Raw genomic sequence first — 57,671 nt, 5'->3', positions numbered from 1 at the left:
GAAATTTTGCGAACACTTCTCACTGAGGAGCATGAGGTGATACAAGCCTTTTCTGGCACAGAAGGTATAATGCAATTTGACAAAGGTGGCATTGATCTCGTCTTGCTAGATATCATGCTCCCTGGGAAAAATGGCGACCAAGTCTTGCAAGCTATTCGACAAACTAGTCAGACTCCGGTCATCATGCTTACTGCTTTGGGTGATAAAAAGCTCATCAGCCAATATCTCCTAGATGGTGCCAATGATTACATAGTAAAACCTTTTGATTTGGACGAAGTCTTTGCCAGAGTCACTGTGCAATTACGCCAAAGTGGTGAATATCAGTCAGAAGATCAAAGAGAAATTAATAACCTCGTACAAAACTTTAAAAATATCCAGTTCGATGCGGATAGTTTTGAAATAAGTAGCGCAACTGAAACCATTCGCCTTGCAAAGAAAGAGTGCCAGATTCTCCAAATGTTGCTCCAGCATCCTAAAAAGATCTTCACCAAGGAAGAACTCTATGAATTGATTTGGGAAGAAAGTTACCTGCCTGGAGACAATACGCTCAACACCCATCTAAGCAATCTCCGTAAGAAACTACATCAACTGGATCCAAATCACGAGTACATCGAAACCATTTGGGGAGTTGGTGTCCGATTAAAAGGAGACAAACAATGATTTACATTTTGATATCTTTGTTGCTCCTTATCAACATCATTCTAGCGATTTCTTTGATTCGCTATCATATAGCAATTAGAGATTTAAGCAGACAAATCGAAGAAAAGATTCGCTCTGGTAGCATGAAGAGGATCGGGGTAAATTTCTTTTCAAAGACCATTTTGCGTCTACATGACCAAATTGAGAATCTATTTCAAGAAGTGGAGCAAAATCAGCTAATCATGAAGCGTGAAAAACGTACCCTAGATATGGCAATCAGTAACATCGCTCATGATATTCGGACACCTTTGACAATCGCTTCAGGATATACTCAGCAACTAATAAAACACCCCGATAATAGTCCAGAAACCTTAAATAAAATAGCCCATCATCAGGATTTGGTTTCCAAACGTTTGGAGGCTCTCCTCGAATACCGTCATTTGATGGAAGGTGCAGTCAAACCGAAACTGGAAGAACTTGATTTATCAACTTTTATAACGAAAAAGACTTTAGCTTATTACGACGTTTTTCAATCTTCACAGATTGTTCTTGATTTTAACGTTGAACCAGGATTGAAAACGACGACTAATGAGGACTTGCTTGATCGAATTATACAAAACCTTCTTGGAAATGTTCTCAAGCACGGCAAGGATAGGGCTCGACTTTCTTTGAAAAAGGAAGAAAATAGGCCTGTTTTGGATATTGATAATCTTGTCAAAAAATCTATCAAGAATATAGACAATCTCAGCAATCGTTTTTATTCTGAAAATATGTCGGATACTGAAGAATCCTCTGGTTTAGGTCTCTATATTACTGAGGAATTAGTTCATCTTCTTGGAGCGGATATGAAGCTAGCCACTGATGGAGAATGGTTTTCGGTCTTTATCTATTTTTAACAGAAGAAACCTCCTCTATAAGCTTAGAGGAGGCTCATTTTATAAGCTTTTCTTCTTGAAAACGGTTAGTCCACTGAGAGAGAAGAAAAGTATGATAGCGATGCAAACCGTTATGGTATAGAGAACGGTTTGACTATCAGCAGTCATGGCATAGGCAAAATTTAAGTTTAAATATCGTAAAATTTCGATATTTGGAAAGATAAGCATTGGCGTAGAAAGGATGATAGAGGTAACTAGATAGCCAATAAATGTGGCAAGATAAGAATGAGTCACATAGAGAATAAAGGAAACAATCGAAAGCCAAGCTAGGAGGCAGAGAAATTGGAGGGAAATCGTTAAGAGAAGGTTTGTAATAAAACCATTAGGCATCGTACCAAGTCCGTTTAGTAGAGTTGAGGGAATAAAAGCAATCACAAGGCTGGCGATGAGCTGTAAGAGAGCGATACTTGCTAGTACAAAGGATTTAGCAAGGAAAAACTCTGTACGAGAAACGCCAACAGTCAAACTATTTTTATAGAGCTTGCCGATTAGATCAACTCCGAGAACGAGACATGCTAGAACAATGCAGAGAAAAACGAGGTTTGAACCATTGCTAGACGTGTTGATAAGAGCTTGAACGCCGTCCCAACCATGGGTTGGAGTCTCTGGTGGTGCTGTCTGAACTGACATTAGATGTCCTGTAGCGCCAATAGTAGCACCCAGTAACATAAGTACAAAGAGAATGAATTCTGTAATCCAGAATCCTTTGGAGCGAAAAAGACGGTAAAAATCTGCTTGAATGGTATGTATCATGATTTTTCTCCTATTCTACCAATTGTGTGAAGTATTCTTCTAGGTTTTGACGGGCAAAGTATATCTCATCAATAGCAACATCTGCCAAAGTTAGTTGCTTGAGAATCTGTTTGACATCTTGCTCATTACCAAAGATATGGATTTCATTTTCAGGATTGACAACCTTAAATTGGAGTTGGATTTGTTCTTTCAATACCTGACAAGCTCTTTCTTTGTCGCTTGTTTTAAGCACAATATAATCCTCACTCAGTGTTTCAAATTCAGCTTTACTGATTTCACGGATAATCTTACCTTGATCCAGAATACCAAAGCGATTAGCTAAGAGATAGAGTTCTGACAAGATATGGCTAGAGATGAGGATAGTTATGCCTTTTTCTTGATTGAGTCGCTGGATCATGAGACGAAATTCTTTGATTCCAATTGGGTCGAGGCCGTTAATGGGTTCATCAAGAATCAGGAAATCAGGTTTGGATAGGAGAGCAATGGCGATGCCAAGTCTTTGTTTCATTCCTAGTGAGAAATCACGAAAGACTTTTTTTCCTGTATCTGACAATCCAACATAGTCTAAGGTCTCATGGATCACCCTATCAGCATTTGGAATATGACGTATCATACAATAATATTTGAGATTTTGGTAGGCTGTTAAATGATTATGGGCTACAGGTGATTCGATAACAGAACCCACTCGAGATAAAGCCTTGGTCCACTCATTTTGTCCTTGGCTAGAAAAGAGGGAAACTGTACCTTTGTCCGCAAAGAGTAGTTGCGTAATGATTTTAATAAGAGTAGTTTTACCTGCTCCATTTTTTCCAATTAAACCATAAATATCTCCCTCTTTTATCGTTAGACTAAGATCTTGAAGAATAGCTTGTTGGCCGAATTGTTTGGTCAGTCCATGAATTTCGAGTACTGTTTTCATGATTTTCTCCTTTTGATTTATTTTTCTAACTTTAGTATAAGGTATAGAAATCAAAGAAACATCAAGTAATTCTAAAGAGTTTCTAAAGTTTTGTGATTCTTAAAAAAACAAAACCCAGTTGATATTACTGGGCTTTTTTACTATAAAATATACTTCTCAATGGCACGCGCGACGCCGTCTTCTTCATTGCTGGCTGTAACGTCATTGGCAAGGGATTTGACATGCTCACTAGCATTTCCCATAGCAATGCCAAGGCCTGCAAACTGGAGCATTTCGATATCATTATTAGCATCGCCCATGGCCATAATTTCTGACGGCTCAATCTGCAAAATCTCAGCTAGTCGTGAAAGAGCAGTAGCCTTGGTAGTCCCAAGTGGCATGGCTTCATAAATGACAGGCTGCGAACGAACGCCACTAAATCGTTGGCAGAGCTCCTCAGCAAAGCGATGCTCAAAATCGTCTGTTTGTTCTTTTGTTCCTAAAAACATACCTTGGAACATTCGATATTTGCCACTGGTCGCTTCCTCAAGGGAAATTTCAGTCAGGTCTGAAAAGACTAGCTTGGCATCATTTTGAACGATTTCATTAGTCTTGCCACCGAGGACAAAATAATGTTCCTCATCAAAAAGAGTCAACTGAACATCACTTTTTTCTGCTAAGTCATAGAGGTATTCAATGTCAGCTGGACTGAGTTCCTGCCAGTCAACTAGACTCCAGTCACTGGTCTGGTGGGTTGAGCAACCGTTATTGACGATGACATACTCATTCTGAAGGTCCAGTCCCAGTTTTTTGTAGTAGGGAAGGACACCGAAAAGCGGGCGACCCGTACAGAGAACCAGTTTGACACCTTTTTCAATGGCTTGGTGAATAGCAGTGATGTGGGCTTGCGGGATTTTCTTGGCTTCATTGAGGAGGGTTCCGTCCATATCCAAGGCAAGTAGTTTAATCATAAGACTTCCTTTTCTAGGTGTTTTGCTTTTATTATAGCATATAGACTATGAAATGTCCGACAGAATTGTAACATTTGACTTTCCTTTTCTTGAAAAAGAAAATAAAATCTTATATAATATATATACTTAATATTTAAGGAGAAATAATGACAAAGTATCAATTTAATTCAATTTACAAAAATGATGAAACAGAGTCTACAGGTCTTCTTTTCATCAAAGTCTACAACAAATGGGAAAGTAATTTAAAAAGAGTTTTGAAATCGGTTGGCCTCACTTTGCCTCAATTTATCGTTTTAACCTCGCTATTGTTTTTGAGCAATAGAGAGGAATATGTAACACAAGTTGATATTGCTCGGTTCACTGGTATGGATGTCATGACGGTTTCCCAGATTGTTAGACTACTGGAGAAGAAAGACTACATTAGACGCGATCAACACCCAAAGGATAGTCGGGCAAAACTTGTCTCAGTGACGAATTCTGGCGCGGAGAAGGTCAATCAAGCTTTACCTTTAGTAGAAGGGGTTGATGAAGAATTTTTTGATAAACTTTCTGAAGATAGAGAAAGTTTTAATCGCATGTTAGTAGAGTTGGAGGATAAAAATGCCTAGATATTGGGTTGGAGTTGTTTCGAAGAACCATGTTTTAAGAGGAGTTGAAGGGAATTTTTGCCAGGTCTGTCATGGAAAGGGTGGCCCCTTAAACCGTATGAAAAAAGGCGACTACCTTTTATACTATAGTCCCAAATACGATATGAACAGTCAAGATAAGTTACAGGCTTTTGTGGCTGTAGGTAAGATTACAGATGACAAAGCCTATCAAGTAGAGCAGTTTGAAGGATTCTTTCCCTTTAGACGAAATGTCGAGTATTATCAACCAGTCAAAGATTGTTCCATAGAAATAGCCAGACAACATCCTGAATGGAAAGACTATACTTCTCGACTTCGTTATGGACATTTTGAAGTTTCCAAAGACTTTTTCCTCTATATCTTTCAGCATATGAAAGTGGATGATGAAGTATGATTGATTTGCTAATTAAATGATTGTCAACTAGAATTTTGGATTTGGACTGTGAAACGAACTTTGCTATAATAGAGTAAGAAACTTTGATAAAGCAAACGAGGCTGAGATGAAATTACTTTATACTGATATTCGGACTTCTTTGACTGAAATTTTAACGAGAGAGGCGGAAGAGCTAGTTGCTGATGGCAAGCGTGTCTTCTATATTGCCCCCAACTCTCTTTCTTTTGAAAAAGAACGCGCTGTGCTGGAATGCTTGTCCCAGCAGGCTTCTTTTGCGATTACCGTCACGCGTTTTGCTCAGATGGCTCGTTACCTGGTTTTAAATGATTTGCCTACAAAGACCAGTCTAGATGACATCGGTCTTGGGATGGCTTTTTATAAATGTCTTGCAGAACTAGATCCTAAAGAGTTGCGAGTTTATGGTGCGATTAAACAAGATCCTCAGTTTATCCAGCAGTTGATTGAACTTTATCATGAGATGATGACTGCTCAGATGAGTTTTTTGGACTTGGAAAGTTTGACTGATGAGGATAAACGAGCAGATTTACTCTTGATTTTTGAGAAAGTAACTGCTTATCTCAATCAAAGCCAGTTGGCTCAGGGAAGTCAGTTGTCCCATTTGATTGAGGCTATTGAGAATGATAAGGTAAGTAGTGATTTTAGTCAGATTGCCTTGGTTATTGATGGATTTACCCGTTTTTCTGCCGAGGAAGAGCGTGTAGTGGATCTACTCCATCGCAAAGGTGCCGAGATTGTTATTGGGGCCTATGCAAGCAAGAAAGCCTATAGCAGTCCGTTCACTGAAGGGAATCTCTACCAAGCCAGTGTGGAATTTCTTCATCATTTGGGGGCAAAATACCAAACACCTGCTCAGGATCGTTCTCAGACTCATGAGAAAATGGATAGTTTTGACAAGGCTTCTCGTTTGCTGGAGTCTTCTTATGACTTTTCAGAACTCGCTTTAGATGTTGATGAGAAGGACCGTGAAAATCTGCAAATCTGGTCTTGTTTGACGCAAAAGGAAGAATTGGAATTGGTAGCCCGTAGCATTCGTCAGAAATTACATGACCATCCAGAACTGAGTTACAAGAATTTCCGTATTTTGCTGGGTGATGTGGCATCTTACCAGCTATCACTGAAAACTATTTTTGACCAGTACCAGATTCCTTTCTATCTTGGTAGAAGTGAATCCATGGCTCATCATCCCTTGACTCAGTATGTGGAGTCTATTTTGCGTTTGAAACGTTACCGTTTCCGTCAGGAGGACTTGATTAATCTTCTCAGAACAGGTCTGTATTCTGACCTTAGTCAGGCTGATATTGATGCTTTTGAGCAATATCTCCGCTATCTTGGCATCAATAGCTTGCCATCTTTTCAGCAGACCTTTACCAAATCCCACCATGGTAAATTTGATTTGAAAGGTTTGAATGCTATTCGTCTGCGAGTTTTAGCGCCACTTGAAACCTTATTTGCCAGTCGAAAACAAAAGGCTGAAAATCTCTTGCAAAAGTGGGGTATTTTTCTAAAAAATACTGCTTTAAGCAAGCAGATGCATGGTTTAACATCTACTATGGAGGCTTATGAACAGGAAAGGCAAGCCGAAGTTTGGAAGGCTTTCTGTCATGTTTTAGAACAATTTGCGACCGTTTTTGCAGGTTCACAAGTTAGTCTAGAGGATTTCCTAGCCTTGCTCCATTCTGGAATGAGCTTATCCCAGTATCGTACCATTCCAGCAACTGTTGATACTGTTCTGGTGCAGAGTTATGATTTGATTACCCCTCTGACCGCTGACTTTGTCTATGCCATCGGACTGACTCAGGACAATTTACCAAAAATTGCGCAAAACACCAGTCTGTTAACAGACGAAGAAAAACAAAGCCTAAACCAAGCGACTGAAGAGGGAGCGCAATTACTGATTGCAAGTAGTGAAAATCTCAAGAAAAATCGCTATACCATGCTTTCCTTAGTCAATGCTGCCCGCAAGCAGTTGGTGTTATCCGCTCCAAGTCTCCTCAATGAAAATGAGAGCAAGGAATCGGCCTATCTTCAGGAACTGGTGAGTTTTGGCTTTAATCGGATAGAGAAGAAGATTCATCAAAAAAGTCTATCTAAGGATGATATGGGTTCATATCACAGTCTTTTGTCTAGTCTGGTTGCCTATCATCAGCAGGGCGAGACAAGTAATACTGAGCAAGATTTGACCTTTGTCAAGGTTCTGGCGCGTGTGATGGGGAAAAAACTTAACCAAAAAGGTCTTACAAATCCAGCACTCCCAACTAGCCCAAGTAGCAAGCCATTAGAGAAAGAGACCTTGCAGGCACTTTATCCAGCTGACAAGGAGTTTTACCTGTCTACCTCTGGTTTAACGGAGTTTTACCGCAATGAATACAGTTATTTCCTCCGTTATGTCTTAGGTTTGCAGGAAGAATTGCGCCTACGTCCTGATGCTCGCAGTCACGGGAATTTCTTGCACCGTATTTTTGAACATGCCTTGAAACTACCTGCTGAAAATCCGTTTGACCAGCGTTTGGAACAAGCCATCAAGGAAACTAGTCAAGAACGCGAATTTGAAGCTATTTATCAAGAAAGTTTGGAAGCCCAGTTTACCAAGGAAGTTCTGCTTGATGTGGCTCGGACAACTGGTCACATCCTTCGTCATAATCCAGCCATTGAAACCATCCAAGAGGAAGCAACATTTGGTGGTAAAGATCAGGCCTTTATTCAATTGGATAATGGTCGCAGTGTCCATGTGCGAGGCAAGGTTGACCGCATTGACCGCCTGAAAGCTGATGGAGCGTTAGGAGTGGTAGACTACAAGTCTAGTTTAACTCAGTTCCAGTTTCCGAATTTCTTTAATGGCCTTAATTCCCAGCTGCCAACCTATCTTGCTGCCCTAAAAAGAGAGGGGGAGCAGAACCTTTTCGGTGCCATGTACTTGGAAATGGCTGAGCCTGTCCAATCTTTATTAGCTGTTAAAAGTTTGGCTGGAGCAGTAGCAGAAGCCAGCAAGTCTATGAAATACCAGGGGCTCTTTTTAGAAAAAGAAAGCAGTCATTTGGGCGAATTTTACAACAAAAACAAGGCCAATCAGCTGACAGATGAGGAGTTCCAGCTCTTACTAGAATATAATGCCCATCTGTACAAGAAGGCAGCTGAGAAAATCTTAAAGGGCCAGTTCGCCATCAATCCCTATACAGAAAATGGCAGAAGTATTGCCCCGTACGTTCAGCAACACCAAGCCATCACTGGTTTTGAAGCCAATTACCACTTGGGACAAGCCCGTTTCCTTGAGAAATTAGAGTTGTCTGACGGCAAGCGTCTGGTCGGAGAAAAACTCAAGCAAGCTTGGTTTGAGAAAATGAGAGAGGAGTTGAATCGATGAAGCCCATTTCCTTTTTAACTGAGGAAGAGATTCAAAAACTGCAAGAAGCAGAAGCGAGTTCAAGCAAGGAACAGAAGAAAACCGCCGAGCAAATCGAAGCCATTTATACGGCAGGGCAAAATATCCTTGTTTCAGCGTCTGCTGGTTCTGGGAAAACATTTGTTATGGCAGAGCGTATTCTGGACCAATTAACACGTGGCGTGGAAATCAGCCAACTCTTTATCTCGACCTTTACCGTCAAGGCTGCTACAGAACTCAAGGAACGTTTGGAGAAAAAAATCAGCCAACAAATTCAAGAAAGTAACGATGTCGATCTCAAACAACACTTGGGACGTCAATTGGCAGATCTACCAAACGCTACCATCGGAACCATGGACTCTTTCACACAAAAATTCCTTGGCAAACATGGCTATCTGATTGATATCGCACCAAACTTCCGTATTCTGCAAAATGAAAGTGAACAGTTACTCTTAAAGAACGAAGTTTTTCATCAGGTTTTTGAAGACCATTACCAAGGTGAAAATAAAGAGAAATTTGGTAGCTTGGTAAAGAACTTTGCTGGGCGAGGTAAGGATGAACGAGGTCTACGCCAGCAAGTCTACAAAATCTATGATTTTCTCCAATCCACTAGCAGTCCCAAAAAATGGCTGAACGAGTCTTTTCTCAAAGGGTTTGAAAAAGCTGACTTTACAAATGAGAAAGAGAAACTAACTGAGCAAATCAAGCAGGCGCTTTGGGACTTGGAAAGTTTCTTCCGTTATCATCTGGATAACGATGCCAAGGAGTTTCCCAAAGCTGCCTATTTAGAAAATGTGCAGTTGGTTCTGGATGAAATTGGCTCCTTAAATCAAGAGTCCGATAGTCAGGCTTATCAAGCAGTGCTTGCGCGTGTTGTCGCCATCTCGAAAGAGAAAAACGGTCGGGCTCTAGCTAACTCCAGTCGTAAGGCCGAATTGAAGCCACTGGCTGATGCCTACAACGAAGAAAGAAAGGCCCAGTTTGTTAAACTAGGAAGACTAGCAGACCAGATAACCATTCTCGACTACCAAGAGCGTTATCATGAAGACACCTGGGAGCTAGCTAAAACCTTCCAAACCTTTATGAGTGATTTTGTAGAGGCATATCGAGAACGTAAACGCCAGGAAAATGCCTTTGAATTCGCTGATATCAGCCATTATACCATTGAGATTTTAGAGAATTTCCCGCAAGTTCGTGAGGCTTATCAGGAACGCTTCCACGAAGTCATGGTCGATGAGTATCAGGATACCAACCACATTCAAGAACGGATGCTGGAATTGCTGTCGAATGGTCACAATCGCTTTATGGTGGGAGATATCAAGCAGTCCATCTACCGATTCCGTCAGGCAGACCCGCAGATTTTCAATGAAAAATTTCAACGCTATGCGCAAAATCCTCAAGAAGGAAAACTGATTTTGCTCAAGGAAAATTTCCGTAGTAGTTCAGAAGTGCTGTCAGCAACCAATGATGTTTTTGCACGCCTTATGGACCAAGAGGTCGGCGAAATCAACTATGACAGCATGCACCAGCTTGTTTTTGCCAATACCAAACTGACTCCCAATCCAGACAACAAGGCAGAATTTCTCCTCTACGACAAGAACGATAGTGGGCAAGAGGAAGAAGAAAGTGATGCAGACACGAAACTCACAGGAGAAATGCGCCTAGTTATCAAGGAAATCTTGAAGCTCCATCAGGAAAAAGGTGTTGCCTTCAAAGAAATTGCCCTTTTGACTTCCAGTCGCAGTCGTAATGATCAGATTCTACTTGCCCTGTCTGAGTACGGGATTCCTGTTAAAATCGACGGTGAGCAAAACAACTATCTCCAATCTTTAGAAGTGCAAGTCATGCTGGACACCCTGCGCGTCATTCACAATCCCCTGCAAGACTATGCCTTGGTAGCACTTATGAAGTCTCCTATGTTTGGTTTTGATGAGGACGAGTTGGCACGCTTGTCCCTTCAGAAAATAGAAGATAAGGTTCAAGAGAATCTCTATGAGAAACTGGTCAATGCTCAAAAACAAGCAGCTAGCCAGAAAGAGTTAATTCACACAGATCTAGCAGAAAAATTAAATCAATTCATGGATATCTTGGATTCTTGGCGCTTGTATGCCAAAACCCACTCTCTCTATGACTTGATTTGGAAGATTTACAACGATCGTTTTTACTATGACTATGTTGGAGCCCTGCCAAACGGTCCAGCTAGACAGGCCAATCTCTATGCCCTAGCTCTACGAGCTGACCAGTTTGAAAAGAGTAATTTCAAGGGCTTGTCTCGTTTTATCCGTATGATTGACCAAGTCCTAGAAGCCCAGCATGACCTCGCAAGCGTAGCCGTCGCACCGCCTAAAGATGCCGTGGAACTTATGACCATTCACAAGAGCAAAGGATTGGAATTTCCTTACGTCTTTATCCTCAACATGGATCAGGACTTCAACAAGCAAGACTCGATGTCAGAAGTTATTCTCGGTCGTCAAAATGGGCTTGGTATCAAATACATTGCCAAAGTGGAAACAGGAGCAGTGGAAGCACACTATCCTAAAACCATCAAACTCTCCATTCCCAGCCTTACCTATACCCAGAATGAAGAAGAATTGCAACTGGCTAGCTATTCAGAGCAGATGCGTCTGCTGTATGTTGCCATGACGAGGGCGGAGAGAAAACTTTATCTTGTCGGTAAAGGGTCTCGTGAAAAGCTAGAAGCCAAGGAATACCCAGCAGCAAACAATGGAAAATTAGATGGCAATACCAGACTGCAAGCAAGAAATTTCCAAGATTGGATCTGGGCTATCAGTAAAGTATTTGCCAAGGACAATCTCAACTTTAGCTATCGTTTTATTGGTGAAGACCAGTTGACTAGAGAAGCTATCGGAGAGTTGGAAAACAAGAGTCCTCTACAAGATAGCTCTCAATCAAGCAACCGTCAGTCAGAGACCATCAAAGAAGCTTTGGAAATGCTGAAAGAGGTGGAAGTTTATAATACTCTTCACCGTGAAGCCATTGAACTACCAAGTGTTCAAACCCCAAGTCAAATCAAGAAATTCTACGAACCCGTTATGGATATGGAAGGGGTACAAATTGCTGGTCAAACTCAATCAACTGAGAAGAAAATCTGCTTTGATTTACCAGATTTTTCAACTAAAGAAAAGGTAACTGGAGCTGAGATTGGTAGTGCAACCCACGAACTCATGCAGAGAATTGACCTCAGCCAGCGACCAACGCTTGCTAGCCTGACAGAAACTCTCAAACAAGTTCAAACTAGCCAAGTTGTCAGAGACAAGATCAATCTTTCTAAAATTCTCGCATTCTTTGACACAGCACTTGGTCAGGAAATTCTCGCTAATACCGGCCATCTCTACCGCGAGCAACCTTTTTCTATGCTCAAGCGGGACCAAAAAAGTCAGGAAGACCTTGTTGTTCGTGGGATCTTGGACGGCTATCTACTTTACGAGGACAGAATTATTCTTTTCGACTATAAGACAGACCGTTATGATGAACCAAGCCAACTCATAGACCGCTATCGTGGCCAGTTAGCCCTATACGGTGAGGCCTTATCACGAGCCTATTCGATTGAAAACATTGAAAAATACTTGATTTTGCTCGGCAAAGATGAGGTTCAAGTTATAAAAGTATAATTTATACTCTTCGAAAATCAAATTCAAACCACGTCAGCTTCACCTTGCCGTAGATATGTGACTGACTTCGTCAGTTCTATCCACAACCTCAAAACTGTGTTTTGAGCAACCTGCGGCTAGATTCCTAGTTTGCTCTTTGATTTTCATTGAGTATTAGAAAGGAGACCTCGTGACACTTCCAGTTAGAAAATCCCTGCACGATGCGGTTTTACAGGCTTCAAAAGCCGATACTTGGGATCAGGCAACCAAGGAATGGAATGAAGTTTCCTTGATTTTTAATGGCATTGGCCGTAGTAACTGTGTCTGCGGGAACGCCATAAAATACGCCTACGAACTCTTTAACGGAGTTACAGGCCAACGTCTCTTTCCTATCGGAAGCGACTGTGTTCGCCATTTTCATCGTATTAGCCTCGACCAGCAACTAGAAGAGGAAGAAAAACTACTCAGAAAAGTTGAAAACCTAACTAGAAAGGCTCAGAAAAAGGAAAAAATCAAGGTTAATAAAAGCGATTTTGACGAACGACTTCTAAAATGGTTTTGGGAGAAAGGTGTTTTCAAAGCCAATCGTGGCAATCAATTCGCGCCTGAGAGAGACTATCAGCTCTTCCTAGAGGTCTTTCAAGGCGGAAGTTGGACCAAGGCAGAGCCAAAGAAGAAGGCTCGTATGGAAGAAGTGCTGGAAAAGTGTATCAAACCTTTTCTACTTGGTAAGACCGATGACCAACTCTACCTTGTCAAACTAGGCAAGGAGAAAATTGACTACGAGCAGCATTTACGAATTCAAGCAGAGAAAGAACGTAAGAAAAGAGATAAAATCGCAAAGCAATACGCTGACAATCTCATTCTTGCCATGGAACCTGCAGAACGAGCCTATCAAGATTACTTTGGCTTTACAGAAACTCTCACCCAAGAAGAACGAAAATGGGAGAAAATCCTCTTTGGAAAAAATAGAGAGGAACGGGCTATCAAGACTAAACAAAACCAAAAGGAGTTGGAAAAGGATCAGCGAATTGCAAAGCAAGATCCTATTGAACGAAAGCAGAAGCAGACTTGGCTTCTTAATTCCTATTTTCGTGATTTGCCTGATGAAAAAGCCAGATTTTCTCGGCTTCTATTAGAATATCGAAAAAGTGGAGAAGTACCCTTTTCAGATGATTACTTATCTGAGCATCTCATCGATTTTTTCTACAAGATGAAAGCCTTTGAGTTTGAAATTGCACCAGAACAAGCTGCTGAATTTTTAAAAGAATGCCTTCAGGCAGAACATCTATCATCTGCACAAGAAAGTTGGACTAGAGGGATTCTCCTCAATTGTCTTCATCCGTTTTTAGATAGGTTGCTCATATAGAAAAAATCCTACCTTGTCTATGCATGGTAGGATTTAAGTATCTCCAAAGATGTACTGGTAAAGTTGGACGACTTTCTGAAAACATTGTGTGTCCATTCTTGTTATTTTTTGAGCATTACGCATCCGAAAATCAAAGGTATAGAGTTGAAATGGATTGACAGCGCCATCTACCTTGTCCGACGAGACAGGAACGAGCAAACCTTTTTCTGCCAAACGTTGTTGGCCATGAGTGATGGGACAGACAGCCACAAAACCAGTTTGCAAGGCATATTCTCTCCTAGAAACTACCAAGGCAGGTCGCCTTTTCTGAATTTCTCGACCGACTGATGGATCAAAATCCATCCAAATGATATCCTGCTTTTCAGGAATATAGTCAGATTTCGTTATCAAGTGACCTTACCCCTTCAAAATCATTTGTCATTCTCAAATCAGTAATCCCATCAAAAGGATCTTTTAGTTTTGGAGCTAAGACAATGACTCCGTCAATCCCTTTGTAGACGACCATTTCTTGACCTTCTGTCATCCCCAAATTTTTAGGAATGGTCACAGTGAGCGAATTCCCCACTTTCCGAGTCTTTACTATATTCATCGCTCTACCTCCACGAAATTGTATACACTAAGTATATACCTGTTGGCAAAAAAAGTCAAGTAAATCCTGACTGGCATCAAGGATGTTTCGTACCTATACTATTTGTCATTTATTGTGGTCAAAGCCTGTGCAAAAGTTCCTAATTTATGATAGAATAGGTAGTAAGAAAGAAAACGTTTTTACTACGTTTTTTTTAGTCGGAAGGGGAAAATATTATGGCTACTATTCAATGGTTTCCGGGCCACATGTCTAAGGCTCGGCGGCAAGTTCAGGAGAATCTTAAGTTTGTTGATTTTGTGACAATTTTGGTGGATGCTCGGCTACCTTTATCTAGTCAAAATCCTATGTTAACCAAGATTGTGGGTGATAAACCTAAACTCTTGATTTTGAACAAGGCGGACCTAGCAGACCCGGCAATGACCAAAGAATGGCGTCAGTATTTTGAATCACAGGGAATTCAAACTCTGGCTATCAACTCCAAAGAGCAAGTAACTGTGAAAGTTGTGACAGATGCTGCTAAAAAGCTCATGGCTGATAAGATTGCACGCCAGAAAGAACGCGGTATCAAGATCGAAACCTTGCGGACTATGATTATCGGAATTCCAAACGCTGGTAAATCAACTCTGATGAACCGCTTGGCTGGTAAGAAAATCGCAGTTGTCGGCAACAAACCTGGTGTGACCAAGGGGCAACAATGGCTTAAAACCAATAAAGACTTGGAAATCTTGGATACACCAGGAATTCTCTGGCCTAAGTTCGAAGATGAAACTGTCGCTCTAAAACTAGCCTTGACTGGAGCTATCAAAGACCAGTTGCTTCCTATGGATGAGGTGACCATTTTTGGTCTCAATTATTTCAAAAAACATTATCCAGAAAAGCTAGCTGAACGCTTCAAACAAATGAAAATTGAAGAAGAAGCACCTGTTATCATCATGGATATGACACGTGCCCTTGGTTTCCGAGACGACTACGACCGCTTTTACAGCCTCTTCGTCAAGGAAGTCCGTGATGGAAAACTCGGTAACTATACCTTAGATACATTGGACGACATCGATGACGACGATTAAAGAAATCAAAGAACTTCTTGCTGCAATCAAGGATTTAGAAAGCCCTATTTTTTTAGAACTCGAAAAAGATACTCGTTCTGGAGTTCAAAAGGAAATCAGCAAGCGTAAAAAAGCCATTCAGGCAGAACTGGATGAAAACCTTCGTTTGGAATCCATGATTTCCTATGAAAAGGAGCTTTATAAACAAGGATTGACCTTAATAGCAGGTGTTGATGAGGTCGGCCGTGGTCCTCTGGCTGGTCCTGTGGTCGCTGCAGCCGTTATTTTACCAAAAAATTGTAAGATTAGAGGCCTCAACGACAGCAAGAAGATCCCTAAAAAGAAACATCTGGAAATTTATCAAGCCGTTCAAGACCAAGCCTTGGCAATAGGTATTGGTATCAAGGATAATCACATCATTGACCAAGTCAATATCTACGAGGCGACCAAGCTGGCCATGAAGGAAGCAATCTCCCAGCTCAGTCCGCAACCTGAGCATCTCTTGATAGATGCCATGAAACTGGAGTTACCAATTTCACAAACCTCCATTATCAAAGGAGATGCTAACTCCCTCTCCATCGCAGCTGCATCTATAGTGGCTAAGGTGACACGGGATAATATTATGAAGGACTATGATAATCAATATCCCGGCTATGATTTCACGGCTAATGCAGGATATGGAACAGCTAAACATCTAGACGGACTCAAGAAACTAGGAGTTACCCCAATTCACCGAATCAGCTTTGAACCCGTTAAATCATTGGTTGCAGAAGAAAAAGAAAGTTTAAGTTAGAAGGAATGAATGATTATGGAGGAACAGTCAGAAATACTCAGCTCCAAGAAGGAATTTGCCTTTGCCTCAAGCACCATATTATCCCAAGTTGGGCGAGGGGTCATTGTCGGTCTCGTCGTCGGACTAATCGTCGGATCCTTTCGGTTTTCAATCGAAAAAGGCTTCCACCTGATACAAGGACTCTATCAAAATCAAGCGCACCTAGTGCGCAATCTTTTTATCATTGGTCTATTTTATTTAATTGTTAGCTGGCTCAGTGCGAAATTAACTCGGTCAGAAAAAGATATCAAGGGTTCAGGAATTCCTCAAGTCGAAGCCGAACTAAAGGGACTGATGACTCTCAACTGGTGGAGTGTCCTTTGGAAAAAATATATTCTAGGTATTCTTGCTATTGCCAGTGGCCTTATGCTAGGTCGAGAAGGGCCAAGTATTCAACTTGGAGCAGTTGGTGGTAAAGGCATCGCCAATTGGCTCAAATCTAGCCCAGTAGAGGAACGTTCCCTGATTGCCAGTGGAGCTGCTGCAGGTTTAGCAGCTGCCTTTAATGCACCAATTGCAGGTCTCCTCTTTGTTGTAGAAGAAGTCTATCACCATTTTTCCCGCTTTTTCTGGGTCTCAACTCTAGCAGCCAGTCTCGTAGCAAACTTTGTTTCTCTGCTCATATTTGGCTTAACACCCGTACTGGATATGCCAGACAACATTCCTCTCATGACTCTAGACCAGTATTGGATTTACCTCCTTATGGGAGTTTTTCTCGGACTCTCTGGTTTTCTCTATGAGAAAGCTGTACTTAATGTTGGTCGAGTTTATGACTGGATTGGTCAAAAAATCCATTTGGATAGAGCTTATTATCCAATCCTAGCCTTTATCCTTATCATACCAGTCGGGATTTTCTTGCCACAAATCCTCGGTGGTGGAAATCAGGTCGTTCTTTCTTTGACTGAGCAAGATTTTAGTTTTCAGGTTTTATTAGCTTACTTTCTGATTCGCTTTGTTTGGAGCATGATTAGCTATGGAAGTGGTCTCCCAGGAGGAATTTTCCTTCCCATTCTGGCGCTTGGTTCCTTGCTTGGTGCCCTAGTCGGTGTCATTTGTGTCAATCTTGGGCTTGTCAGTCAAGAGCAATTTCCTATATTTGTCATTTTAGGAATGAGTGGCTACTTTGGGGCAATATCCAAGGCTCCCTTAACCGCTATGATACTCGTAACCGAGATGGTTGGAGATATTCGCAACCTCATGCCACTTGGCTTAGTGACCTTGGTCGCCTACATCGTCATGGATCTGCTCAAGGGTGCTCCAGTCTATGAAGCTATGCTAGAAAAAATGCTACCAGAAGAAGCGACAGACGAAGGAGAAGTTACCCTCATTGAAATCCCTGTATCAGATAAGATCGCTGGAAAACAGGTTCACGAGCTCAACTTGCCACATAACGTACTCATCACCACCCAAGTACATAATGGCAAAAGCCAAACAGTTAACGGCTCAACCAGAATGTATCTGGGTGATATGATTCACCTAGTGATTCCAAAAAGTGAAATTGGAAAAGTCAAAGATTTGTTGTTGTAGGTGACGTTTACATAATTTATATTATGTATTTTAAGTTCAGGATTTTCAATAAATTACTTTAGAAACCGATTCTCGCGCAGAGATCGGTTTTTACTTCTTATATCGTTAAAATTAATTAAAATATAGTATAATAAGAAAAAGGAGAAAAACTCAAATGAACAATTCTGGAATTAAAAAAAGTCATAAAAGGCTACTAATCGTTTTGTTAGTTGCATTCATTACAGCAGGAGGTGTTTTTATGTTTAGTATGTTAGGGAAGTCTCAAGAAGAGCGTCGAAATAGAGAGTACGAAGTTAGTTTGGTTGAAACTTTAAAAGATAGTTATGAGGGTATTGAAGAAATTAGATTTTCTAATGCAAACTACACAAATCCTCCAGGAAGTTGGACTTGCGTAGTTGAACTATATTTTAACGAGAGAAGCATAAAATATAAAATTAATTATTCAAAAAAAGATAAACGTATTTCTGATGTATCTTTAGAGAGAGAGAATAGAAAAGAGGACCGAGAATTTTTAAATAGTCACTTGGGTAAGACTAGTAAACTCACAAAAATTATTTATTCAGATGGTTCAGAAGGAGAATATTAATGGTATACACTTATACTGATAAACAACTCAATGAATTAAATCACGGAAAAAATGTTTATAGTGTAAATTTTGAATATGCTGAAAGGGAAGTTGAAAAGAAAGTTGTAGCCAAAACAAATGATAAGTTATCTTCGGATGAAACTAACACTATTATAAAAATGTAGCTGTGATTGCTACTGGAACGGATCCTGATAGTCCGGTGAATAAAACTATGTTCAGCTCACGCGACGTCAATAGTGCCATAATTGCAAGGCAAACTTATTTATCTCCACAATATAAGGTTGCTGACCAATTCGTAAAAGAGATTATGGATGATCCCAGATATGAAGTTAGTCAACTATCGGGCTATTCACAAGGGGCTTATATGCTTAAAGTAGGGGCTAAATATCACATACCTACAACCACCTTTAATGCTTGGTTTAAATATGGAGCCCTTTCATTGAAAGAAAAAGCATTTATTGAAAGTAACCCTTCTATGTTTATAGATTACCGTAGAAAAAATGATGACGTAGTAGTCTGGAATGATTTTAACCATCCAGAATGGTATAATACTACCACTACAAATTCTATGCCTAGTACGATTCACTGGCTTGATGGTTCGAGTCATAAAATTGGTGACTGGGAGTTTGATCCTGTAACTGGTCAACTTGTAGATGGCAAAGGAGGGAAACCCTTAATCAGTGGCGTTTATCGAGCCTATGCCAACAGTCTCCGAGGAATGGCTCATTACAAGGACTTGAAATCAAAATGGTCATCAGGTGGCATTAGTAGCTCTGAGAAAATATACTTAGATGCAGCTCAAGGTTCTATCCTATCATCATCTATGGCTACAGCAGCAAGAACTGGAGCTGATGAAGTCAGCGCCTTAGCCAAAAAAGCAAATCAAGAATTACAAGAAATTTGGTCAAAAATCGACTTTTCAAGCTACACAGCCTTAGCTCCCTATGAGGTTGAGGCCCTTTTTGCTAGCCAAGGTATCACTCAAGCACAGTTTATCGATACGTTTCAGGCAGAGACAAATCAAACAGCCACTAAGATGAATGCTTCCGCCCAAGCATTTGAAAATATGGATCAACAATTACAGGAAGTCATCGAAAAAACAGTAGCAACAGACAAGCAATTAGCCAAGGAGTTTCGACAATGGAAAGAAAAGATGTAAAATGGGAAGAAATAAGAGAGAAAGAAAGAGAACTATTTGCTCTAGAAGACCAATATTATCAAGAAAAGAAGAAACTCGATAACAAAGCACTCGATCTAGACGAACGAAATGCAAACTTAGAAAAACTGATATCCGAAGAAGTTGATAAAATGTATCAAATCTTGAGAAAATTTTCGTCAAGTGCTGATGATGTTAGAGACTACTTTACAGAAATAGAAAATATGAGACACTTTTCAGATCAGGTATACAGAGAACGTAGAATTAAACTCGAAGATGAGAGAGAAAAATACGATAACGAGTTTCGCAAAAAAAGAAATGATTTAGACGAAGAATTTCACAAACTAAGGAGAGATTATGCAAGCGCCAATGAATGAATACTACACTGATGAAGAATATCAATATGCACTGAAACAAATGTATCGAATGATGGAAAGAAACCGAATTATTACGGAAGCAAGGTTAGCAATATCAGCAAAAAATAAATTAAAAGAAAACTTTAATATGGCAGCTGAAAAAATTGCTACAGAAACCAAATCAACCATCACAAGCATAAATAGCCAAATGGACACTGCAATTAAAGGTAAAGTTCGCAAGAGTCTTGAAGCAAAGATTCCGAATATGTTACTCAAGTATGATGAAATTTAATAAAGTAGTTCAGAATAAATGGAATAAAGTTAGACTTCTGTTTTTAAGTTTCTTATAACATCTTTCCGAAAAACTATAATTTTCTTGAAAAATAAATATGTCTATGCTATACTACTAGTAGACTTAATTATGGAGAAAATACATGAAACGTGAGATTTTACTAGAACGAATCGACAAACTAAAACAAATCATGCCCTGGTATGTTCTGGAATACTACCAATCTAAGCTTGCTGTCCCCTATAGCTTTACAACCTTGTACGAATACCTCAAGGAATATGACCGATTTTTCAGCTGGGTTTTAGAGTCTGGGATTTCAAATGCTGATAAAATGGCTGATATTCCTTTATCGGTCTTGGAAAACATGTCAAAGAAAGATATGGAATCCTTTATCCTATATCTAAGAGAACGACCTTTGCTGAATGCCAATACAACCAAACAAGGCGTTTCTCAGACGACCATTAATCGGACTTTGTCGGCACTTTCTAGTCTTTACAAGTATCTAACAGAGGAGGTTGAAAACGACCAGGGAGAACCCTATTTCTATCGTAATGTAATGAAGAAAGTTTCAACCAAGAAAAAGAAAGAAACTCTTGCTGCCAGAGCTGAAAACATCAAGCAAAAGCTCTTTCTAGGTGATGAAACAGAAGGTTTTCTGACTTATATCAACCAAGAGTATCCAAACCAGCTCTCAAATCGTGCCTTATCCTCCTTTAATAAAAATAAGGAACGTGATTTGGCCATTATCGCCCTTCTCCTAGCGTCTGGTGTCCGCCTATCTGAAGCTGTTAATCTGGATCTAAGAGATCTCAATCTCAAAATGATGGTTATCGATGTCACTCGAAAAGGTGGCAAACGTGACTCGGTCAATGTCGCTGCCTTTGCCAAGCCTTATCTTGAAAATTATCTAGCCATTCGAAATCAACGCTATAAGACGGAAAAGACGGATACAGCACTCTTTCTGACCTTATATCGTGGTGTTCCCAATCGTATCGATGCCTCCAGCGTTGAGAAAATGGTTGCTAAGTACTCTGAGGACTTCAAAGTCCGTGTAACTCCCCACAAACTACGCCATACTCTGGCGACTAGGCTCTATGATGCTACTAAATCGCAAGTTTTGGTCAGCCATCAGCTAGGACACGCCAGTACACAAGTCACTGACCTCTATACCCATATCGTCAATGATGAACAAAAGAATGCCTTGGATAGTTTATAAGTATTACATATTATAAATTATGTAAACTAACTATCGCTAAAAAACGAAAGACCAATTTCTATTATCTTTCGTTTTTTGTTTATTTAAACTCAATCCAGTAGTTACGATGGGGCTCGATTATTACTGGATTACCCCAAAAGGCTTTCAGATAAGCTAAATTTGCGTGGCTTACTGGTCTTTTTGCATCATTATATTGCTCAGCGCTCTCTTTAGTTAGAAAGCATTTTACTGCTTCATAAGAAGTTCCATCAGCTGATTCTCTTTCGATTCCCATATACGAAATTTCGTCACCCTTTTTAAGACTGTCAGTCAACAGTTTACCAATAAAATACACTGTCTTATCCTTCATCAGTTCATAAGCTTTACCATTTTCCAGTCGGTTATTTGCTGCAGCGTACATAATACAAAAACTATCAACAATGTCTTTCAAAGGCATTAAGTCCTCTTTGTTTACTTTGATTTCATCAGGAAGAAGACCGCCAATTATAAGATTTTGAAAATGAGCTTGCTGGATTACATTATCTAAAGCTATTCCTAAAGGTATTTGAACAGCCTGGTATCCTAAAGGCTGAAGCTCTTTGTATTTCATATCATAATGTTCTTGTGTAATGCTTATATTTAAACTTTCAGTTTGAGAAATTTCTTCATTTCTATAAAAAGCAACAACATTGCGGTCTAACTGTTCAAATAGATTAAGACTTTCTACTGGAATTTCTAACATTAATGAATAACTCCTTTTCATTTTCCATTACTATTATAATCTAATCAGCTTAATTATTAAATTTAAACCTAATAAAAGAATCCATCATAAATGGACTCTTTTTTCCTTACCCCACTACTGCTTCAGCGATTTCTTCTCGGCTAATACCAGCAAAGTAGCGTGTGATGTCAATAGTTTCTAAGGCCTTAAGAACATCTTCGCGTTCGTATTTCACTCCACGAAGGACATCTTCTACTGCAGCAACATCTTCGATACCAAAGAAGTCACCATAAATCTTGATATCTTGGATTTTTGATTCAATGACGTTAGCGAAGACTTCAACCTTACCACTAGTGAATTTTGTTCCACGACGGACGTTAAATTCAGGTGATTTACCGTAGTTCCAGTCCCAAGTACCAAACTTGGTATCCTTGATGCGATTGATTTCCGCCATTTCTTGCTCAGAAAAAGTGTACTCAGTCATCTCTGGGTACTCTTTTTTCATGTATTCCAATAGCAAATCACGGAATTCTTCAACTGTGATCTTTTCTGGTAATTCATCGATAATATTGGTCACACGAGCACGGACGGATTTCACACCTTTTGACTCAAATTTGTCCTTTGAAACCTTGAGGGCATTAGCAAGGACTGATAAATCAACGTCAAATAACAAGCAACCGTGGTGCATGATACGTCCATTGATATAGGCTTGGGCATTGCCACAGAATTTTTTGCCATCAATTTCTAGGTCATTACGGCCTGTGAACTCAGCTTTAACACCGAGTTGAGCCAAGGTATTGATTACTGGAGTTGAGAAGCTCTTGAAGTCAAAGGCCTTGTTTTCGTCTTCTTTTGAAATGATGGTGTAGTTGAGGTTGTTTAAATCGTGATAAACAGCACCACCACCACTGATACGGCGGACTACCTCAATCCCATTTTCGCGAACATAATCACGGTTGATTTCTTCGATAGTGTTCTGGTGACGACCAACAATGATAGAAGGTTTGTTAATCCAAAGAAGGAAGATTTGATCCTCATCAAGTAGGTGTTTAAAGGCATATTCTTCCAAGGCAATATTAAAGGTGGTGTCGTTTGAATGATTGATAATATATTTCATGATATCCCTTTATACGATAGAGACTGGAAATAACCTTCCAGTCTAATCTATCTTCGTTTTATTTTTTCTTAGGTGAATGGATGGCCATTCCTAGTACATCTGCAAATGCTTCGTACATAACTTCAGAGTAGGTTGGGTGTCCGTGGATGGTCTTCAGCATTTCTTCAACAGTGATTTCCATTTCGATAATGCTTGACGCTTCGTTGATCAATTCTGCAGCTGCTGGACCAATGATATGAACACCAAGGATTTCTCCGTATTTCTTATCGGCGATAACTTTTACGAAACCTTGAGCAGCATCTGAAGCAATGGCACGACCGTTAGCTGCAAAGTTGAATTTACCGATAGCGACATCGTATTTCTCACGGGCTTGTTCTTCTGTGAGACCTACAGCTGCTACCTCAGGAAGAGTGTAAATGGCCGCAGGAGTCAAGTTAAGTTTCGCTACAACGTGATTTCCTTTAAGCGCATTTTCAGCGGCAACTTCACCCATACGGAAGGCTGCGTGAGCCAACATCTTGGTACCATTGATATCACCTGGTGCATATATACCTGGAACAGAAGTTTCCATGTATTCATTAACCTTGATACGTCCACGATCCAATTCAAACTCAACTTCGCCAATACCTTCAAGATCTGGAACACGACCGATTGAAAGAAGAGCTTTATTTGCGATGATATCGTCTTTTCCTTCAACCTTGATACGAAGTTGACCATTTTCCTCGATAATTTCTTGCAGTTTTGTACCTGTTAAGATGGTCATTCCTTTGCGCTCAAGGATCAAGCGAAGGTTCTTAGAAACTTCGGCATCCATAGCTGGAACGATACGGTCCATCATTTCGATAACAGTCACTTTTGAACCAAATGTCATGAAGGCCTGACCGAGTTCGATACCGACAACGCCACCACCGATGATTACGAGGCTTTCTGGAACTTCGTTCATTTCAAGAATGTCGTCACTTGTCATCACGAGTGATGATTCCATACCAGGAACTTTGATCTTGCTGACTTTTGAACCACCAGCAAGGATGATTTTCTTGGTTTCAAGCAATTCCGAACCATTAACCAAGACATTCTTGTCTTTGGTGATGGTACCAATTCCCTTATGAACAGTAACTCCGTAGCTACGAAGAAGACCTGCAACTCCACCTACCAAAGTATTGACAACCTTAGACTTGGTTTCAAGGAGTTTGTCCATATCTACAGTGAAGTTTGGATTTTCGATGACGATACCACGGTTTGCTGCATGACCGATGTTTTCGATGATTTCAGCGTTATGAAGGTAGGTCTTAGTTGGGATACAGCCACGGTTCAAGCACGTTCCACCGAGTTCAGATTTCTCAACAAGAGCAACCTTACCACCGAGTTGGGCAGCTTTAATCGCTGCCACGTAACCAGCAGGACCTCCACCAATCACAACGATATCAAAGGCATCATCACTCTTACCATCGTCGTTTGAGGCACTAGCTGCAGGTGCAGGTTTTGATTCTGGCGCTGCCGCTCCAGCGGTTGGGATGTTTTCACCTTCTTCGCCAAGATAACCGATAACTTCAGTTACTGGAACAGTTTCACCATCTCCTTTGAGGATGGCAATCAAGTATCCATCTTCTTCGGCTTCTAATTCCATGCTGACTTTGTCAGTCATGATTTCCAAAAGGATTTCTCCTTCTTTTACAAATTCCCCGACTTTCTTATTCCATTGGACGATTTGTCCTTCTGTCATATCCACGCCGGCTTTTGGCATAATTACTTCTAAGGCCATGTCTTACTTCCTTTATCTAAAACTCTAAAATAACAATAGCTACTTAAACCAACATTGAGATTGGATTCTCAATCAAGGCTTTCAAATCTTTCATAAACTTAGCACCAGCCATACCATCTACAACACGGTGGTCAATAGTTAATCCTAGGCTCATGATAGGGCGAATGACAATCTCACCATTGACAACTACAGGTTTCTCAACTGTTGAGCTAACCCCGAGGATAGCTGAGTTTGGTTGGTTGATGATCGGACCAAAAGATTGAACGCCAAACATTCCCAAGTTACTAATTGTGAAGGTTGAGTTTTGCAACTCACTTGGAGCTAATTTACCATCCAAGGTACGACCAATGACATCCTTGAAGGCTACAACCAGCTCTGAAAGGCTCATCTTTTCAGCATTATAAACAACAGGTGTCATCAATCCATCATCCATACCAACTGCCATAGCAAGGTTGACATAGTTATGAGTGATAATGGTCTTGCCGTCTTCGGTCAACGAAGCGTTGATATAAGGGTGTTTCATAAGGGTCTTTACAACAGCGAGAGAAAGAAGGTCTGTAACCGTTACTTTCTTACCAGTTGCTTCCATGATTGGATCAAGAACCTTCTTACGAAGAGCCAGCATCTCAGACATATCGACATCGTAGTTGAGCGTGAAGGTTGGCGCAGTCAGGTAGGATTCAACCATACGTTGGGCGATAACCTTACGCATTGGTGTCATTGGAATACGCTCAATCTTACCATAAGGAGTGATATTGTCTGGAATTTCTTCCGCTTTTTCGATTTGAGCAGGAGACTTGATGGTGTCGTTTTCGATATTTTCAGGAAGGAAGGCCAAAACGTCCTTCTTCATGATCTTACCACGATGACCCGTTCCTTGGATTTCCTGCCAAGCAATGTTATGTTCGAGGGCAATTCGTTTTGCAAGTGGCGAAATGCGAACCACATTTGTGTCTTTATAAGTTTCCACGTCTTCTTTGTGGACACGACCGTTTGCACCTGAGCCAGAAACGTCGTAGAGGTTGATACCTAGATCATCCGCTAACTTTCTAGCCGCAGGAGTCGCTCTTAGCTTGTCATCAGCCATGACCTCTCCAATTCTAATTATGATACTAAGGGCGTAAAAAGTCAAAGTGAAAATAGTAAACTTGACGAAGAAATTTTAGTTTCTAGGATAGTTTATCTTTTTCACACAGACTTTAGCCCGTGTTCAACTCTACAAGTAACTTGTACACGAAACGTGTCTCAAGTTACTACGGTTGCCGCTGTTAGGCGACCAACCTAGTAGACTTACTAATTCATTCGTCGAATATTATCGATTCGACTCACTCATGTCGCAACTTTACACGCAACTTGGATACAAAACATATCTCAAGTTGCTAAAGTTAAAACTTCAAATGGTTTACATAATTTAACTTATGCACCTTTATTCTTTATTCTTTGTTATAAGTTTTTCGGATGGCATCTTTGATGCTTTCAACTGTGGGAATCATTGCATTTTCTAGATTCTGTGCGTAAGGCATTGGCACATCTTCTCCAGCGCAACGGCGGATTGGTGCGTCTAGATAATCAAATGCTTCTGATTCTGAAATAATAGCTGAAATCTCTCCGATATAGCCACTTGTTTTGTGAGCATCGTTGACAAGAACCACCTTACCAGTCTTCTTCACTGAGTTAATGATGATATCCTTATCAAGAGGAACAAGAGTACGCGGGTCCACAATTTCAACTGAAATGCCTTCTTCAGCTAATTCTTCAGCAGCTTGAACCACACGGCGAAGCATTTTCCCATAAGTAACAACTGTTACATCCGTTCCTTCTCGTTTGATTTCCCCAACTCCAAGTGGAATTGTGTATTCTGGATCAACTGGCACTTCCCCTTTTTGGTTAAATTCTGACTTGTACTCAAGAATGATAACAGGGTTATTATCACGGATAGAAGACTTGAGCAGTCCTTTCATGTCTGCAGGTGTACCTGGAGCTACAACCTTAAGTCCAGGAATGTGAGTAAACCAAGACTCTAGAGATTGCGAGTGCTGGGCTGCAGAACCAACACCGTTACCAGCTGCACATCGAACTGTCATTGGAACCTGACCTTTACCACCAAACATATAACGTGTTTTAGCGGCTTGGTTGACGATATTGTCCATGGCAATAACCGAGAAGTCCATGAAGGTCATATCGACAATTGGACGAAGTCCTGTCATGGCTGCTCCTGCTGCTGCTCCCGAGATGGCAGCTTCAGAAATCGGACAGTCACGAACACGTTCTGGGCCAAATTCTTCGAGCATTCCAACAGAAGTACCGAAGTCTCCTCCGAAAACACCGACGTCTTCTCCCATCAAGAATACATTTTCATCGCGACGCATTTCCTCAGACATAGCAAGGATAATGGTGTCGCGGAAGGACATTGTTTTTGTTTCCATTTTATCTCTTTCTCCTTAGTCTACGTAAATATCTTCAAATGCGGATTCAAGTGGTGGGAATGGACTTTCTTCCGCAAATTTAACAGAAGTTTCTACCGCTTCCTTGACTTGCGATTGGATTTCTTCCAATTCTTCGGCACTCGCAATATTATTTTCAACGAGGTAGTTACGAAGGTTTTCGATTGGGTCTTTTTGTTTCCACAGTTCCACTTCTTCACGGGTACGATATTTACCAGGGTCAGATGATGAGTGACCAAGCCAGCGATAAGTTACACTTTCAATCAAGACTGGTCCATTTCCTCCGCGAACATGGTCTACGGCCTTCTTAAATCCTTCATAAACGTCGATGACGTTGTTGCCATCTTCGATAAACATTCCAGGAATACCATAAGCTGCGCTACGGTGATGGATATGTTCTACATTGGTCATTTTCTTGATATCCGCAGAGATACCATAACCGTTGTTAATGCAATAGAAAATGACTGGAAGTTTCCAGATAGAAGCCATGTTCACTGCTTCGTGGAAGACACCTTCGTTGGTCGCCCCATCTCCAAAGAAACAAACAACGATTTTTCCAGTATTCTGCATTTGCTGACTGAGGGCTGCACCGACAGCGATTCCCATACCACCACCTACGATACCATTGGCACCAAGGTTACCAGCATCCAGGTCGGCGATATGCATAGAACCACCTTTTCCTTTACAGGTTCCAGTGTATTTACCAAGGATTTCTGCCATCATTCCGTTAAGGTCAATCCCCTTAGCGATAGCTTGTCCGTGACCACGGTGGTTGGAAGTGATCAAATCATCTTCATTCAAAGCTAGCATAGCACCAACGTTTGCTGCTTCCTCACCAACCGAAAAGTGAGTCATACCAGGGACTTTTCCCTTTTTCACTAACTGAGCAATTTTTAAGTCCATGCGACGGATTTCTTCCATCTTACGGAACATCTCTAGCAAAAGATTCTTATCTAAAGTTGACATAATCTTGCCTTTCTAACTTTGTACTTACCTTACTATTTTACCTTTTTTAGTATACACTGTCAAAGTATATGACCGATAAAATTTCACAAGGTAAAAAAATAAATCCCCGTTTTAACAGGGATTTTCTTTAGTTAGATTATTTTTTCACAAAGTTTATTTGACATTGGAAACTTCAAATCTTTTCATAATTGTTTGCAAACGCCATTGATACAAACAACCAGAAACAATTAAGCTGACAATCAACCCAATCCAGTAGGCAAATGCTCCTAATTCAGTTACTTGATCTAGTAGGTAACCTAGAGGTATCGCTACTCCCCAGTAGCCGATTAAGCCAAGATAGAAAGGCACGACAGTATCCTTATACCCTCTTAAAATTCCCTGAAGCGGAGCCGCAAAGGTATCAGCTAACTGGAAAAAGAGACTGTAAGTTAGAAATACAGCAGTTGTTTCAATGAACTGAGGGGCATTTCCATATAAACTAGCTACACGATCTCTAAAAATGTAGAGAAAAGATAGGGTAAGACCTGCGAAAATGAGGGCTGTTACTCTCCCAAGACGAGCATAGGTTTTTGCATCCTCAAAACGTTTAGCCCCCACCTCGTAAGACACAACAATCGCCATAGCAGAGGAAATACTCATGGGAAAAGCGTACATGAGACTCGAAAAGTTCATAGCTGACTGGTGGCTGGCGATGATGAGCGATGAAAACTTAGCCATAATCAAACCAACGACTGAAAAAATGACGACCTCAGCAAAAACAGTTCCACCGATTGGTAAGCCCAAGCGAATTCCCTCCATAATTCTCTCTAAATTCAGAGGGGCACCTTGTTCTAAATGAAGTTCTTTTAGGTTTTTCTGCTTGACCAAGATGATGATGGAAATTCCCAGTAGACACCAATAAGCAAGTGAGGTTCCTAGCCCTGCTCCTGCTCCACCTAACTCTGGAAACCCAAAGGCACCGTAGATCAATAAATAGTTAAACCCACAATTTAAAGGTAGCAATAAGAGCATGAGGTACATGGATAGCTTGGTCAAACCGAGAGAATCAAGTAGCGATCGGATAACACTGAAAAGCAACAAGGGAATAATCCCGATAGAAAGGTACCAAAGATAGGAAACTGCAACTGCCGCTACTTGAGCTTCTAGTCCGATATGGTTTAAAACAGGGGGCGCAAAGAATACTACCATGCCAAGCAAAACCAAAGACAGTCCGAAAGCCAAATAGATAAATTGGAAAAAGTCAGATGCCACTTCGTTCTTTTTCCCCCGTCCCAGATGATGGCCTATAATGGGAACCATGGCCGAAACAATCCCTGTTAAAAAAGTAAAGAAAGGATTCCATAGACTCGTTGCAGTTGATACTCCCGCCAAGTCCATAGTATTGTACTGCCCCGTCATGGTTGTATCAACAAAAGAGGCAGAATAATTGGCAAACTGATAAATCAGGATAGGGAAAAATATCTTAAGAAATAAGACAAACTTGTCTTTAAATTGATGGGTTGGATACATATACGCTCTCTATTCTTATAGTTTGTAGAGCAGAGTCCCATCTAGTTTTGGTAGACGATTTGTCCCTTACAGATAGTATATTTGACCTGCCCTTTTAAGGTTTCGCCGATAAATGGAGAATTAGCTGATTTTGAAGCAAAGTTTGGACTAACAGTACGATTAGCCTTGTCATCAAAGATGGTGATATCCGCTGGACCATTTTCAGCTAAGTAGCCTGCTTCAAAGTTATAAAGCTTAGCTGGATTGACAGTCATTTTTTCTAGCAATTCCATTAAGCTTAGCTCACCAGCTTCCACCAAATAAGTCAAGCCGAGAGAAAGAGAGGTTTCCAAGCCAGTCATACCAGATGGTGCTTTAGTGATATCCTCTACATTTTTCTCATCTGCATGGTGGGGTGCGTGGTCTGTCGCAATCACAGTGATGACGCCTGACTTGAGGCCTTCAATCACAGCACGACGATCTGACTCCAAACGAAGCGGAGGATTCATTTTGGCATTACTACCTTGCGTCAAGAGGAGGGCCTCTGTCTTAGAGAAATGCTGTGGAGCTACTTCTGCGGTGACATGAGCTCCTAAGCCTTGGGCAAACTCCACTACCTTGACACTTTCCTCCTTAGATAAATGCTGGATGTGAACATGTGCCTTAGTTGCGTAGGCAATCATGACATCACGCGCAATCATGGCGTATTCTGCCACCCCTGTCGCACCACAGATCTTGAAGTGGTCTTTAGCGATGTTTTCGTTAAAGCCAAGAATCCCATTCAAGCCTGGATCTTCCTCGTGTAGACAAACAAAGGTGCCAAGTTTCTTAGCAGTCTCCAAGGCTTCTTTGAGAACCTTGCTACTTTCAAGTGGAATACCATCATCTGAAAAACCAACGGCACCGGCTTCTAAAAGTGCCTTAAAGTCGGTCAAATCTTGGCCATTAAAGTTCTTGGTAATAGTCGCAACCGTCTTGACATTGATCTTTTCTTTAGCAGCTGACTGGAGAACTTCTTGCAAAGTATCCACGTCTGAAATGGTTGGACTGGTATTAGCCATCATGACGACCGTTGTAAAACCACCTGCAGCGGCTGCTAGGGCACCAGTATGAATGTCTTCTTTATGAGTTTGACCAGGTTCACGGAAATGAACATGAATATCAACTAGTCCAGGCGCAACCACAAGCCCAGTAGCATCAATTAGCTCTGCTCCTTCTTCCTTAATTTCAGGCGCAATTTTGACAATTTTCCCATCTTGGACCAAAACATCACACACTTGATCCAAACCAGACTTGGGATCCATTACACGACCATTTTTGATTAGTAACATCTGCTTTCTCCTTTATTCATAGAAATCAACTTGAGTATCCAACAATTTATCCCCATCATAAACAAACTTGGCTGAAAAGAAGGGTTTGTCCTCTAAAAGCCACTCAACAAAGGTGTGATCACCCTCCCAAGTTGGCTTGCTCAAAACTTCATCATAGGGAACCCATTCTAGCGTCCCCTCATTGCAGTCAATCAAATCACCTTCAAACTCTGTCACCTTAAAAACATAGGTGTACCAGTCTAAATCTGGTGTGAATTCTGGAAAAGTGATAATGCCTTTTAGAACTGGCTTGGCTTTCAAACCCGTTTCCTCGAAGATTTCACGCGCTGCGCATTCCTGAGGTGTCTCCCCTCGCTCCAACTTACCACCCACACCAATCCATTTGCCTTCATGGACATCATTCAGCTTCTTATTACGATGCAGCATGAGCAGTTCTTTTCCGTTATCAATGTAGCAAATCGTCGCTAACTGAGGCATATTCTCTCCTTATCTAAGCCAATCAATTGGCACTTGTCCTGTCTCTTTTAAAAATGCATTAGCCTTGGAAAAAGGCTTGGAACCCCAAAATCCTCTATAAACCGATAAAGGACTAGGATGGGCTGATTCGATAATCAAGTGGTGAGGATTGGTAACCAAGGCCTTCTTCTTGCGTGCATAAGCACCCCAGAGTACAAAGACTACAGGTCTGTCGAGATTATTTACAACCCGAATCACAGCATCTGTAAATGGCTCCCATATCTGCCCAGCATGACCATTGGCCTGCCCAGCAGGAACCGTCAAGCAAGCATTGAGAAGTAAGACACCTTGCTCAGCCCAAGACGTTAAATCATGTGATTTCTTAACACTGATGTCATCTGACAATTCTTTCAAGATATTTTGCAAGGATGGCGGGGCTGGGATAGAGTCAGGTACAGAAAAACTCAAGCCCTGCGCCTGACCTGGCCCGTGATAGGGGTCTTGCCCTAGAATCACCACCTTCACTTCTTCAAGCGGTGTAGTCAAGAGAGCCTGAAAAACCTTTTCCTTAGGTGGATAAACAGTTCCTTGAGAATAGACCTGGTCCATAAACTGATTGATTTTCGCAAAATAACCCTCAGGTAATTGCTCCTTAATCAAAGCATGCCAAGATGAGTGTTGCATCGCCAACTCCTTCGTTTTTACTGCCTCTATTATAGCAAAAAGTGGCTATCTAAACCACTTTTTACAGTTTATCTAAACAATCCAGCAAGTCTTGATAAGAATGGGCTTCATAGGTCGGTTGGGCTTGTGTGTGATTTTCGAGGTGATGAGGGTTGTACCAGATAGTGTCAATCCCAGCATTATTGCCACCTTGAATGTCAGCAGTTAGGGAATCACCAATCATCAGCGTCTTTTCTTTGCTGAATCCTGCAATCTGCTGACCGAGTTTTTCATAGAATAGTGCATCAGGCTTTTGCGTTTGTAACTGTTCAGAGATAAAGACTTGATTGAAATAGGGAGCCAGACCAGATTGAGCCAAACGTCCTGTCTGAATGGCAGTAATGCCATTTGTCGCAGCATATAAGTCATAATCACGCTCGACGAGGCTGTCCAAGAGTTCATGAGCGCCCGAAAAAGTTTGTCCCTGCTGAGCGAGATAAAATTGGTAACGCTGTGCAAGTAATGTACCGTCTTTCTCCAGTCCAAAATGAGCAAATAAACGAGAAAAGCGCGTGTTAATCAGTTCTTGTTTACTGATTTTCTTTTGTTCCAAGTCCTTCCAGAGAGCCTTGTTCATAGGAACATAATAGTCTTTATAGGCTTGAATGTCCACAACTCCTTCTTCTTTTAGAAGTTGCGTCAGAGCCACATCCTCAGCAGTATCAAAATCAAGCAAGGTGTGGTCAAGGTCGAAGAGTAGAAATTTGTAGGGCAATTTAATGGTTTTCCTTTCTGAAAATTCATTAAGAATATTATAGCATAAATGAAACAGGTAGTTATCATAATCTGAATTGACTTAAAGGACTTATTCACCTTATTTTTATACTTTCTCCACTTTTACATCATTTTCAGATAGAATATCCACTAAATATTCTGTCGACATTATGAAATAGTGATGAAGCTTTTTATTAGCTATATTTGCAGAAGCGACCAAATCACCAAACTCTGTATTCTCGACGTCGTAGATATAGTTGGTCAGATAAAGTGGTCTGTTCTCTGCCAATCCTTGTTCCCAGTATTTATCTCTTAATTCTAAACTTTCCTGGACTGTTCGGAAAGCCCAGATCTTTGTAAAGGTAAATTTAAATTTTTCTGAATCTTCTAAGTAGGCAATTAGAGTATCACCATCTATATGTATCTCAATACCATAGTCGCCAAAAGGGATGAAGCCCGGTTTAATTTTCGTCCATTTTTCCATATCATTTCTCCAAGTTCTATTTTCCGATAATTGTACTACAGCGGTGTACATGTTTAATTAGCAAATTTTCTAGTATTGGCTGATATCTAATTTCAAATTTGCAGAAACAAGAATCTCCACTACACTATCTTGAGTTATGATTATATAATGTCGTGAATGCAAAGTTCCTAGATCATAATATGATGTGTATTCCAGTTTTCTCACTAATTGACTATTCTTGACTTCGTAAATGACATTTTGAAAATTATTTTTTTCAAATTTTGTAAACATCTCTTTATCTAGAATTGCAGATAAATACAATTCCCTGCTAAAGACTCGTGCTTCATCATAATAAATACATGATAATTTAAAACGGTTTTGCTCTCCAATCAGCCTAATTTCTTGACCATCTGACAAGTTTGTCAACAAGACTTTTAACTTATACTTATCTACGGGAATCAAACCTTTAAAGACTTCTACCCATTCTTCATTTTTAGTTTCCATATCTAATTTCATACTCAACTCCACTATTCCTTTTTATAAAATTAAACATCTACTTTCCATCTATTTCATTCGATACTTCAATAAGCAAATCTTGAAGTTCTTCTAAATCAAGATATAAGTTTCTAACACCTACAAGTAACCGAGAAAATGCTTGTCTATCTAATTGACGACTTTCGCTTAATGACTTAATTATTCTAAAATTTCCCTTCTCTATCCATTTTAAATGAAGAGGTAAATAATCATTTAAAATATCATCTATATTTTCTAAATTAGTAGAAGATATCTTGTTAAAGGTTTGGTTGTCATTTATTAAAGATAGACTTTTACTAATTCTTTTCAATTCTGTTTCTATCGTCACTTTCATCTATTTTCTTATCTGGTTGCTGCTACTGTCTTCGAGTTCAATTTTTCTTCCAGTATTTGTATCTATAAAATACCTCTGCTCACTTTCGTAAATAAGTGTAAGTTCTGTTCCGATAGGCATGTCGTAAATCAATAATACAGCAGGTTCAATTTCAACAATTGTACTCCAGTCGCATACTGACATATTTTCAGGATTTGATAAGTATTCTTCGGTATCTATTTCAGAAAGAAAGCGCCAGCCATTGTCTAGCTCATCCACGGCATCCTCACGAAATACCCATTTCAATTTTGCTTTATTTTCTAAAATATGATTAGAAACCACTGAGCCACCTAAATGCATTTTTACTTCCTTTCCAAAAACATTCGTTTTAAATACAGGCTCCAGTATACAAGTCCATATCTTACTATAGATCCATCTTGCAATTAAATTTTTCCGAGCCTACTCGGATTACTCTACCTGCTAGAACTCCGACACCAACACGATTAATAAACTTCGAGTTCATCCCATGCTTCACCCAATGTTTTACCATTGATTAATGCTGCAGATAAAAATTCCATTTGATTATAGAATACTCTATATTCTTTCTCAGAAACAGTGAAATATATCTCCCCAAAATCTTTTCGTTGGCTAATATAGAATTTTTTATCTTGATAATATATAACAAACTCTTCCCCATAAGATAACACTTCCTTAAAAAACTCATATGTCATTTCCTTACCTCCCAATAACTTTTCCCCGTCCGAATCATAAAATCTTCTAGTAAGTAAATCTCCTGTTTTTTTATCAATAATATCTAAGCTAGAATCTGGTCGACCTTCAAATAGTTCTGGATTATCGGGGAGCGGACATCGTATCAATCCTTTCAATAATAGGTGGTATTGGAATTAGCAACTCTCATTTTTATCCAATCTAGTTTAAGATTTCTATCATCATCAAAAATATAAAAGATAGTTTCCTTCATTTACTGGTCTCCTATATGCCCTGTTTTTCTATATATTCTTGTTCCTCATTATCTTCAGCAACTCTATAGAATGCAAAACCAGTCCACTTATGTTTCATAACCATTTGACTAAATTTATCTGATACATATATCACAGTAAAGTTTTTCGAAGCGCGAAAAACATCTACTCCTTGACACTTTAAGGAGTCTATTCTTTCTCCTTTGGGTTCGAAAAAATAAACATCGTATTTCTCATTATAACGGTATTTACTATTTTTCATATCAAATGCATCAATTACACAGAGCACATGTAAAACAAAATAATTTGTATTGATACTTCCAGTAGCCACATCAATTAATTTTACAGGATAAAATTCTAAATTGGGGTATTCTTTTTTTAGTATTTTTACTACATTCTTTCTAAATATAGGCCATGAATCAATATTACCTAAGTAATCACTTTCCTCTGTCACCTCCAATGAATTATAATAGAATTCTACATTTGGCCACGACTCTACTTTCTTTTCAGAATGTATTATTGTATGAAATCTACCTTTAGGATAATTTTCATATTCGATGTCATTGATATTATTACCATCCCCATAAATATAGCATTTCTTTTTTTCAATAACCTTGTCTACAAGATCCATATCATATTTTAATTGATAAAACATTAGTCTAAACCTTTCCAATAATTCGAGTAAAGCATTTTTTCATCTTGCAAATCTAATCCCATCTCAATAATCATCTTCGTTATATCGAACAGTTATTAAGGGACTAAAATCACCTTTTTAATTTTAGAATCTATCTGAACAAACTTACTCAATAAAAATTACTTGTCCAGAAAGGAACTTCTTTATATTTTTTTGAGTCAGATACAAGTCGCTTATGTCCGAATTCAATCTCAAAATAATCATACAAATCCATTCCATAATAGATAATATCTAAATCTACAATAGATAAAACGGGCATTTCCTTATTTTCAAATATTGGAAGAAAACGATGCCCATATAAAGGAATTAGAGGGGGAGCTGATTCTAGCATTTTTCTTATTTTCTTATTTTTCTCTTCTACCCTAGCAGGCTCTAGTCCCCAGGAAATATCCCAAACTATTTCATCGATACTTTCCAAAATTCCATTATAAGGACTCGCTAATCTTTCTTTTATAGCTGCTATGTTTTCAACTGAAAAATCTCTCCAGTTATAAAAACGTTCTGAAACAGGCAGTATATTTTGATAAAATTCCAACCACTGCTGGGGAAATTTTACATTATATATTTTCTCATTTTTTCTTACTTCCTCATCGCTTAAGCCTTGCTCTATCTGGATATTATTCTTAAGCAATAGCTTTTTAATCTTGTCTATTTTCATTTTTAAATCATTTTGCTTCATATCTATTTTCTATACTCTCATTTGAAAATTTTAGGTAGATGTTAATCTTGTCCTTTCTACACCTTCAATATTCCTCATAAATAACTTCGATATCTTTATCTGAAATATTAATATCAGATTCTAGTATAAAATGCTTAATATTATTTATTTCCTTATTCGTCAGAGACTCAGCTTAAAACTCAATAATGAAATCAATCATATCTTTATCTCCTGAAATGATAATGATAGCATCTTCAATATACTCTCCCAAAAATATTCGCTTCAAATGCAGATAGCCAGTTGAGGGAGTGGAGAAATATTCCTTCCAATTTATAGTCTCTGAATAGTCCATATCTACATTCTTATAGAAAAAGTGTGAATGGTCTATTTGATGACTAGTATCCAATAATTTCAACAATCTATCTATTACAACTAACTCGGTTATAACTATTCTCAGTTCAATACCTAACATAATCTCATTCCTATATAAATAATTTAAAGATTGGCCTAGTAGTCCGTATCTTGCTAGGGCTTCATCTCAGATTCTTCAAGTGCTGTATACTTGTACTTGTTTAAATCTCGATGAAGTGGCATTATTCAATGATATAAACATTAAATTTTTTTCTCTTACCACCAACTATGTATCTCTCAACACCTTCATTCCACCACAAAACAGTGTCAGATAAAATCTCTAAAAAAATATTTTTAGAAATTTCATCATTGATAAAAAGATACTTTGCATTATTTATAAAAATATTAATGTTGTCTGGGATTATATAATTAGGACGATCAAGACGATCAGCTAGTGCATCCCAATTACCATTTTGAAGGTCATCAATATTAAAACCTTCCGCTAATATCTGTACCGCATCTTTTTCACTCTGTACTGTTTTTCCATCAATATTTAGATAAAAATAACTAGAGAATTTGAACATTAAATATAGTTTCTCTAATTTTGTTATTTGTTTATATACATTCACCTTATTTTACCTTATAAATTGTTCTCAATGCTTAGTTATGTAATACAAACCAGTTTCTCGTTCTTTGATTCTTTGGATGATTTATCTATAAAACATCATTATCCTGCCAAAAGAAATGAGCACTCTTTAAATCAAGATGTTCTATCTGAATGTCACGACAAACAATTGTCATTTGCAACAAACCAATATCAACCATACACTTCACAAAATCAGGATTCTCCTCATAAATTTGTAAAGAAATTTCTTGACCATGATGATGTAATTCTCCTCTAGTCATGTTTTTAACGAGTTGATCTTTTCTCCACTGAATGTCTAAAGCATCATTGCTATACTCTACTTTTGCGCATACTAAAAACTTAATTTCCCAGTATTTTTCTTTGTTATGATAATCTTCTATGCACAAAGACACCTCATCTCCAAAATAGGATATCTTTAAATCTAGTATTCCCATTTCCCAATAATCTATTTCTTCGATCTCTTTTTGTTTGCTTTTTAAATCAAATCGTAACACGACTTCTCTCCTTAATATTTATATCTCAAATTTGTCTATCATTTTTATAGTAATATTATTTTCATAAAAGATCCAAACTTCTAGCAGTCTGCTTTTCAATTTCTGTATAGTTGCATAGTTTTTTACTCAGGAGATATTTAAGAGCCATGTATCTTTTGTCCTATGAAAGTATAGAAAGGCTTAATCTTCTTGTTTTTAAAGAATGAACATTTTGAACAGTTAATCTCGCTTTGTGTCATCCTGCTCATACTATAAATCTATCAAAACCATCCTTCCTCGAGAGTTATATATATGATTCTATTGCATCTGAATAGGTTATTAATACTACTCGTCTATTCTTTTTAGTAGAAATTCTATAAAATTATATGCATAGTATTCTCCATCTTTAAAAACAGGTAATTCATTGGTCAGACCGTCCTGATTTTGAAAATAGAACATGCCATCACCACATTCACAAATAACTAATTGCTCAGAATTACTGAACCCTTCTTTTCGATTCAGCTCGTTTATATAAACAAGATCTCCTCCTACAACAGTATCAAAATCTAATCCATAAATACTGAATATTTCTTCTCCATAAATCTCTCCCCCCATATAATTTTTCAGCCACCACTTATATGTTTCAGGAAAAGTAAAATTTAATCTTTTCTCAGCTTTTATAATCCATTCATCAGAAATCCCCTTTCCAAATGGTGCAAAATCTACACCCTCGCTAGAAGCAATCTTTTTCTTCAATTCATCAATCATTTTTCACCTCATTTAATCCACAACATCTCTAGTTCTATTTTCTCAATAATTTCCTATCCTACTTATATTTATGATTTCTATTTACACTGAGCAATTCTTTTTGACTATCAATTCCATCTATGCTGAAGTAACTACTGTAAAATAAAAATGTTTTCCATTACTATCTATATACTGGTTGATATAATCTTTTGCTACAAAAATTGACTGGAGTAAGTCGCTATCATTATTTTTAGGAGAATAATACCAGCTATCATAAGTCAATTCAAATCCTTCATCTCCTTCTATATAGACATCGCCACCAAGAATCATAAACTTTTTCGTCTCTATCCAGTCTATATAGGCCAACATATCTTTATACGTGTATGCATAACTTGCAACACCCAATTCTGCTAGCGACTGACCTCTATTTTCAAAATTAAATTTACCTAGTTCCATATGATCGGACTCCTACTTTTTTATTTTTAGAAAGATAAGAAAAACAATCGATTTCATATTTTTCATCTCCAATCTCCTTATCAAGCCATGTACTAGCTCCTACTATCATATCATACATCCTTCTTAAGAAATTATGATATGATTAGAAGGCAATCCAGATAAGTCTGTCAGAGATTTTAAATGGAGAACAGGAATTGATTGAGCATTCTGTTATAAGATAAACTTTTTGAATAATTCTGGAATTCCACCTTCCTGTGTAAATAAAGTCTTTACAGCAAAATCATTATCGCAAAAAACAACTTCTTGAAAGTCATTATCAATTCTCCACTCAATATCCGTATAAGGAATATTATCATTTTCTACATTAACGATTTCAAACCAACCTATGGCCATTCCATAAAAAATAATCTCTTCCAATATCTGAGTTGAATATCCTTTGTTTCTAATAAAAAATGAAAATAAAGTCGAAATGATAGCATCTTCTTCCGCTATTGATAGTAGTAGTTCTCTTAAATCCTCAACAGTCATTCTTATCTACCTCATCAAATTAATAGAATTCGAGCTCCCAAAAGGTGCTGTCATCTATTTCTAACCTTACTAAAAAATCTTCCGTATCCGTTTCTATAGCATCAAATTCAACAGGAGTTGTAGAGGAAACTAATATTAAGTTATTTATATCCTCTATTTCCTTTGAAAATTTTAAAAGCTCGTCCCAACTCATTTGATAGCCATATTTTGAATTTAAGACCAGATCTTCAAATTCTGACATAGTCAGATTATTCGGTGCTTTTCCAATGGCATCAAATTCAAAAATATACCATTTAGCATTATTAGATGGGATATTGGAAAGAATCTCAAAAAAAGAAATCTTTTTATTATATTTTGACATATTCCCACTTATTTTCATGGTATTTTCAACTCACTTTCTTCTAGTCTTTTGTGATACCATCAATTTCCAACTCATTCATCAAGGATATCTTGCATATATTTTATCAAAATTGCTTGGATATATGGCTTTACTCATCTCTATTTTTAGCAGGCACTTGATGCTTGCTGAGATGATATCCTATTTTATTAGCACCAAAAGAAGTTCTGTTCTCTGACTAAAACCTTAGAGACTTGAATTTCTTGGCACACAATCTTAATTAACATACTTGATAAAGTAATTGTAGCTTGTATCATATCATTTTTCTCTTCGATAAGTCTAATGTCATGTACAGTGTGAGACATGAGATTTTCAAAAGGAATATCTTTCATATTGAAATTTCTTGTTCTAGCCTCACTTTCCCAACATGTCCAACCAGCATCCGTCTCATAGTCAACCTTAAAACAACGGTAGAAAACTATCTCCCAGCAATACTGATCCGATTTGCCATTTTCAATCTCGATATAGAGTTTACATTCGTCCCCGAAAAATGAAGCTCTAAAGTCTAATGCGTAGGAATCCCAGTACTTCGTACTGTCAATCTGTTCCTGTATTTTTAAAATATTCATTTCCTCTCTCCTTTATTTTATGAAAAGGCAATAGTTTTCTTTATCATTTTTGTACTCAATGATAGCGTCATCACCAAGATACAACACATAAAAACGGCAAACCATTAGGTTCCTGTAGCCGTTTCATTATTTTTATTTTTCATTCGATATATTTTTTATTTCATACAATACTACTATGTCTATGAGCAGTTCAGCTACTCTATTCAGAAAAACTTAGTGACACAATCTCTACATCCCCAAGATTATCAACTGAGTAACGTTGACTACCATTTTTAAACCAGCGTTCTAGAACGACATCATAGAGCATGAAGTGAGATTTTTCTTTAATCCAAGCTTCATCAATCCCATGAGGTTTCAAATACTCTAGTGCTTCGTTGAGATTTGTTATCTGAAAATTTGGTAAACCTTTAGTCGAACTAAAACCATAGGAAATTTTCAAATATGATGCTAAATCAAGTTCTCCTCTAGTCTTTATTTCTATACGATAACCGGTCAATCCGTATGCTAATGATTGATCAGATTCTGAGACCTCAATAGTTTGTTTGAGTATTTTATCTCTATAATCATAGTCAATAAAAAGATATCTACCGTCAGGTAACGCCCGCCTATACTCAATTAGAAATGTTTCTTCAATACCTACATACACTAATATGATTTCACTTTCAGATAAGCCTGATTCAAGACTCATACCAACTGTAATGTCCTTATCGCGATATGATTGGCCTCCGTCAACGGCTTTACTAAAATCAGCGAGGCTAGGTAAGATACCACTATGAGTTTCTGCATAGTTCATTTCTAAAAAGACATTAGTTAAAGATTCATACACTCCTTTATAATAATATTTTTGATAAACACGATATAGACCAAATAAAGTTAGAAAAACTAATATCGTTATGACTAGAATTTTTAAAAATTTTTTCATCTACCTTTTTCCTTGCTTAAATCTTGGATAAACTGATAAGCAACATTATTCTTCTCTTTTAACATTTCCATTGCTTGGGTATCGTCTTATTCAGAAAAACTTAGTGGCACAATCTCTACATCCCCAAGATTGTCAACTGAGTAGCGTTGACTACCATTTTTAAACCAGCGTTCTAGAACGACATCATAGAGCATGAAGTGGGATTTTTCTTTAATCCAAGCTTCATCAATCCCATAAGGCTTTAAATACTCTAGTACTTCGTTGGGATTTGTTAGGTAAAAATTAGGTATCGAATCCCCTGTTTTCGACTGACGTGATAATTCTTTATATGCCTCCAAATCTAGTTTTCCCTCATCCTTATGGAGTATATTGTAACTAGCTAAGTCATACGCTACCGACCATTTAGAATCTGAGATTTCGACTGATTGGTTGAGTTTCTTATCATTGTAGTCATATTTTATATAAAGATATCTCCCATCAGATAATAGTTGCTGGTATTCAATAATAAAAGTTTCTTCAAAACCTACAATCACTTTTAAACTTTCATTTTCAGACAAGCCTGCATCAAGCCCTATGGGAATTATCCAGTCTGGTTCTCTAAACGACTGACTTCCGTCAACAGCTTTACTAAAATCAGCGAGTCCAGGTAAAACACCACTATTTATCTCTGCATAGTTCATCTCTAGAAAGGCATTACTTAAAGATTCATACACTCCTTTATAATAATTCTTTTGGTAGACACGATATAGACCAAACAAAGTTAGAAAAACCAATACAGTTATGAATAGGATTTTTAAAAATTTTTTCATCTACCTTTTTCTCCTCTAAATACTTACATAAAACTTTTCTGCTATATTTGAAATCAAAACAATGATAGACGCCCCTACCCCAACTCCTTAGCTATTCTGCTTTTCTCAAGTTTACCCTTGGTAATTCGTTTCCATAAAACAAGAGGATTCAGACTATAGGATAAGCGTAGGAGGTAATAATTGACCCATTCGATAAGGGCAAAAAGCTGTATCAGTGTGGCTAAGATAGCCACTTGGAAACTCTGTGTGTTCCAGACAATAAAAGGAAAGCCCGAAATAAGTAAAATAAGGTCTAGTATTCTGAACCCACCATATATTTTCGGCACATTTCCATTTCCGAACTGGGGTTTCGAGAGTCTTCTAATCAAAATTGCCCAATAGATTGAACCTTGAAGCAAAATAAATGTCAGTAAAGACAAAGGATAGAGAATGGTTACTAGACTATTCCAATCAGCAAGCCGATTTTTCAAAAGGAAGAAACACAACCAAAAGGATAGGACGGCTGTAAGCTCTCCCAAACAGAGGGACATCAACTCTTTTCTAACTTTCTCTTTTTGTATGTTCATCATCTCACCCATCTATCTATCATCCTATATCAGAAAAAAGCCATTCGAAGCATCGAACAGCTTAATTCCTTTAATATCAATGCAATTCTAAACTTAGAATTACTATAAAATAAATGTTTTCATACTATTCTAAGCCATTGATTGCTTTAAATCTAAATTTTTGAAGGATTCTAAAGCTAAAATTGTTCAAAAATCACGAGAATAAAGCTATTCGAAGCTTAGAAGAACCTTTTCTAAATTTCATTATCAATTCATCTAGTTGCTCTTGCAATTTTTCTGATGAGCTTTGAGTTTTTTCAGAGCCCAGTCATAGTGACTGGAAGTGGCACTCACAAAGTAGGAACCTAGACTTATTCCTCCCGTCCACTTATAGACACCTTTTGTGAACAATTCGTCATTGCTGAAGCCTTCCATCAACTCTAAAACCTCTTTATGCGATTGATTGAGGAGTTTGGTCGCTTCTTCTAGGGACGTACTCTGGTGCTTCTTCCAAAAAGCGACATTCATTTCCCCATAAGTTTTCCAATTATAAGGTTCAGGGAGAAAAGGTCTTTCATGACCCTTTTGATTGGAATGTACCCAGGTCAAAAGTAACTGATGCCATTCATAGAGATGGATCAGGACATCCCGTAGATTTTTATCTCTTTTCCAGTGAGCTTCTTTTTTCTTTTGGTCTTTTGAAAAATCAAAAGGAGTCTGTAGCTCCTCTTCGCTTAATTTAGAGATAAAGTGATTGAGCTTTTCATAGTTTTCCTTAGAGGCTAGCACTAGCTCCTCTTTTGTTCTTGGTCTAGGCATAGGAGTTCTCCCTTCATTTTTAAGTAGAATAAGCTATTTTCTTACTTCATTATACCATAACCATAATCAAAAAGTAGTTCTTCATGTTACGAAAAACTGCTTTTACTAACTAGTTTTTTTATGCTTATAGTCACTAGTTTACATATAAATCTCTAAAGCGACCATCCACTTCAGCCATCTGATAGAGCAAGTGGGCTAGTTCTTGGTAATCTTCTTTTAAACATGAAAGATGGGCTTGGCCAAATAGACTAGCCAATTCTTCTTTTAATCTTGCCCCTTCGGGATCATGGTCTTTTAAGAATTTACTGAGATAGAGATTCCGAACAGCAGCAAGTTTAAAGCTGAAATACTGATGCAATTGTTTTTGCTCCGTATTTAAGCCATGTTCAGCAACTGCTTTTGAATAACATTCCAAGACATTACTTTGTCCATCCAGATATCTGGTCCTCATAATGCTTGCTGTTTCTTGATAGATTTCAGTTTGACTAGGACTCTTGTCCTTCCTAAAATTTCCCCACATGGAGTATGCTCCACGCTTATAGTCAATAGCTTCCGCCTTCCAAGCTTCTAAAATGTCATTAAAAGCAACCTTCATACAGGCAAAACCAGCAGGATCATGCAAATAGAGATACTGACCATCAACAGCATACACAGTTATAAAGTGATCTACACCATAGAGGATTTTGTGATTGGGATTGTAAGTCAAATGGCCCATATCAAGAGGACCCAGTACGACAGGTCCATTGGACAGAAACGATTCCAACTTACCTTTAATCTCTTCCAAATCCACTTCCGTTCCATCTTTTAGATAGAATTCTTCAAAGTCAAATCCAAGTATTTTTAAAGAATGGGAGATGGAAAGATCTGGCATTCCGTTATCAAAGAATACTAGAGGGTGCTGGTCATCTTCCTTTACGATACTAGCGCCATTTCCCATCACCATGATTGCCTCTAAAAACTCTGCTTTAAAGTCATAACCATAGGCGTCGAGTGCCATTGCCAATGAATAGCTATAGCAAAGTGACACATCTCCAAAATACATCTGCATATTCATGCCTCCTTATCTTCTATGAGTCTATTATACCGATATAACGTTACTCATACCCCATAAAATCCAAACAAAAAATAGGGTATGTTTGATTTACGGACATGAATCTCCACAATAAAAGACCCTGTAGAGGTTCTTTCTACAGAGTCGGATTTGCATCTTTACAAAAAATCAGAAAATGTCCTAGTCATTTGATCACTGGTATCCAGAGTTCCATTTGGTAGTCTGGAGAGGACATGTCTCCCGCAGTGTAAACTTCAAAGTCTGGTGCTCCAGAGTGACGATAGCCTGTTTCTGGGAAAAAGACTTCCAAAACATACTTCCAAGCATGGTGGATGCTTGCTGGTATAGTGCCTTTGACTGGTACGATAGCATATTCGGCTGCTGGGATGTCTTTGATTGATAGTCCTAGTTCTTCTGCTCTAGCTTTATCTGTCACATCATAGGCAGCCATATAGTTGATGATTTCGCCTTCTTTGACATCTGAGCAGACGCCAAAGGATTGGCCACTACCCAAACCTTCTAGCATTTCAAAACTGTGATGGGCATAGAGTTGCTCCCAAGCAGACGGGCATTTGCTATTGTCAATAGCTTCCAATAGGACGCCTGCCACGGTAAATGCAGGTTTCTTTTGAATCTTGATATCCATGTTCTTTCCTCCTGTAATCTTTAAGGATAATTGAAGTCTAGGAAAGACCCGATAAGCTTTTCCATTTCGAACTTCTGAGGGGGTTGCACCATGGAATTTCTTAAAGGCTGCGCTGAAGGCATCCGCAGACTCATAGCCGTATTTCATTGCTATGTCAATGACTTTCTCAGAGCTTTCCCGCAAGTCCGTCACAGCTTCTGACAGCCTGCGATTGCGCAAGTATTCTGCTAAAGTCATATCTGCTAGGATGGAAAAGAGCCTGCTAAAGAGAGCATAAGAATAGCCTGATAGCTGCTGGAATTTCTGCAAATCCACTTCTGCGTCCAACTTACTTTCCAGATATTCCATGGTTCGATTGAATTGATGCATCATATTCTTTTCTGCTTACCTCCTAACTATAGTCTAACAGATATGGGATTCTCTCGCCCTAGAATTTTTGTACAAGATTTAGAGGGAATTCTACAACCTATCCCGCAGCTTCTCCACAAAGAGATAAGCCGCAGGACAGGTCAGGGTATTTTTGATTGTCAGATGGTTAATCTGATGAATCTTTTTACGGTCTGTGTGAGGAAACTCGCGACAAGCCTTGGGACGGACATCGTAGATTGAGCAGAGATTGTCTCCACCTAAAAAAGGACAAGGCATAGCCTTGAAAACCTTGTCACCGTCTTCGTCCACTTGCAGAAACTCCTCTTCAAAAGCCGGCAGTTTCATCTTGAAATACTTGGCAATACGGACAATATCGGCTTCCTTAAAGTCTGGTCCTAAAGTCTTGCAGCAATTGGCACAGGCTGTACAGTCAATCTCCTCAAAGACCTCATCATGGATTTGCTGGGCAAGCTTATCGAGGTTTTTTGGTGGCTTTTTCTTTAGATTAGCTAATACTTTGCGATGCTCTTTTTGTTTTTGCAAGGCTAACTGGTGGTAATACTCAATATCAATTTCTTTAGACATAGTTACTTTCTAATACAAGTGTTTTTGTCTATTATACCATAAGTTATTTTTCATTTTGAGTATTGTACACAAAAAGCCCTTCGGATAAAATCCGAGGGGCTAAAAACGTTGTTAAATCAACGGCCGAACTTTTACATTTCAAGGTTCGGGATAAAATAGTTCACTGAACTATTTTATTTTTTCAAGTTGTAGAATGATTTCAATCCACGGTATTCAGCTACTTCACCAAGTTGGTCTTCGATACGAAGCAATTGGTTGTATTTAGCGATACGGTCTGTACGTGAAAGTGAACCAGTCTTGATTTGTCCTGCGTTTGTTGCAACTGCGATGTCAGCGATTGTTGAATCTTCAGTTTCACCTGAACGGTGTGATACTACTGCAGTGTATCCAGCTTCTTTCGCCATTTCGATAGCGTCAAATGTTTCAGTAAGAGTACCGATTTGGTTAACTTTGATAAGGATTGAGTTAGCAGCACCTTCTGCAATACCTTTTTCAAGGTAAGAAGTGTTTGTTACGAAGAAGTCGTCACCAACCAATTGAACTTTACCACCAAGACGTTCAGTAAGAGCTTTCCAACCGTCCCAGTCGTTTTCGTCCATACCATCTTCGATAGTGATGATTGGGTATTTGTTTACCAATTCTTCAAGGTAGTCGATTTGTTCTGCAGCAGTACGAACAGCAGCTCCTTCACCTTCGAATTTAGTATAGTCGTAAACTTCACGTTCTTTATCGTAGAATTCTGATGATGCACAGTCAAATCCGATAAATACATCTTTACCTGGAACATAACCAGCAGCTTCGATAGCAGCAAGGATAGTTTCAACACCGTCTTCAGTTCCTTCGAAACGAGGAGCGAATCCACCTTCGTCACCTACGGCTGTTTCAAGACCACGAGATTTAAGGATTTTCTTAAGAGCGTGGAAGATTTCAGCACCCCAACGAAGAGCTTCTTTGAATGTAGGTGCACCAGCAGGTACGATCATGAATTCTTGGAAAGCGATTGGAGCGTCAGAGTGAGAACCACCGTTGATGATGTTCATCATTGGAGTTGGAAGAACTTTAGTGTTGAATCCACCAAGGTAGCTGTAAAGTGGGATTTCAAGGTAGTCAGCAGCAGCACGAGCTACAGCGATAGACACACCAAGAATTGCGTTTGCACCCAATTTACCTTTGTTAGGAGTACCGTCAAGTGCGATCATAGCACGGTCGATAGCTTGTTGGTCACGTACATCGTAGCCGATGATAGCTTCAGCGATGATGTTGTTTACGTTGTCAACAGCTTTTTGTGTACCAAGACCACCGTAACGAGATTTGTCACCGTCGCGAAGTTCAACTGCTTCGTGTTCACCAGTAGAAGCTCCTGATGGAACCATACCACGTCCGAAAGCACCTGATTCAGTATAAACTTCTACTTCAAGTGTTGGGTTACCGCGTGAGTCTAGGACTTCGCGAGCGTAAACATCAGTAATAATTGACATTTTTTACTCTCCTTTGAGTTAAAATTTTTTACACCTCTATGATACCTTAAAAATAAGCGTTTTTCAAGAAAAAACGTTATCTTTGTGCAAATTTTCCTTAACTTTATAAAGTAATCGCTTTCTTTCGTCTGTTTTCTTTTGTATTTTGTGATATACTAATTTTATGACAGATTTATCAAAACAACTACTAGAAAAGGCTCATGGTGGGCCAAAATTAAACCCAGATGAGCAACGTCGTTTTCTCGGTACTTTCGAGGAAAGAGTTCTAGGCTATGCAGATATCGAGACAGCCAATAGTCTTCAGCTGCAAAAGGGATTTCTAACGATTTTGGAAAATTTTCAAGAAAAGGCAGAGGTGCTTTTTGTGAAGATTTCGCCAAATATTGAGTTTGACAAACAGGTATTCTACTTAAAAGAAGCTAAGAAAACCAATAGTCAAGCAACAATCGTATCAGAGGATCACACTTCTTCTCCTTTAGGTTTAGTTATCCATTCGAACGAACCTGTTCAAGTGGATGAAAAGGATCTTCGTCTGGCTTTTTCAGGCTTCTGGGAGGTTGAGCAGGATGAACCAGTTAAAAAATCCATCTGGAAAAAATGGTTCGGCTAATCCTTCCTCAACTGTAATAAACGACCAATATTTGCTGCCATGTGCTCCAAATAGAGGCTTGCTTTTTTCAAACTGTCTTCTAAAGGTTCACTTTTCTCTAGGATAGAGAATGCTGCTTGTATATTTTCAAAGGGTAGGGGAGGTAAATCCTCAGAAAGACTACCGCAAATAGCGATAACTGGAACTCCGTTAGGGGTTCTTTTTGCTACACCGATAGGAGCTTTCCCAGCAAAGCTTTGACTGTCCAGTCTGCCTTCTCCAACGATAACTAAGTCAGCATCTTCAACTTTCTTGTCAAAGTCTATCAAGTCCAAACAAGTGTCAATTCCTGATACGATGCTGGCTTGTGCAAAGGCGCAGAGCCCGGCTGCAATGCCACCTCCTGCTCCCGCTCCCTTCAGAGGCAGGGTTGAAGGTGAGAATTTTTCATAGAATCCCTGCATAGCCAGATCTACTGTTTCAAACAAAGCAGGGTCTAAGCCCTTTTGCCTACCAAATGTGTAGGTCGCGCCTTGATAACCACATAGAGGACTCTCAACATCTGCTAAAATGCGAATCTTCACATCTTCTGGAATCCTGTATAGGTCATCTTTGGAAACTGACTCAAACTCAAGTAAAGTCTGACCACAAGCTGGTAATTCCTTTCCATTCTTATCATAAAAGCGATAACCCAAAGCAGCTGCAATGCCAATTCCACCATCATTACTTGCCGTACCGCCAACACCGATGTAGATTTCCTTCATTCCAAGATCAATGAGGTGGCGAAGCAACTCTCCGATACCACGAGTTTGGATGTGGAGAGGATCTCGTTTCTCTTGCGGAATCTTCTCTAAACCAACCAAGTCAGCAACTTCAAAGAGTGCTAGTTCCCCTTTTTGAAAATAGCGCATTGCTTCTTTTAGACCAAAAGGTCCCGTCACCTCTTGCCATTTTTCTTCGAGATTAAGAGAATGTCGAATCGCATCTACAGTTCCTTCGCCTCCATCACAAACTGGGCAAAGAGATCAAACTACACCAGGAATTGCTTTCTCGAAACCTCTTTTTATAGCTTTGGCGACCTGGTCCGCGGCCAAACATTCTTTAAAAGAGTCAGGTGCTATAACAATTTTCATATTTCCCTCTCATTCTAAGAAATCAATCAGAGGAAGAACTTCTAAGAAATTCCTTTTATCTACATGGCAAGCTATCTCTGCTTTTACGACCTCTTTGGCACAAAAAGCTATACTGTGACCTGCTGACTTTAACATCAAGAGATCATTAGCCCCATCACCGATGGCAATCGTTCTTTCTTTGGGAAGTCCTAACTCCTTTCTCCATCTCTCAAGAGTAGCTTTTTTTACTTGACCTGTCACAATTTCACCAACTAATCGTCCTGTTAAAAAGCCGTCTTTGACTTCCAACTGGTTAGCAGAGAAATAGGAGATACCAAGGGATTCTGCCAATCTCTCAACTATTGGTGTAAAGCCACCAGACACTAGACCAACTAGAATGCCTTTCTTTTGGAGAATGGAGATAAATTCCTGAGCATTTTGGGAAAGATGGATGAATTTGAAGACTGTATCAAAGACCGAAATTGGAAGGCCTTTTAACAAAGCGACTCTTTCTCGTAAGCTCGTTTCAAAATCCAGTTCTCCCCGCATTGCTTGATTGGTAATCTCTGAAATTTCCTCTTCGCAACCTACCTCTTTTCCTAAAAGGTCAATCACTTCTTCAGCTATTAAGGTTCCATCAACATCCATGACACAAAGGCCTTTTACTTGAGTCATCACTTCTCCTCTTTTCTAAACAGCCCAAAAATCGTATGAAAGAATCATACGATTTTATCTATTAGTTGACTAGACTATGGTACAAGTCAAGATAAGACTTGCAGGCTGTATCCCATGAGAAATCACATTCCATAGCTTGTTTTTGTAGATTTTTCCAAACGTCTGGCTGGTTCTTATAAACATCCAATGCTGTTTGGAAACTCCAGTTAAGCCAGTATGGTGTTAAATTGTCAAAGCTAAATCCAGTACCAGTTCCTTCGATCGGATTGAAGGCTTGAACTGTATCTCTTAGTCCACCCACTTCATGAACCAATGGTAGAGTTCCATAACGCATAGCCATCATTTGAGACAAGCCGCATGGTTCAAAACGACTTGGCATGAGGAAGAGATCACAGGCTGCGTAGATTTCTTGAGCAAGTTTGACGTCAAAAGTGATATTTGCTGATAGCTTGTCAGGATAGACTTGAGCAAACCATGAGAAAGAATGTTCAAAAGCAGGATCGCCTGTTCCTAAAAGGACTATTTGAACGTCCTCTTGTAAGAAACGATGCAAGCTTTCTACAACGACATCAAATCCTTTTTGGCGTGTCAAACGAGAGACAATCCCAACTAGCGGAACATCTGCTCGCACAGGTAGACCAACTCTCTCTTGCAATTTTGCTTTGTTTTGTGCTTTTCCAGACAAATCATCCTTATCAAAATGATGGTCTAAAAGAGCATCTGTCTCTGGATTATAGAGATCGGTATCGATTCCATTAACAATACCAGAAACCTTGCCAGACTCCATTCTAAGAATCTGATCCAAGCCACAACCGAACTGACTAGTCATAATCTCATGTGCATAGCTAGGCGATACGGTTGAGACACGATCCGCGTATAGGATACCAGCTTTCATCCAGTTTAGACAATCATTCCAACGAAGGGTCCCATCAGCGTAACGTTCAAAACCGACTCCAAACAAATCCCACAACATTCCTTCAGAAAATTGACCTTGGAATTCCAAATTATGAATAGTTAAAACAGTTCTGATTCCTTGATATGCCTGAATCCATCTGTATTTTTCCTTCAAGAGAAAAGGAATCATAGCGGTGTGATAATCATGGACATGGAGAATATCTGGAATGAAATCAATTCGCTCCATGGCTTCAAGAGCAGCCAGTTGGAAGAAGGCAAAGCGTTCACCATCATCGAAATCTCCGTAAACATGACCTCGGAAGAAATAAGTTTGATTGTCTACGAAGTAGAAGGTAACACCATTTAAGACGGTCTTCTTAATACCACAGTACTGTCTGCGCCATCCCACACTCACTTCAAAGTGAAGAACATCCTCAATCTGGTCGCCGAACTTAGCCTCTACCATGTCATAGTAAGGTAAGACAACCGCAACTTCGTGCCCTGCCTTTACCAGTGATTTGGGAAGAGCGCCAATGACGTCTCCCAAACCACCTGTTTTTGAAAAGGGCGCACCCTCTGCTGCTACGAATAAAATTTTCATGAATGAATATCCTCTGTAACTTTTTCGCCTTTTTTGACTACAACTGGGTGTTCTGCAGTACCGCGAATAACGACACCGTCAGCAACTTCAACCCCTTTGTCCAAGATTGCATACTCAACTTGGGCACCTTGACCAATCACAACACGTGGGAAGAGAAGGCTGTCTTTAACTAGACTATCCTTATGAACGTGAATATTACGTGATAGGACCGACTGAACTACTTCACCCTCTATGATACTACCAGAGGCGAACTGCGAAGTACTTACCTTAGAGGTATTTGAGTAGTAAGTTGGTTCTTCGTTCTTAACCTTGGTATAAATCTTTTGGTTAGGTGAGAAGAGAGAGTAGAATTTTTGAGACTCCAGCATATCAATATTGGCTTGATAATAGGATTGAACAGAGTGAATATTGGCTAGGTAGCCAGTGTATTCATAAGCAAAAGCACCTTCTTTAGCTGCCAACTCACGTAAAACATAGCGTAATTTTTCTGGGTATTCTTTTTGAACTTCTTCTTCCAAACGCTTAATCAACCACGGAGTATCAACGACGAATATATCTGTAGACATATTGAAAAGTTCATCCGTTGACTTGCTATCAAAAAGTTTGTGGGAAAGAACATGGTCTGTTTCATCGATTTCTAAGATAGCATTAACATCTGAAATATCCTTTTTAGGTAATTTCTTATAAACAACCGTAATTGGACGCCCAGCAGTAGTATGTAAATGGAATACTTGATTGAGGTCAATATTCACCACGATATCACAGTTAAGTGCAACCGTCTGATTTGATCCTGAACGTTTCAAATAAGTGAGAAGCTGTTGGTAATATTCTTTCCCAACTGTGCTACTTTCAACACGCGTATTATAAATACCTAGATAGTAGTGACTGAGAAGGGTAGATAAGCCCCACTCACGTCCTGAACGAATGTGGTCAAAGACTGAACTGATATTATCTTGTTGGAAAATTCCAAAGACACTACGAACACCAGCATTTGCAAGGCTAGAAAGAGGGAAGTCAATCAGACGATATTTTGCTCCAAATGGCAAGCTGGCTACTGGACGATGATCTGTCAAAGTTGACATATCATGAAAACCAACGGTGTTTCCTAAAATGGCTGAATATTTATCAATCTTCATCTGTTGCTACCCCCACTACTTCATCATATCCTACTACTTGTACTTCGTCTGTTCCATCAATTTCGACACCTTCAGAAATAACAGCACCTTCACCAATGATGGCACGTTTAATTTTTGCACCTTTTCCGATAATGGCACCACTCATGATTACAGAGTCTACTACTTCAGCACCCTCACGTACTTGCGCTTCTGTTGAGAGAATGGAATGCTTAACAGTTCCATCCACGAGACAGCCATCCACAACTAAAGAATCTTCTACATGAGCGTGTTTTCCAATAAAGTTTGGTGGTGAAATCAAGTTGCGTGAGTAGATTTTCCACTGACGATCACGACTATCCAAAGCGTTGTTTGGATCAATGTATTCCATATTCGCTTCCCATAGAGACTCGATAGTACCAACGTCTTTCCAGTAGCCTTTGAATTCATAAGCATAGACACTTTCTCCAGACTCAAGGTAATTTGGAATAACGTTTTTACCAAAGTCTGACATATCTACCTTGCTCTTTTCAGCAGCAACAAGCATATTGCGAAGTCGTTTCCAGTCAAAAATATAAATCCCCATAGAAGCCTTTGTAGACTTAGGTTGAGCAGGTTTTTCTTCGAATTCAACGATACGGTTATTGGCGTCTGTATTCATGATACCAAAACGGCTAGCTTCTTTGAGAGGTACGTCTAGGACAGCTACTGTCAAGCTGGCATTGTTGTCCTTATGTGATTGGAGCATGTCATCATAGTCCATCTTGTAAATATGGTCACCAGAAAGGATCAGAACATATTCAGGATTGACACTGTCGATGTAGTCAATATTTTGGTAGATAGCGTGGCTAGTTCCTTCAAACCAACGATTTCCCTCGCTTGCAGAGTAGGGTTGAAGAATAGAAACACCTGTGTTAATTCCATCCAGACCCCAGCTCGAACCATTTCCAATATGGTTATTTAAGGCAAGAGGTTGATACTGCGTAATAACACCGACGTTGTGAATCCCAGAGTTAGCACAGTTTGAAAGCGCAAAGTCAATGATACGGTAGCGCCCACCGAATTGCACTGCTGGTTTGGCAATGCTTTGAGTGAGTTTTCCGAGACGTGTTCCTTGCCCACCGGCAAGGATCAAAGCTAGCATTTCATTCTTCATTTTCTACTCCTTTTTGGGTTTTATTTGTGACAGTTTTAGTTGGTTTCAAGCGACGTTTAATCTTCCAGATACTTGCTCCCATAGCTGGCAAGGTAAAGGTCAAGGTCTGCTCATAATCCTTCCATAATCCTTCTTGAGTTTGAACCGTTTGGTTGTATTCTTTCCAGACACCACCCCATTGTTCCAATTCTGTATTCCAAACTTCTTCATAAACTCCCGCGACAGGAAGTCCGATTGTAAAGTCTTTTCGTTCAACAGGCGCCATATTAAAGACACAGACTAGCATTTCACCCTTTTTACTCTTACGAATAAAGGAAAGGACACTCTGATCTCTATTATCCGCATCGATAATTTCGATGCCATCGTAGCTGGTGTCAATTTCCCAAAGGCAACGATGCTCTTTATAGAATTGATTGAGTTGAGAAGTGAAGTGTTTCATTTTAGCATTCATTGGATCTTCCAAGTTAGACCATTCTAGCTGTTCCTCAGACTTCCACTCTAAGAACTGACCATATTCGCTTCCCATGAACAAGAGTTTCTTACCTGGATGACAAATCTGATAAGTGTAGAGATTGCGTAGTCCTGCAAATTGATTGTATCGATCTCCCCACATCTTGTGCATCATGCTCTTCTTACCATGTACGACTTCATCATGCGAGAATGGTAAGAGGTAGTTTTCGTTGAAAACATACATAAAGCTGAATGTCACAAGATTAAAATCATACTTACGATAAATCGGATCTTCCTCGTAGAAACGGAGAATGTCGTTCATCCACCCCATATTCCACTTGTAGTCAAATCCTAGACCGCCCATTTCTTTCATACCAGTAATCTTTGTTGCTGATGAACTTTCTTCTGCAATCATCATCACATCTGGATGCGCTAACTTGATAACAGTGTTCAAACGTTGAAGGAAATAGTAGCCTTCGTAGTTGAGATTGCCACCGTCTTTGTTTGGAGTCCAAGGAGCATTATCATAGTCTAGGTAGAGCATATTGCTGACTGCATCCACTCGAATACCGTCTAAATGATAAAACTCAATCCAGAATTTAATGCTAGAAATCAAGAAGGACTGGACTTCATTCTTCCCAAGGTCAAAGTTAAGAGCTCCCCAACCGTAGTTATGGGCCTTATTGTGGTCTTGGTATTCAAAAGTTGGTGTTCCATCGTAATAAGCAAGGGCGTCATCGTTGATGGTAAAATGACCTGGAACCCAATCCACAATTACACCAATATTGTTTAAATGACATTCCTCAACAAAATCTTGGAATTCCTCTGGTCGCCCATAAGAATGCTCCATAGCAAAGTAACCCATAAGCTGGTAGCCCCAACTCAATCCAAGCGGGTGAGCCATTAAAGGCATAAACTCGATGTGAGTGTAATTCATTTCAACAAGGTATGGAATGAGTTCTTCCTTGAGTTGTGCAAAGCTGTATGGACTACCATCTGGATTTCTCTTCCAAGATCCAGCGTGGGCTTCATAAATATTGACTGGTCTCTCAAAAAAGCCCCAGCGTTTTCTCCTAGCCAGCCAAAGACCATCTTTCCATTTTTTCTCTGGAATATCAGTCAGGATGGCTCCAGTCTCTGGGCGGGCTTCAAAACGAACCGCCAATGGATCAATTTTCATAATCTGGTGCCCATTTGCACGCGTGATATGATACTTATAAATCTGCCCTTCATGAGCCAGACTTGTGAAGACTTCCCAAACACCCGATTCATTCCGTACCATAGGAATTTGGTGCTCTGTCCAGTTTGTAAAATCACCAACTAAGTGCACAGCCTGAGCGTTAGGTGCCCAAACACGGAAAGTAAAACCAATTTCTCCGTCTTTTTCCTCTTTATGTGCTCCTAGATAGTGCTGAAGATGAAAATTTTCTCCAGTAGTGAAGGTTCTCAATGCTTCTTGATTATTCATCCAATCCCCTTTCTTTTTGTAAGCGTTTTCTATAATTCTATTATACTATCTTTTAAAAGAACTTTCAAGCAGTTTACGGAATTTCTTAAAAAATATCTTGAAAATTTTAGAAAATATATTTTAACATTATATAATTTTTCATTTAATTGTTGAAAAAACAAATGATTTACATATATTTTTTTAATATAATATCAAAACATTCGTTATTTTTCAAATTCTAACTGAATTTTTGAGCAAAAATAAAAATCAGGAAGCTAAATTCCTGATTTTTTAGATTACTTCATATCAAAAACGATGGATTTGACATTTGTCATCGCTTCAATGCTGTATTTAATCCCTTGCACTCCTGCACCAGAACCCTTTACACCAAGGAATGGGAAATTATCTGGTCCACGTTGTGTTTTGTTATTAATATGAACAGTACCGACTTCAAGCTTTTCAGCGATTTCAAATGCCTTCTTAAAGTCATTTGTAAAGACAGAGGATTGAAGACCGAACTCAGATTCGTTGGCAATTGCTACTGCTTCATCCGCATCAGCGACACGGATAATTGGGAGAACAGGTCCAAACGGTTCTTCCCATGCTAATTTCATATCTCTTGTGACATGATCAAAAAGTCCTGGCCAAATGAGATTGCCCTCACGTTTGATTGGACTGAGCGCTTTGGCACCCTTTTCTTGAGCGTCCTGAATCAATCCCCAGATGAAATCAGCTGAAGCATCATCAATAACAGGTGTGATATCTGCATTGTCAAATGGGTCACCGACTGTTAGCTTAGCAACTTCAGCTTGGAGCAATTCAGCCAATTTATCCGCTACACTTTCCACAACCAAAACACGCTTGATAGCAGTACAACGTTGTCCTGAATAGCTAAAGGCTCCACCGACGATTTGTTTAGCTGCGTGTTCCAAGTCTGCATCTTCGAGAACAATAGCTGCATCTTTCCCACCAAGTTCAAGCATGATAGGACGCATTCCAGCTAAACGACCGATTCGCTCACCAATCGGTGTTGAACCTGTAAAGTTAATGAAGTTCACTTCCTTGTGTTCAATGATGTAGTCACCGATTTCAGAACCACGTCCAGTTATCGTATTAAATACTCCTGCTGGGATACCTGCCTCATCAAAAGCCTTGGCTAATAACAGACCTGAGATAGATCCTTGTGTTGGCGGTTTAAACATGACGACATTCCCTGCAATCAAAGCTGGAGCAATCTTAGATCCAGAAAGGTTAACTGGATAGTTAAATGGCGCGATAGCTAAAACGACACCAACTGGCTCACGACGAACAACGGCTAGTTTGTTTTTACTTGCAGCTTCAAAACCGCCCCCTTCCATTGCTTGTCCAGTGATACGGAGACCTTCTTCAGCAGCAAAACGAATCAAATCTGCTGTACGTACTACTTCTCCAATGGCTGCTTTTATCCCTTTGGCAACCTCTTTGGCAAGAATTGTACCAATTTTTTCTTTATCGCGTTCTAAAATAGCTGCTACCTTATGCAGATAGGCTGCACGTTCAACTGGTGCTAAATCACGCCATGCTGGGAGAGCTGCACGCGCAGCTTTCATAGCCTCATCTACTTCAGCCTGACTCATAGCTGGTACTGTCCCCAGCTTTTCCTGATTAATGGGTGAATAGATTGTAATTTCCTTTTCAGATGATTTCCAATTTCCATTTACTAAATTCT

At 39.2% G+C, this 57,671-nt stretch carries 60 protein-coding genes and 2 pseudogenes (2 of these 62 cut by a window edge); 16 read left to right on the top strand and 46 right to left on the bottom strand.

Features of this window, described 5'->3' with window-relative positions:
* Positions 1 to 660, top strand: partial view of a response regulator transcription factor gene (locus I6G42_RS07050; protein ID WP_038805267.1) — the 3' portion only. The gene continues 42 nt to the left of window position 1, outside the view; only the last 660 of its 702 coding nucleotides appear in the window; the start codon falls outside the window, past its left edge; it ends in the stop codon at positions 658 to 660.
* Positions 657 to 1,535, top strand: coding sequence for a sensor histidine kinase (locus I6G42_RS07045; protein WP_038805266.1), 879 nt, complete (start codon positions 657 to 659; stop codon positions 1,533 to 1,535). Before I6G42_RS07050 ends, I6G42_RS07045 begins: the two co-directional genes overlap by 4 nt.
* Before the next feature lie 39 nt (positions 1,536 to 1,574).
* Here I6G42_RS07045 and I6G42_RS07040 read toward each other — a convergent pair whose 3' ends face one another.
* From I6G42_RS07040 to I6G42_RS07030, 3 genes are all read right to left on the bottom strand, one after another.
* The gene (locus tag I6G42_RS07040; protein ID WP_038805265.1) at positions 1,575 to 2,327 is read right to left on the bottom strand and encodes an ABC transporter permease; all 753 of its coding nucleotides are present in this window, start codon (positions 2,325 to 2,327) and stop codon (positions 1,575 to 1,577) included.
* 10 nt (positions 2,328 to 2,337) lie between these two features.
* On the bottom strand, positions 2,338 to 3,246 hold the full coding sequence (locus I6G42_RS07035) for an ATP-binding cassette domain-containing protein (RefSeq protein WP_038805264.1): 909 nt from the start codon (positions 3,244 to 3,246) through the stop codon (positions 2,338 to 2,340).
* A 140-nt stretch (positions 3,247 to 3,386) separates the two neighbouring features.
* Positions 3,387 to 4,196: a Cof-type HAD-IIB family hydrolase gene (locus I6G42_RS07030; RefSeq protein ID WP_038805263.1), complete on the bottom strand. Its 810-nt coding sequence runs from the start codon at positions 4,194 to 4,196 to the stop codon at positions 3,387 to 3,389.
* A gap of 146 nt (positions 4,197 to 4,342) precedes the next feature.
* Here I6G42_RS07030 and I6G42_RS07025 point away from each other — a divergent pair, with 146 nt between their 5' ends.
* The 5 genes from I6G42_RS07025 to I6G42_RS07005 all read left to right on the top strand — a co-directional run bounded on the left by I6G42_RS07025 (position 4,343) and on the right by I6G42_RS07005 (position 13,596).
* Positions 4,343 to 4,804 (top strand): MarR family winged helix-turn-helix transcriptional regulator, encoded by a 462-nt coding sequence (locus tag I6G42_RS07025; RefSeq protein ID WP_038805262.1) that lies wholly within the window; start codon positions 4,343 to 4,345, stop codon positions 4,802 to 4,804.
* Positions 4,797 to 5,216, top strand: coding sequence for an EVE domain-containing protein (locus I6G42_RS07020; RefSeq protein WP_038805261.1), 420 nt, complete (start codon positions 4,797 to 4,799; stop codon positions 5,214 to 5,216). The genes I6G42_RS07025 and I6G42_RS07020 overlap by 8 nt, the downstream gene beginning before the upstream one ends.
* 106 nt (positions 5,217 to 5,322) lie before the next feature.
* Positions 5,323 to 8,598 (top strand): ATP-dependent nuclease subunit B, encoded by a 3,276-nt coding sequence (gene rexB / locus I6G42_RS07015; protein WP_038805260.1) that lies wholly within the window; start codon positions 5,323 to 5,325, stop codon positions 8,596 to 8,598.
* A complete protein-coding gene (addA, locus tag I6G42_RS07010) occupies positions 8,595 to 12,248 on the top strand; it encodes a helicase-exonuclease AddAB subunit AddA (RefSeq protein ID WP_038805259.1) in 3,654 nt (1,217 codons plus the stop codon). The genes rexB and addA overlap by 4 nt, the downstream gene beginning before the upstream one ends.
* 169 nt (positions 12,249 to 12,417) lie before the next feature.
* Entirely contained in the window at positions 12,418 to 13,596 is a 1,179-nt protein-coding gene (locus I6G42_RS07005; RefSeq protein ID WP_038805256.1) for a hypothetical protein, read from the top strand.
* Positions 13,597 to 13,629: 33 nt separating this feature from the next.
* On the opposite strand, the gene I6G42_RS07000 is transcribed toward I6G42_RS07005, so the two are convergent.
* Positions 13,630 to 13,986, bottom strand: coding sequence for a type II toxin-antitoxin system PemK/MazF family toxin (locus I6G42_RS07000; protein ID WP_038805254.1), 357 nt, complete (start codon positions 13,984 to 13,986; stop codon positions 13,630 to 13,632).
* Positions 13,970 to 14,185: a type II toxin-antitoxin system PemI/MazE family antitoxin gene (gene mazE / locus I6G42_RS06995; protein WP_038805253.1), complete on the bottom strand. Its 216-nt coding sequence runs from the start codon at positions 14,183 to 14,185 to the stop codon at positions 13,970 to 13,972. The genes I6G42_RS07000 and mazE overlap by 17 nt, the downstream gene beginning before the upstream one ends.
* 215 nt (positions 14,186 to 14,400) lie before the next feature.
* On the opposite strand from mazE, the gene ylqF reads away from it, so the two are divergent.
* From ylqF to xerS, 8 genes and pseudogenes are all read left to right on the top strand, one after another.
* Positions 14,401 to 15,252, top strand: coding sequence for a ribosome biogenesis GTPase YlqF (gene ylqF, locus I6G42_RS06990; protein WP_000201310.1), 852 nt, complete (start codon positions 14,401 to 14,403; stop codon positions 15,250 to 15,252).
* Complete coding sequence (locus I6G42_RS06985; protein WP_038805252.1) at positions 15,239 to 16,024, top strand: ribonuclease HII; 786 nt, start codon at positions 15,239 to 15,241, stop codon at positions 16,022 to 16,024. The genes ylqF and I6G42_RS06985 overlap by 14 nt, the downstream gene beginning before the upstream one ends.
* A gap of 15 nt (positions 16,025 to 16,039) precedes the next feature.
* Positions 16,040 to 17,590 (top strand): ClC family H(+)/Cl(-) exchange transporter, encoded by a 1,551-nt coding sequence (locus I6G42_RS06980; RefSeq protein WP_038805655.1) that lies wholly within the window; start codon positions 16,040 to 16,042, stop codon positions 17,588 to 17,590.
* Positions 17,591 to 17,744: 154 nt separating this feature from the next.
* The gene (locus tag I6G42_RS06975) at positions 17,745 to 18,176 is read left to right on the top strand and encodes a hypothetical protein (RefSeq protein ID WP_038805251.1); all 432 of its coding nucleotides are present in this window, start codon (positions 17,745 to 17,747) and stop codon (positions 18,174 to 18,176) included.
* Positions 18,176 to 19,335: pseudogene (locus I6G42_RS06970) on the top strand (hypothetical protein). Before I6G42_RS06975 ends, I6G42_RS06970 begins: the two are co-directional and overlap by 1 nt.
* A complete protein-coding gene (locus I6G42_RS06965; protein WP_038805250.1) occupies positions 19,317 to 19,709 on the top strand; it encodes a hypothetical protein in 393 nt (130 codons plus the stop codon). Before I6G42_RS06970 ends, I6G42_RS06965 begins: the two are co-directional and overlap by 19 nt.
* Positions 19,690 to 19,980 (top strand): hypothetical protein, encoded by a 291-nt coding sequence (locus I6G42_RS06960; protein WP_038805249.1) that lies wholly within the window; start codon positions 19,690 to 19,692, stop codon positions 19,978 to 19,980. The genes I6G42_RS06965 and I6G42_RS06960 overlap by 20 nt, the downstream gene beginning before the upstream one ends.
* A 142-nt stretch (positions 19,981 to 20,122) precedes the next feature.
* Positions 20,123 to 21,193: a tyrosine recombinase XerS gene (xerS, locus tag I6G42_RS06955; protein WP_038805248.1), complete on the top strand. Its 1,071-nt coding sequence runs from the start codon at positions 20,123 to 20,125 to the stop codon at positions 21,191 to 21,193.
* 79 nt (positions 21,194 to 21,272) lie between these two features.
* Here xerS and I6G42_RS06950 read toward each other — a convergent pair whose 3' ends face one another.
* From I6G42_RS06950 to eno, 34 genes are all read right to left on the bottom strand, one after another.
* On the bottom strand, positions 21,273 to 21,914 hold the full coding sequence (locus I6G42_RS06950) for a hypothetical protein (protein ID WP_038805247.1): 642 nt from the start codon (positions 21,912 to 21,914) through the stop codon (positions 21,273 to 21,275).
* Between the two features lie 106 nt (positions 21,915 to 22,020).
* Positions 22,021 to 23,010 (bottom strand): lipoate--protein ligase, encoded by a 990-nt coding sequence (locus tag I6G42_RS06945; RefSeq protein ID WP_038805246.1) that lies wholly within the window; start codon positions 23,008 to 23,010, stop codon positions 22,021 to 22,023.
* A gap of 58 nt (positions 23,011 to 23,068) precedes the next feature.
* Positions 23,069 to 24,772: a dihydrolipoyl dehydrogenase gene (gene lpdA / locus I6G42_RS06940; protein WP_038805245.1), complete on the bottom strand. Its 1,704-nt coding sequence runs from the start codon at positions 24,770 to 24,772 to the stop codon at positions 23,069 to 23,071.
* A 43-nt stretch (positions 24,773 to 24,815) separates the two neighbouring features.
* The gene (locus I6G42_RS06935; protein ID WP_038805244.1) at positions 24,816 to 25,859 is read right to left on the bottom strand and encodes a dihydrolipoamide acetyltransferase; all 1,044 of its coding nucleotides are present in this window, start codon (positions 25,857 to 25,859) and stop codon (positions 24,816 to 24,818) included.
* 346 nt (positions 25,860 to 26,205) lie between these two features.
* Complete coding sequence (locus I6G42_RS06930) at positions 26,206 to 27,198, bottom strand: alpha-ketoacid dehydrogenase subunit beta (RefSeq protein WP_038805243.1); 993 nt, start codon at positions 27,196 to 27,198, stop codon at positions 26,206 to 26,208.
* A gap of 15 nt (positions 27,199 to 27,213) precedes the next feature.
* Positions 27,214 to 28,182 carry a thiamine pyrophosphate-dependent dehydrogenase E1 component subunit alpha gene (locus I6G42_RS06925; protein WP_038805242.1) on the bottom strand — a complete coding sequence of 323 codons (969 nt, stop codon included), beginning with the start codon at positions 28,180 to 28,182 and terminating at the stop codon, positions 27,214 to 27,216.
* A 153-nt stretch (positions 28,183 to 28,335) separates the two neighbouring features.
* Positions 28,336 to 29,691 (bottom strand): MATE family efflux transporter, encoded by a 1,356-nt coding sequence (locus I6G42_RS06920; RefSeq protein WP_038805241.1) that lies wholly within the window; start codon positions 29,689 to 29,691, stop codon positions 28,336 to 28,338.
* Positions 29,692 to 29,732: 41 nt separating this feature from the next.
* Complete coding sequence (locus I6G42_RS06915; RefSeq protein WP_038805240.1) at positions 29,733 to 31,001, bottom strand: dihydroorotase; 1,269 nt, start codon at positions 30,999 to 31,001, stop codon at positions 29,733 to 29,735.
* Positions 31,002 to 31,013: 12 nt separating this feature from the next.
* Positions 31,014 to 31,478, bottom strand: coding sequence for an NUDIX hydrolase (locus I6G42_RS06910; RefSeq protein WP_001135752.1), 465 nt, complete (start codon positions 31,476 to 31,478; stop codon positions 31,014 to 31,016).
* Between the two features lie 9 nt (positions 31,479 to 31,487).
* Positions 31,488 to 32,141, bottom strand: a complete 654-nt coding sequence (locus tag I6G42_RS06905; RefSeq protein ID WP_038805239.1) for a uracil-DNA glycosylase — start codon at positions 32,139 to 32,141, stop codon at positions 31,488 to 31,490.
* A 61-nt stretch (positions 32,142 to 32,202) separates the two neighbouring features.
* Positions 32,203 to 32,895, bottom strand: coding sequence for a YjjG family noncanonical pyrimidine nucleotidase (locus I6G42_RS06900; RefSeq protein ID WP_038805238.1), 693 nt, complete (start codon positions 32,893 to 32,895; stop codon positions 32,203 to 32,205).
* A gap of 105 nt (positions 32,896 to 33,000) precedes the next feature.
* Positions 33,001 to 33,378, bottom strand: a complete 378-nt coding sequence (locus I6G42_RS06895) for a hypothetical protein (RefSeq protein WP_038805237.1) — start codon at positions 33,376 to 33,378, stop codon at positions 33,001 to 33,003.
* 69 nt (positions 33,379 to 33,447) lie between these two features.
* The gene (locus I6G42_RS06890) at positions 33,448 to 33,873 is read right to left on the bottom strand and encodes a hypothetical protein (RefSeq protein WP_038805236.1); all 426 of its coding nucleotides are present in this window, start codon (positions 33,871 to 33,873) and stop codon (positions 33,448 to 33,450) included.
* Between the two features lie 37 nt (positions 33,874 to 33,910).
* Positions 33,911 to 34,225 carry a hypothetical protein gene (locus I6G42_RS06885; RefSeq protein ID WP_227698184.1) on the bottom strand — a complete coding sequence of 105 codons (315 nt, stop codon included), beginning with the start codon at positions 34,223 to 34,225 and terminating at the stop codon, positions 33,911 to 33,913.
* Complete coding sequence (locus tag I6G42_RS06880; RefSeq protein ID WP_050562301.1) at positions 34,226 to 34,564, bottom strand: immunity protein Imm33 domain-containing protein; 339 nt, start codon at positions 34,562 to 34,564, stop codon at positions 34,226 to 34,228.
* A gap of 143 nt (positions 34,565 to 34,707) precedes the next feature.
* A complete protein-coding gene (locus I6G42_RS06875; protein ID WP_038805652.1) occupies positions 34,708 to 34,935 on the bottom strand; it encodes a hypothetical protein in 228 nt (75 codons plus the stop codon).
* A 262-nt stretch (positions 34,936 to 35,197) separates the two neighbouring features.
* On the bottom strand, positions 35,198 to 35,839 hold the full coding sequence (locus tag I6G42_RS06870) for an imm11 family protein (protein WP_038805235.1): 642 nt from the start codon (positions 35,837 to 35,839) through the stop codon (positions 35,198 to 35,200).
* Between the two features lie 148 nt (positions 35,840 to 35,987).
* On the bottom strand, positions 35,988 to 36,557 hold the full coding sequence (locus I6G42_RS06865; RefSeq protein WP_050562299.1) for a hypothetical protein: 570 nt from the start codon (positions 36,555 to 36,557) through the stop codon (positions 35,988 to 35,990).
* A gap of 172 nt (positions 36,558 to 36,729) precedes the next feature.
* Complete coding sequence (locus tag I6G42_RS06860) at positions 36,730 to 37,008, bottom strand: hypothetical protein (protein WP_227698183.1); 279 nt, start codon at positions 37,006 to 37,008, stop codon at positions 36,730 to 36,732.
* Positions 37,009 to 37,129: 121 nt separating this feature from the next.
* Entirely contained in the window at positions 37,130 to 37,516 is a 387-nt protein-coding gene (locus I6G42_RS06855; RefSeq protein WP_038805234.1) for a barstar family protein, read from the bottom strand.
* An 85-nt stretch (positions 37,517 to 37,601) separates the two neighbouring features.
* Positions 37,602 to 38,027 carry a hypothetical protein gene (locus I6G42_RS06850; RefSeq protein ID WP_050562298.1) on the bottom strand — a complete coding sequence of 142 codons (426 nt, stop codon included), beginning with the start codon at positions 38,025 to 38,027 and terminating at the stop codon, positions 37,602 to 37,604.
* Between the two features lie 324 nt (positions 38,028 to 38,351).
* Positions 38,352 to 38,774, bottom strand: a complete 423-nt coding sequence (locus I6G42_RS06845) for an SMI1/KNR4 family protein (RefSeq protein ID WP_038805233.1) — start codon at positions 38,772 to 38,774, stop codon at positions 38,352 to 38,354.
* Between the two features lie 117 nt (positions 38,775 to 38,891).
* Positions 38,892 to 39,209: an Imm40 family immunity protein gene (imm40, locus tag I6G42_RS06840; protein ID WP_038805231.1), complete on the bottom strand. Its 318-nt coding sequence runs from the start codon at positions 39,207 to 39,209 to the stop codon at positions 38,892 to 38,894.
* A 210-nt stretch (positions 39,210 to 39,419) separates the two neighbouring features.
* Positions 39,420 to 39,737 carry a hypothetical protein gene (locus I6G42_RS06835; protein WP_038805230.1) on the bottom strand — a complete coding sequence of 106 codons (318 nt, stop codon included), beginning with the start codon at positions 39,735 to 39,737 and terminating at the stop codon, positions 39,420 to 39,422.
* 19 nt (positions 39,738 to 39,756) lie between these two features.
* Entirely contained in the window at positions 39,757 to 40,098 is a 342-nt protein-coding gene (locus I6G42_RS06830; protein WP_142358400.1) for a hypothetical protein, read from the bottom strand.
* A gap of 185 nt (positions 40,099 to 40,283) precedes the next feature.
* Positions 40,284 to 40,703 (bottom strand): hypothetical protein, encoded by a 420-nt coding sequence (locus I6G42_RS06825; RefSeq protein WP_038805227.1) that lies wholly within the window; start codon positions 40,701 to 40,703, stop codon positions 40,284 to 40,286.
* Positions 40,704 to 40,902: 199 nt separating this feature from the next.
* On the bottom strand, positions 40,903 to 41,625 hold the full coding sequence (locus I6G42_RS06820; protein ID WP_038805226.1) for a TipC family immunity protein: 723 nt from the start codon (positions 41,623 to 41,625) through the stop codon (positions 40,903 to 40,905).
* Between the two features lie 86 nt (positions 41,626 to 41,711).
* Positions 41,712 to 42,434 carry a TipC family immunity protein gene (locus tag I6G42_RS06815; protein ID WP_038805224.1) on the bottom strand — a complete coding sequence of 241 codons (723 nt, stop codon included), beginning with the start codon at positions 42,432 to 42,434 and terminating at the stop codon, positions 41,712 to 41,714.
* 74 nt (positions 42,435 to 42,508) lie between these two features.
* Entirely contained in the window at positions 42,509 to 43,012 is a 504-nt protein-coding gene (locus tag I6G42_RS06810) for a hypothetical protein (protein WP_038805223.1), read from the bottom strand.
* Between the two features lie 243 nt (positions 43,013 to 43,255).
* Positions 43,256 to 43,798: a ClbS/DfsB family four-helix bundle protein gene (locus I6G42_RS06805; protein ID WP_038805222.1), complete on the bottom strand. Its 543-nt coding sequence runs from the start codon at positions 43,796 to 43,798 to the stop codon at positions 43,256 to 43,258.
* A gap of 133 nt (positions 43,799 to 43,931) precedes the next feature.
* Entirely contained in the window at positions 43,932 to 44,846 is a 915-nt protein-coding gene (locus I6G42_RS06800; RefSeq protein WP_038805221.1) for a peptidase, read from the bottom strand.
* Between the two features lie 187 nt (positions 44,847 to 45,033).
* Complete coding sequence (locus tag I6G42_RS06795) at positions 45,034 to 45,867, bottom strand: AraC family transcriptional regulator (RefSeq protein ID WP_038805220.1); 834 nt, start codon at positions 45,865 to 45,867, stop codon at positions 45,034 to 45,036.
* An 87-nt stretch (positions 45,868 to 45,954) separates the two neighbouring features.
* The gene (locus tag I6G42_RS06790; RefSeq protein WP_038805219.1) at positions 45,955 to 46,449 is read right to left on the bottom strand and encodes a YkgJ family cysteine cluster protein; all 495 of its coding nucleotides are present in this window, start codon (positions 46,447 to 46,449) and stop codon (positions 45,955 to 45,957) included.
* A gap of 173 nt (positions 46,450 to 46,622) precedes the next feature.
* Positions 46,623 to 47,927 carry a surface-displayed alpha-enolase gene (eno, locus tag I6G42_RS06785; RefSeq protein ID WP_038805218.1) on the bottom strand — a complete coding sequence of 435 codons (1,305 nt, stop codon included), beginning with the start codon at positions 47,925 to 47,927 and terminating at the stop codon, positions 46,623 to 46,625.
* Positions 47,928 to 48,090: 163 nt separating this feature from the next.
* On the opposite strand from eno, the gene I6G42_RS06780 reads away from it, so the two are divergent.
* Positions 48,091 to 48,537, top strand: coding sequence for a DUF1694 domain-containing protein (locus tag I6G42_RS06780; RefSeq protein ID WP_038805217.1), 447 nt, complete (start codon positions 48,091 to 48,093; stop codon positions 48,535 to 48,537).
* On the opposite strand, the pseudogene I6G42_RS06775 reads toward I6G42_RS06780, so the two are convergent.
* The 7 genes and pseudogenes from I6G42_RS06775 to I6G42_RS06745 form a co-directional block, all read right to left on the bottom strand.
* A pseudogene (locus I6G42_RS06775) lies at positions 48,534 to 49,649 on the bottom strand (glycerate kinase). The gene I6G42_RS06780 and the pseudogene I6G42_RS06775 overlap by 4 nt on opposite strands.
* A 9-nt stretch (positions 49,650 to 49,658) precedes the next feature.
* Positions 49,659 to 50,303, bottom strand: coding sequence for a phosphoserine phosphatase SerB (gene serB, locus I6G42_RS06770; protein ID WP_038805216.1), 645 nt, complete (start codon positions 50,301 to 50,303; stop codon positions 49,659 to 49,661).
* 61 nt (positions 50,304 to 50,364) lie between these two features.
* The gene (gene glgA / locus I6G42_RS06765; RefSeq protein ID WP_038805215.1) at positions 50,365 to 51,798 is read right to left on the bottom strand and encodes a glycogen synthase GlgA; all 1,434 of its coding nucleotides are present in this window, start codon (positions 51,796 to 51,798) and stop codon (positions 50,365 to 50,367) included.
* A complete protein-coding gene (glgD, locus tag I6G42_RS06760) occupies positions 51,795 to 52,934 on the bottom strand; it encodes a glucose-1-phosphate adenylyltransferase subunit GlgD (protein ID WP_038805214.1) in 1,140 nt (379 codons plus the stop codon). Before glgD ends, glgA begins: the two co-directional genes overlap by 4 nt.
* A complete protein-coding gene (locus tag I6G42_RS06755) occupies positions 52,924 to 54,066 on the bottom strand; it encodes a glucose-1-phosphate adenylyltransferase (RefSeq protein ID WP_000787260.1) in 1,143 nt (380 codons plus the stop codon). The genes glgD and I6G42_RS06755 overlap by 11 nt, the downstream gene beginning before the upstream one ends.
* A complete protein-coding gene (gene glgB, locus I6G42_RS06750) occupies positions 54,056 to 55,984 on the bottom strand; it encodes a 1,4-alpha-glucan branching protein GlgB (protein ID WP_038805213.1) in 1,929 nt (642 codons plus the stop codon). Before glgB ends, I6G42_RS06755 begins: the two co-directional genes overlap by 11 nt.
* Before the next feature lie 275 nt (positions 55,985 to 56,259).
* Positions 56,260 to 57,671 carry the 3' portion of an NADP-dependent glyceraldehyde-3-phosphate dehydrogenase gene (locus tag I6G42_RS06745; RefSeq protein WP_038805212.1) on the bottom strand. Its footprint extends 13 nt past the window's final position, so the window shows 1,412 of its 1,425 coding nt (coding positions 14-1,425); its start codon lies beyond the right edge, outside the window; the stop codon is at positions 56,260 to 56,262.

Source organism: Streptococcus oralis (assembly GCF_016028255.1).
In the GTDB taxonomy this organism is placed as follows: Bacteria; Bacillota; Bacilli; order Lactobacillales; family Streptococcaceae; genus Streptococcus; species Streptococcus oralis_AC.
Note: the sequence above shows the minus strand (reverse complement) of the source record. Positions and strands in the feature narration are given on the sequence as shown.

What these genes read in the sequence shown, in the direction of transcription:
- I6G42_RS07045 (WP_038805266.1), top strand. Translation starts at nt 657, where the DNA reads ATGATTTACATTTTGATATCTTTGTTGCTCCTTATCAACATCATTCTA.
- I6G42_RS07040 (WP_038805265.1), bottom strand. Translation starts at nt 2,327, where the DNA reads ATGATACATACCATTCAAGCAGATTTTTACCGTCTTTTTCGCTCCAAA.
- I6G42_RS07035 (WP_038805264.1), bottom strand. Translation starts at nt 3,246, where the DNA reads ATGAAAACAGTACTCGAAATTCATGGACTGACCAAACAATTCGGCCAA.
- I6G42_RS07030 (WP_038805263.1), bottom strand. Translation starts at nt 4,196, where the DNA reads ATGATTAAACTACTTGCCTTGGATATGGACGGAACCCTCCTCAATGAA.
- I6G42_RS07025 (WP_038805262.1), top strand. Translation starts at nt 4,343, where the DNA reads ATGACAAAGTATCAATTTAATTCAATTTACAAAAATGATGAAACAGAG.
- I6G42_RS07020 (WP_038805261.1), top strand. Translation starts at nt 4,797, where the DNA reads ATGCCTAGATATTGGGTTGGAGTTGTTTCGAAGAACCATGTTTTAAGA.
- rexB (WP_038805260.1), top strand. Translation starts at nt 5,323, where the DNA reads ATGAAATTACTTTATACTGATATTCGGACTTCTTTGACTGAAATTTTA.
- addA (WP_038805259.1), top strand. Translation starts at nt 8,595, where the DNA reads ATGAAGCCCATTTCCTTTTTAACTGAGGAAGAGATTCAAAAACTGCAA.
- mazE (WP_038805253.1), bottom strand. Translation starts at nt 14,185, where the DNA reads ATGAATATAGTAAAGACTCGGAAAGTGGGGAATTCGCTCACTGTGACC.
- ylqF (WP_000201310.1), top strand. Translation starts at nt 14,401, where the DNA reads ATGGCTACTATTCAATGGTTTCCGGGCCACATGTCTAAGGCTCGGCGG.
- I6G42_RS06985 (WP_038805252.1), top strand. Translation starts at nt 15,239, where the DNA reads ATGACGACGATTAAAGAAATCAAAGAACTTCTTGCTGCAATCAAGGAT.
- I6G42_RS06980 (WP_038805655.1), top strand. Translation starts at nt 16,040, where the DNA reads ATGGAGGAACAGTCAGAAATACTCAGCTCCAAGAAGGAATTTGCCTTT.
- I6G42_RS06975 (WP_038805251.1), top strand. Translation starts at nt 17,745, where the DNA reads ATGAACAATTCTGGAATTAAAAAAAGTCATAAAAGGCTACTAATCGTT.
- I6G42_RS06965 (WP_038805250.1), top strand. Translation starts at nt 19,317, where the DNA reads ATGGAAAGAAAAGATGTAAAATGGGAAGAAATAAGAGAGAAAGAAAGA.
- I6G42_RS06960 (WP_038805249.1), top strand. Translation starts at nt 19,690, where the DNA reads ATGCAAGCGCCAATGAATGAATACTACACTGATGAAGAATATCAATAT.
- xerS (WP_038805248.1), top strand. Translation starts at nt 20,123, where the DNA reads ATGAAACGTGAGATTTTACTAGAACGAATCGACAAACTAAAACAAATC.
- I6G42_RS06950 (WP_038805247.1), bottom strand. Translation starts at nt 21,914, where the DNA reads ATGTTAGAAATTCCAGTAGAAAGTCTTAATCTATTTGAACAGTTAGAC.
- I6G42_RS06945 (WP_038805246.1), bottom strand. Translation starts at nt 23,010, where the DNA reads ATGAAATATATTATCAATCATTCAAACGACACCACCTTTAATATTGCC.
- lpdA (WP_038805245.1), bottom strand. Translation starts at nt 24,772, where the DNA reads ATGGCCTTAGAAGTAATTATGCCAAAAGCCGGCGTGGATATGACAGAA.
- I6G42_RS06935 (WP_038805244.1), bottom strand. Translation starts at nt 25,859, where the DNA reads ATGGCTGATGACAAGCTAAGAGCGACTCCTGCGGCTAGAAAGTTAGCG.
- I6G42_RS06930 (WP_038805243.1), bottom strand. Translation starts at nt 27,198, where the DNA reads ATGGAAACAAAAACAATGTCCTTCCGCGACACCATTATCCTTGCTATG.
- I6G42_RS06925 (WP_038805242.1), bottom strand. Translation starts at nt 28,182, where the DNA reads ATGTCAACTTTAGATAAGAATCTTTTGCTAGAGATGTTCCGTAAGATG.
- I6G42_RS06920 (WP_038805241.1), bottom strand. Translation starts at nt 29,691, where the DNA reads ATGTATCCAACCCATCAATTTAAAGACAAGTTTGTCTTATTTCTTAAG.
- I6G42_RS06915 (WP_038805240.1), bottom strand. Translation starts at nt 31,001, where the DNA reads ATGTTACTAATCAAAAATGGTCGTGTAATGGATCCCAAGTCTGGTTTG.
- I6G42_RS06910 (WP_001135752.1), bottom strand. Translation starts at nt 31,478, where the DNA reads ATGCCTCAGTTAGCGACGATTTGCTACATTGATAACGGAAAAGAACTG.
- I6G42_RS06905 (WP_038805239.1), bottom strand. Translation starts at nt 32,141, where the DNA reads ATGCAACACTCATCTTGGCATGCTTTGATTAAGGAGCAATTACCTGAG.
- I6G42_RS06895 (WP_038805237.1), bottom strand. Translation starts at nt 33,378, where the DNA reads ATGGAAAAATGGACGAAAATTAAACCGGGCTTCATCCCTTTTGGCGAC.
- I6G42_RS06890 (WP_038805236.1), bottom strand. Translation starts at nt 33,873, where the DNA reads ATGAAATTAGATATGGAAACTAAAAATGAAGAATGGGTAGAAGTCTTT.
- I6G42_RS06885 (WP_227698184.1), bottom strand. Translation starts at nt 34,225, where the DNA reads ATGAAAGTGACGATAGAAACAGAATTGAAAAGAATTAGTAAAAGTCTA.
- I6G42_RS06880 (WP_050562301.1), bottom strand. Translation starts at nt 34,564, where the DNA reads ATGCATTTAGGTGGCTCAGTGGTTTCTAATCATATTTTAGAAAATAAA.
- I6G42_RS06875 (WP_038805652.1), bottom strand. Translation starts at nt 34,935, where the DNA reads ATGACATATGAGTTTTTTAAGGAAGTGTTATCTTATGGGGAAGAGTTT.
- I6G42_RS06870 (WP_038805235.1), bottom strand. Translation starts at nt 35,839, where the DNA reads ATGTTTTATCAATTAAAATATGATATGGATCTTGTAGACAAGGTTATT.
- I6G42_RS06865 (WP_050562299.1), bottom strand. Translation starts at nt 36,557, where the DNA reads ATGAAGCAAAATGATTTAAAAATGAAAATAGACAAGATTAAAAAGCTA.
- I6G42_RS06860 (WP_227698183.1), bottom strand. Translation starts at nt 37,008, where the DNA reads ATGTTAGGTATTGAACTGAGAATAGTTATAACCGAGTTAGTTGTAATA.
- I6G42_RS06845 (WP_038805233.1), bottom strand. Translation starts at nt 38,774, where the DNA reads ATGATTGATGAATTGAAGAAAAAGATTGCTTCTAGCGAGGGTGTAGAT.
- imm40 (WP_038805231.1), bottom strand. Translation starts at nt 39,209, where the DNA reads ATGGAACTAGGTAAATTTAATTTTGAAAATAGAGGTCAGTCGCTAGCA.
- I6G42_RS06835 (WP_038805230.1), bottom strand. Translation starts at nt 39,737, where the DNA reads ATGACTGTTGAGGATTTAAGAGAACTACTACTATCAATAGCGGAAGAA.
- I6G42_RS06830 (WP_142358400.1), bottom strand. Translation starts at nt 40,098, where the DNA reads ATGTCAAAATATAATAAAAAGATTTCTTTTTTTGAGATTCTTTCCAAT.
- I6G42_RS06825 (WP_038805227.1), bottom strand. Translation starts at nt 40,703, where the DNA reads ATGAATATTTTAAAAATACAGGAACAGATTGACAGTACGAAGTACTGG.
- I6G42_RS06820 (WP_038805226.1), bottom strand. Translation starts at nt 41,625, where the DNA reads ATGAAAAAATTTTTAAAAATTCTAGTCATAACGATATTAGTTTTTCTA.
- I6G42_RS06815 (WP_038805224.1), bottom strand. Translation starts at nt 42,434, where the DNA reads ATGAAAAAATTTTTAAAAATCCTATTCATAACTGTATTGGTTTTTCTA.
- I6G42_RS06810 (WP_038805223.1), bottom strand. Translation starts at nt 43,012, where the DNA reads ATGGGTGAGATGATGAACATACAAAAAGAGAAAGTTAGAAAAGAGTTG.
- I6G42_RS06805 (WP_038805222.1), bottom strand. Translation starts at nt 43,798, where the DNA reads ATGCCTAGACCAAGAACAAAAGAGGAGCTAGTGCTAGCCTCTAAGGAA.
- I6G42_RS06800 (WP_038805221.1), bottom strand. Translation starts at nt 44,846, where the DNA reads ATGCAGATGTATTTTGGAGATGTGTCACTTTGCTATAGCTATTCATTG.
- I6G42_RS06795 (WP_038805220.1), bottom strand. Translation starts at nt 45,867, where the DNA reads ATGATGCATCAATTCAATCGAACCATGGAATATCTGGAAAGTAAGTTG.
- I6G42_RS06790 (WP_038805219.1), bottom strand. Translation starts at nt 46,449, where the DNA reads ATGTCTAAAGAAATTGATATTGAGTATTACCACCAGTTAGCCTTGCAA.
- eno (WP_038805218.1), bottom strand. Translation starts at nt 47,927, where the DNA reads ATGTCAATTATTACTGATGTTTACGCTCGCGAAGTCCTAGACTCACGC.
- I6G42_RS06780 (WP_038805217.1), top strand. Translation starts at nt 48,091, where the DNA reads ATGACAGATTTATCAAAACAACTACTAGAAAAGGCTCATGGTGGGCCA.
- serB (WP_038805216.1), bottom strand. Translation starts at nt 50,303, where the DNA reads ATGACTCAAGTAAAAGGCCTTTGTGTCATGGATGTTGATGGAACCTTA.
- glgA (WP_038805215.1), bottom strand. Translation starts at nt 51,798, where the DNA reads ATGAAAATTTTATTCGTAGCAGCAGAGGGTGCGCCCTTTTCAAAAACA.
- glgD (WP_038805214.1), bottom strand. Translation starts at nt 52,934, where the DNA reads ATGAAGATTGATAAATATTCAGCCATTTTAGGAAACACCGTTGGTTTT.
- I6G42_RS06755 (WP_000787260.1), bottom strand. Translation starts at nt 54,066, where the DNA reads ATGAAGAATGAAATGCTAGCTTTGATCCTTGCCGGTGGGCAAGGAACA.
- glgB (WP_038805213.1), bottom strand. Translation starts at nt 55,984, where the DNA reads ATGAATAATCAAGAAGCATTGAGAACCTTCACTACTGGAGAAAATTTT.